Origin of the sequence: Donghicola sp. XS_ASV15, assembly GCF_041224595.1 — a bacterium.
In the GTDB taxonomy this organism is placed as follows: domain Bacteria; phylum Pseudomonadota; class Alphaproteobacteria; order Rhodobacterales; family Rhodobacteraceae; genus Donghicola.
Map to the genome: position 1 here is coordinate 227,581 of NZ_JBGFGN010000157.1, position 56,185 is coordinate 283,765.

Below are 56,185 nucleotides of genomic sequence, written 5' to 3' on the forward strand. Positions count from 1 at the left end.
CGCTCTTCCCTGCGGGCTACTGAACAGATCAATCTGCTCCGCTGACAGACCTTCTTGGTGCAAAAGCTCAGCCATTGTTCTGGCCTGCGCTTTGCCCTTGGACGTTAACGGCGAATCTGATGCGCCTTGCATACGCCCCTCTGTGTTCGCGACCGTCTCGCCATGGCGCAGGATATAGAGGTCTGGCAGAGGCATTGGCGGATCCATCATACACAAAGGGCGCGCCCTATGAAGGGAGCGCCCAAGAGTTCTGGTGGGTGATAAGAGATTTGAACTCCTGACATCTTCGATGTGAACGAAGCGCTCTACCACTGAGCTAATCACCCGTTAAGGCGTGCACTTAGCTTTGTTCGTCAGTAGCCGCAAGCGGTTTGTCCGCTTTGCTGGCTGTACTCTGCCGCAGGCGCACATTCACCACATTCGCGTTTGCACCAGCCTTCATGTTCTTAACCATCAATTTCCCGAGCGGAGGTACATTCACGCTCTGACCACTCGCCAACGTATCGCCAAGAACCTCAAGAACAGCTTCGATCGCTGCTTTCGCTTCCGGCTTTTTCATGTCCAGCTTGGCAACCACCGCTTCGATCAGTTCTTTCTTCTTCAACGGCGGGACTGCCGCAGCAGCTTCTTTGGTTGTGACAACAGTCATATCAATTTCTTCCATAGGGCAATTATCCATAAACAAACACTAGCTTACAAACCGTGTGTTTGAAGCCTAGCACCACTTGGCCAAAAGAAAAGCGCACCCGGAGGGCGCGCTTTGTTTTGTTTCCGATCGCGGCTAATTAGTGCGCGATCTGGCTAGCAGCCGCTTGTTCCTGCTGACGTTTGGCCGCTGCAGCCTCTTCGGCAGCTTCGTCCCATTCAACAGCTTCGGGCTGACGCAGCAGCGCCTTTTCCAGAACCTGAGACACGTGGTTAACGGGGATCAGTTCCAGCCCCTCTTTCACGTTGTCCGGAATGTCGGCCAGATCTTTGACGTTCTCTTCGGGAATGAAGACCGTCTTGATCCCGCCGCGCAGCGCCGCGAGCAGCTTCTCTTTCAGACCGCCAATCGCAGTGGCGTTGCCGCGCAGAGTGACCTCACCAGTCATCGCGATATCCTTGCGCACCGGAATTCCGGTCAGCACCGACACAATGGCAGTGACCATGGCCAGACCCGCCGACGGACCATCCTTGGGCGTCGCGCCATCGGGCACGTGCACGTGGATATCCCAAGTGTCGAACTTCGGTGGCTTCACCCCGATCTGAGGACTGATCGAGCGCACGTAGCTAGACGCAGCGTCGATCGATTCCTTCATCACATCGCCAAGCTTACCGGTTGTTTTCATGCGGCCCTTACCGGGCAAACGCAGGGCTTCGATCTGCAACAGATCGCCGCCAACCGATGTGTAGGCCAAGCCTGTGACGACACCGACTTGATCTTCCTTCTCGGCCAGACCGTAGCGGTGACGCTGAACCCCGAGGAAGTCCTCAAGATTATCCGGCGACACGACAACCTTGTCCGTCTTTTTCTGAACGATCTGGGTCACAGCCTTACGGGCTAGTTTCGCCATCTCGCGCTCCAGATTACGGACACCGGCTTCGCGGGTGTAGTAGCGGATCACGTCGGTCAGAGCTTCGTCGGTAACTTCGAACTCGCCCTTTTTCAGACCATGCGAATTGACCTGCTTGTCGATCAGGTGCTTGCGCGCGATTTCGGACTTCTCCTCTTCGGTGTAGCCCGACAGGGGAATGATCTCCATCCGGTCCAGCAGAGGCCCAGGCATGTTGTAGCTGTTCGAGGTGGTCAGGAACATCACGTCGCTCAGGTCATATTCGACCTCAAGGTAGTGGTCGACAAAGGTCGAGTTCTGTTCTGGATCCAGCACTTCGAGCATCGCTGACGCCGGGTCGCCACGGAAGTCCTGCCCCATCTTATCGATCTCGTCGAGCAGAATGAGCGGGTTCGTGGTTTTCGCCTTTTTCAGCGCCTGAATGATCTTGCCGGGCATTGAGCCGATATATGTCCGACGGTGACCGCGGATTTCGGATTCGTCACGCACACCGCCAAGCGAGATGCGGATGAACTCACGACCGGTTGCCTTGGCCACCGATTTCCCCAACGAGGTTTTACCCACGCCCGGAGGGCCGACAAGGCACATGATCGGACCTTTCAGCTTCTTCGAACGACTTTGGACAGCGAGGTATTCAACAATACGCTCTTTGACCTTTTCCAAACCATGGTGATCGGCATCCAGAATTTCCTGAGCGCGGCCCAAGTCCTTTTTCACGCGCGAGCGAACGCCCCACGGGATTGCAAGCATCCAGTCTAGGTAGTTGCGAACAACGGTCGCTTCGGCAGACATCGGGCTCATGTTCTTGAGCTTCTTGATCTCGGCTTCGGCCTTTTCTTTGGCCTCTTTCGACAGCTTTGTATTCGCGACTTTTTCTTCTAGCTCGGCGACTTCGTTTTGCTCGTCACCATCCCCCAGCTCGCGCTGAATCGCCTTCATCTGTTCGTTCAGATAGTATTCGCGCTGGGTGCGCTCCATCTGGGTTTTGACGCGGCTCTTGATCTTCTTCTCGACCTGCAGAACGGACATTTCGCCCTGCATCATGCCGTAGACTTGCTCAAGACGCTCTGCGATGACGACCATCTCGAGCAGTTCTTGCTTCTGGTTCACTTCGATCCCGAGATGACCCGCAACAAGGTCGGCCAGCTTGCCCGGTTCGTCGGTTTCCGCGACGTTCGACAGGGCTTCTTCGGGGATGTTCTTCTTGATCTTGGCATAGCGCTCAAACTCGTCCGCGACAGAGTTTTCCAGCGCGATCACGGCTGCCTCGTCGCCCATTTCCTCGTCGAGGTATTCGGCGCGGGCTTCGAAGAACGCTTCGTTGTCTAGATATTCTTTGATTTTGACGCGAGCGACGCCCTCGACCAGCACTTTCACAGTGCCATCGGGCAGCTTCAGCAGCTGCAGCACATTCGCCAGCACACCAACACGGTAAATGCTGTCGGTATCGGGGTCGTCGACGCTGGCGTCGATCTGGCTGGACAGCAGGATTTGCTTGTCATCGGCCATGACCTCTTCCAGTGCACGCACTGATTTCTCACGCCCGACGAACAGCGGCACAATCATGTGTGGGAACACAACGATATCGCGCAGCGGAAGGACGGGGTAAGAGGAATTGAGAGGTTCTTGCATAACGCATCCTTGTTCTTGGCAAGATAGCCCGGCCCCACATCTGCAGCAGCTCTGGCCATCTCCACGTTTCCGGCATTTGATGTGGGGGCGTTGGCCCCGTTTTACAACCGGTTTGTCATAGAATGCCCCTGTCAGCAGCGGGCCGCAAGGGCCACTTACGCTTTGCAGGCGCAGGCAGAGCCACAGCAGCGGCACCTGCCCAGAAGAGTGCAAAACCCGCACCAACCGGCGGGATTTGCCTTGGGTTTATTTTAGCACGATGTGCGCCCGCGCCAAAGCGCGCCGAATTATGCTGCCGTCAGCGTGGGATAGTCGGTGTAACCCTTTTCGCCGCCGCCGTAGAAGGTGCCCTGATCACCCTCGTTCAGGGGCGCGCCTTGGTGCAGACGTTCCACCAAATCAGGGTTCGAAATAAACGGACGGCCAAAGGCGACCAGATCAACACCATCGCTCAGGCGTTTCTCGGCCAGATCGTAGTCGTACCCATTATTGCCCATATACGTGCCTTTAAAAAGGCTCCGCAGCGCATCAAACTGACCGTCACGTTCGCCGCCAGTCTGACCTTCGACCACGTGCAGATAGGCCAGCTTGTACTCGTTCAGACGTTCAAACACGGGGGTAAAGGTTGCCATCGGATCGCTGTCGCTGACGCCATTCGCGTTTGAGAAGGGCGACAGGCGCAGGCCAACATGTCCCGCATCCCATTCAGCAATCACGGCGTCCAGCACTTCGAACAGCAGGCGGGTGCGGTTCTCGACGCTGCCGCCATAGCGGTCATCCCGCTGGTTCGCACCATCCTTCAGGAACTGGTCCAACAGATACCCGTTTGCACCGTGCACCTCGACTCCGTCAAAGCCTGCTGCCTTGGCACAGCGGGTGGCGTGGGCGAAATCCTCGATCACACGGCGGATTTCGTCAGTCTCCAGCGCACGAGGGGTAGAGGTGTCCTCAAACCCGTTTTTGGTGAACGTCTTCACCCCCGCCGAGATCGCCGACGGCGCAACGGGTGCCTGATCTGCAGGCTGGATCGAGGTATGGGAAATCCGGCCAACGTGCCACAACTGAATGACAATCTTGCCACCCTCTTCGTGGACCGCGTCGGCCACCTTTTTCCACGCGGCAATCTGTGCGTCGGTGTGGATGCCAGGTGTCTGGATATACCCTTTGCCTTCGGGAGAAATCTGGGTTGCCTCGGTGATGATGAGACCTGCGCTGGCCCGCTGACGATAATACTCGACATGAAGGTCGTTCACTGCTCCCGTCTCGTCATCCGCACGGTTGCGGGTGAGCGGGGCCATGACAACCCGGTTCGCGAGTTCGATTTTCCCTGCTGGCAGCGGTGTGAAAAGTGCGTCGGTCATAAAAAACTCCTTAGCTTGGCCCGCATGTGGGCCTTGGCATTCCAGCTAAGAACGCAAACGGGCACCGCAAGTTCCCTTGCCGTGCCCGTGATCGAAACGCAGTTGTGCAAGCCTGCACATCACAACGGCTCGATATCTCCCTCGGCCCGTTTTGCGTGGAAATCAGCCTCCCACTGGGCAAAGGTTCCAGCGGCAATCGCGTCGCGCATCCCCTGCATCAGGTCCTGATAGTAATGCAGGTTGTGCCAAGTCAGCAGCATGGACTGGATGATCTCTTTGGCGCGGAAGGTGTGGTGAAGGTAGGCGCGGCTGTAGTTGCGGCACGCAGGGCAAGTGCAGTGTTCGTCCAGCGGGCGCGGATCGTCCTGATGGCGGGCGTTTTTGATGTTCAGCACACCGCGGCGCGTAAAGACCTGCCCCGTCCGCCCCGACCGCGATGGCAGCACACAGTCCATCATATCAATGCCACGCTTCACGGCGCCAACAATGTCGTCGGGCTTGCCCACGCCCATCAGGTAGCGCGGTTTGTCGACGGGCAGCATGTCGGGTGCATACTCCAGCACGTCAAACATCATCTCCTGCCCCTCACCCACGGCCAGACCGCCGACCGCGTAGCCGTCAAAGCCGATCTTCTGCAGCGCCTCGGCGCTTTCTTCGCGCTGATCGCGGAAGGTACTGCCCTGCTGGATTCCAAACAATGCATGACCCGGACGATCCCCGAACGCATCGCGCGACCGCTGCGCCCACCGCATGGACAGGCGCATAGACTCCAAAGCCTGCTTTTCCGTCGCGGGAAACGGCGTGCATTCGTCGAAACACATCACAATATCCGACCCCAGCAGCCTCTGGATTTCCATGCTGCGCTCCGGCGTGATCTCGTGTTTGGAGCCGTCCACATGACTTTTGAATGTCACGCCCTTTTCGGTCAGCTTGCGAAGTCCCGCCAGCGACATGACCTGAAACCCGCCCGAGTCCGTTAGAATCGGTCGCTCCCAGTTCATGAACTTGTGCAAACCGCCCAACCGGTCGATGCGTTCAGCTGTCGGACGCAACATCAGATGATAGGTGTTTCCCAGCAGAATATCGGCACCGGTTTCGCGAACATTTTCGGGCAGCATCGCCTTCACCGTCGCGGCGGTCCCCACGGGCATAAAGGCCGGCGTCCGGATGTCCCCGCGCGGCGTTGAAATCACGCCTGTGCGCGCTTTTCCGTCTGTCGCCTTGAGTTCAAAGCCAAAACCTGTTGCCATGGTCACACTCTCGTTCTATCGCGCGATTAGTATTACGCGCTGAAACCCCATTTACGGTTCGCGTATCAGGAGCCTTGCCAAAATGACTGACCAGACAGACACCCTTTCCGGTGCACCGGAGCCTTTGACCCTCGGTTGGGAGGAGTGGCTCAGTCTGCCTAATCTGGGGCTACCCGCCATGCGCGCCAAAGTGGATACAGGGGCGAAAACCAGCGCTTTGCATGCCTTTGACATTGAATCCTTTGGCAGCGCAACCCGTCCGCGCGTGCGTTTCACTGTGCATCCGATCCCCGGACGCGAAGATCTGATCATTCCATGCTCGGCCGAGATCGTGGATCGCCGCGACGTCACCTCGTCCAACGGCGAGACCGAGATGCGCTATGTGATCGAGTCTGCCCTGTCGATCGGAGGCCAGTATTGGCCCATCGAGCTGACACTGACCGACCGCCGCACCATGAACACTCGAATGCTTCTGGGCCGTCAGGCGCTGATCGAACACGTGACCGTCAGCCCGAACGACCGCTTCTGCCAGCCCAAGCTCAGCTATGATGTCTACCACAGCACCAAGATCGCGCAGGCTGCGCCCCGCCGTGCTCTGCGCGTTGCTGTTCTGAGCCGCGAAGACAACTATTCCACCCGCCGCTTGGTCGAAGAGGGCGAATCCCGTGGCCACTCGGTCGAGGTGATCGACACCGCCCGCTGCTACATGGCCATCAACGCGCTGGCCCCCGAAGTGCACTATGACGGCAAGCGCCTGCCCCGCTACGACGCGGTGATCCCGCGCATCGGTGCGTCAATCACCAGTTACGGCACAGCAATCACGCGGCAGTTCGAAACCATCGGCACCTACTGCGTGAACGGCTCCCAAGGGATCACCGCCAGCCGTGACAAACTTTACGCCCACCAACTGATGGCCAAGCACAAGATCGGCATGCCTATCACTGCCTTTGCCAGTTCGCCCAAAGATACGGGCAACCTGATGGGTCTGGTCGGCTCGGCACCCCTGATCGTCAAACTACTCGAATCGACCCAAGGCAAAGGTGTCGTTCTAGCGGAAACCAAGAAAGCCGCTGAGTCGGTCATCGACGCTTTCCGCGGCCTGAAGGCCAACTTCCTCGTACAACAGTTCGTGAAAGAGGCCGCCGGCGAAGACATCCGCTGCCTCGTGATCGACGGCAAAGTTGTCGCGTCGATGAAACGCACCGGTGCCGAAGGGGACTTCCGGTCGAACTTGCACCGTGGCGGCACCGCCAAAGCGGTACGCATCACCAAAGAAGAGCGCGAAACGGCAATCCGCGCCACACGTGCATTCGGTCTTGGCCTTGCGGGCGTTGACCTGTTGCGCTCGTCCGATGGCCCCAAAGTGCTGGAGGTGAACAGCTCTCCGGGTCTCGAAGGTATCGAGAAAGCCAGCGGCAAAGATATCGCAGGGCTGCTTTTTGATGCGATCGAGATGAAAGTTCGCCCCAATCCCGTGCGCCGCCGCAAGACAGATAGTTCAATCGAGGCGTGACCTCTGGACCTAAGCCAACTCATTTCCTATATGAACAGTCAGGAAATAGGACAGGACCAGCAATGACTGAGGCAAACGAACACCTCGAAGGGGCACCTCTGATCAAGCCCTCGACCACCGACCACGAGCTTTACGACTCGGTCGTAGAGGGTTGCCGCACGGTCTTTGACCCGGAAATTCCGGTGAACATCTATGATTTGGGTCTGATCTACACTATCCTGATCTCGCCCGAGAACGAGGTTCGGATCACGATGACCCTGACCGCGCCGGGTTGCCCGGTGGCTGGCGAAATGCCCGGCTGGATCGCGGATGCGGTCAGCCCCATCCCCGGCGTCAAGGATGTGGACATCGAAATGGTGTTCGACCCGCCCTGGGGCATGGACATGATGAGCGACGAAGCCCGGCTTGAACTGGGCTTCATGTAATCCTGTCAGCGCGACAGCGTAGAAAGGACAGCAAGATGTTCAGCATTCCCGGCAAACAGGCCGTTTCAATCTCTTCGGCGGCCGCCGTGCAAATCCGCAAGCTCATGGAGCGTGACGGGTCCGAAGGCCTGCGTATTGGCGTCAAAAAGGGCGGATGTGCGGGCATGGAATATACCATGGAATATGTCGATGCCATCGACCCCAACGACGAGGTCGTTGAGCAAGATGGCGCACGCGTCATGATTGCGCCCATGGCTCAGATGTTCCTGTTCGGCACCCAGATCGACTACGAAACCTCGCTTCTTGAATCTGGCTTCAAGTTCAAGAACCCGAATGTCGTCGACGCCTGCGGCTGTGGCGAGTCCATCAAGTTCAAGGACCTAGACGAGCTGAAGGCCGAACAAGGCAACTGAGGCACCCTGCCCGCTTGACCATTGCCCCCCTCTCGTAAAAGGTGCGTCAAAAGCAACTTTGGGGGGCATCAAATGCGTCAAAAACTCGCCGCGGGCAATTGGAAGATGAATGGCACGGCGGACGCCCTGTCAGAACTGAACGAACTGACACAAGGCTATCCAGAAGCCGCTGTCGACATCCTGATCTGCTCTCCTGCAACCCTGATCGACCGCGCCAGCGAAGCCGCCGCAGGCAGCGCTGTTGCGATTGGCGGCCAAGACTGCCACGCCAAGGTCAACGGCGCACATACAGGCGACATCTCTGCCGAAATGCTGCGCGATGCGGGCGCTAGCTACGTGATCATCGGCCATTCCGAACGCCGTGACGACCACGGCGAAACCTCTGAAATGATCGCGGCCAAAGCCACTGCCGCGTATGATGCCGGCCTAATCGCCGTTGTCTGCTGCGGCGAGCACCTGAATACCCGCGAAGACGGCAAAACACTCGACCACATCGGCACCCAGATCGCCGAGAGCCTGCCCGACACGGCCAACGCCGACACAACCGTGATTGCCTACGAGCCCGTGTGGGCTATCGGCACCGGCCTGACCCCCACCCTCGAGCAAATCGCCGAAGTCCACGACTTTATCCGCGCAGAACTGGTAAACCGCTTTGGCGAGGAAACCGGCAACGGCATTCGCCTGCTCTATGGTGGATCGGTCAAGCCTGCGAACGCGGCAGAGATCTTTGCGACCTCGAACGTCGACGGTGCATTGGTTGGCGGCGCAAGCCTGAAGGCAGCGGACTTCTCTGCCATCATCGACGCGCTCGTGGCGGCCTAATCGCAGTGAGTATTTAAAGCAAAAAGAAGCGGGTTTCTTTTTGCCGAAAATACTCAAAATCCAGACTTCAAAGAAAAGGCGCCGTTCCAGCAGGAGCGGCGCCTTTGAAGTTTGAGGGGAGGAAGGGCCCGGGAGGGGCGCCCTATTTCTTATTATTTTGTGATGATTTCCGGCCCCATGAAGGTCGTCGGCAGGTAGGTCGACAGCCACGGGATGTAGGTGACCATGATCAGGAACACGAACAGGACGGCCAAGAAGGGCAGCGCTGCGCGGACGACCGACATCATCGGCATACCCGCCACACCCGAGGTCACGAAGAGGTTCAGACCAACTGGCGGGGTGATCATGCCGATCTCCATGTTGACAACCATGATGATGCCCAGATGGATCGGGTCGATGCCCAGTTCGATCGCAATGGGGAACACCAACGGTGCGACGATGACCAACAGACCCGAGGGTTCCATGAACTGGCCACCGATCAGCAGGATGATGTTGACGATCACAAGGAACATGACGGGGCCGAAACCTGCATCTAGCATTGCCGAAGCGATCTGCTGGGGAATCTGCTCGTCGGTCAGCACGTGCTTCAGGATAAGCGCGTTGGCGATGATGAACATCAGGGTGACGGTCAGCTTGCCCGCTTCGAACAGGGTGTCTTTGGTGTCCTTGTGGAAGAACGCGGTGACCAGAGCCTTGGGCTTTTCGATCAATGACAGGTTACGCTCTCCGTCCGGCGTGGCCAGCGGGCCCATATCGCGGTAGACAAAAGTTGCGATCAAGAAAGAGTAGACAGCAGCGACTGCAGCAGCTTCGGTCGGGGTAAAGATACCGCCATAGATACCGCCAAGGATGATGACGATCAGGAACAGACCCCAGCCTGCTTCGCGGCCCGCTTCCATCGCTTCGCCCCAGCCCTTCCACTCGCCTTTGGGCAAGTTGCGCACTTTGGCGATGATGTAGATGGTGGTCATCAGCATGGTGCCTGCAAGCAAACCCGGGATGACGCCAGCCAGGAACATACGGCCCACGGACACGTCAGTCGCCGAAGCGTAGACAACCATAACGATGGATGGCGGGATCAGGATGCCCAGAGTACCCGCGTTGGCAATGACGCCTGCGGCAAAGTCTTTGGTGTAACCGACCTGGCGCATGCCCGCGATCACGATGGAGCCGATCGCCACAACGGTCGCAGGGGACGAACCGGACAGCGCCGCGAAAAGCATACACGCGAAAACGCCCGCAATCGCCAGACCGCCGGGGAAATGCCCCACCAGCGCAATCGAGAAGCGGATGATCCGCCGCGCCACACCGCCTGTCGACATAAACGACGACGCAAGAATGAAGAACGGGATCGCCAGCAGGGTGTAGTGACCGGCCATCGCTTGGAAAAAGCTCTGCGCGATTGACGACAGCGAGGTTTCCGACAGGACCAAGAGGAACAGGACGGACGAGAAGCCAAGGCTGACAGCGATCGGCACACCGATCAGCATCAGGCCAACGACCATGGCAAAGAGAATTGCGACTTCCATCGAATTATTCCTCGTAGTTCATGTGGCGCACGTCATCGACGGCGTCTTCGGCTTCGTGGCTCACGATCAGGCTGTCGGTGTCGCCGCGCATCACAGCGATGAAGGCTTCGATAAAGCGGAACAGCAGCAGAGCCATGCCGATGGGCAGAATGGCGTAGGGGATGAAGCGCGGCAGCTTTTCATAAGTCTCGCCTTCGTTCATCAGAGGTTCGATCCAACGCAGGAATTCGGGCATCGGAACCTCGAGCACTTCGTACCATGCGCGGTAAGAGGTGCGTTTCATCTCTTCGAAACCAGTGGGGAACCAGCGTCCCTCGGTCTGAGGAAGGTTGGCAAAGTTTGCCCAGTAGTCCCACGCGCCCTTGGTCAGCAGGAACGCGTAACCGACACAGATCGCGGCGGCGATGATTGCCAGAACACGGCGCACATTGGCGGAAAACAAATTGGTCAGAGCGTCGACGCCCAAATGGGCGGTCACTTTGACCGAATAGCTGATGCCGAACAGGACCAGCCAGGCAAATAGAAAAGTCGTGGCCTCTAGGCCCCAGGTAAGGCTGTCGTTAAAGCCATAACGCAGCACAACGTTGATAAAGGTGACGAGGGTCATCAGGCCCAGAAGAATCGCGATAATCGTTTCTTCTAGAGAGTTGATGAACCGCCCCACCGCCGATTTCGGCTCGTATTTGGTGGACATGGGACGCTCCTGAGGACAGGTGAGAGGTTAAGAGAACCCCGGCCCCCATGAAGAAGGCCGGGGCAAATTCACGCGAGTGGTGAATGATTAGTGCTTGTCGTTGATCGCCTGAGCCGCGTCGATGTTCTCTTGGCCAACATCTTCACGGAACTGGTCCCAAACGGGCAGCATCGCGTCGACCCAAGCCTGACGGGCTTCGGGGCTCAGTTCGCGGATCACACCGCCAGCATCCAGAACAGCCTGACGCGCTTCTGCGTCAACTTCTGCGATCGCTGCGTTACGGGTCGAGGTCACTTCGTCGACGATGGTCGACAGCTGCTCGCGCACGTCGTCATCCAGGCTGTCCCAGAAATCAACCGAGGTCACCAGCATGTAGTCCAGCAGACCGTGGTTGGTCTCGGTCACGCCGTCCTGAACTTCAAAGAACTTCTGGCCGTAGATGTTCGACCAGGTGTTTTCCTGACCATCAACAACGCCGGTCTGCAGCGCGCCGTACACTTCGGAGAAGGCCATGGGCTGGGGCGACACGCCGATCGCTTCCATCTGTGCCTTGATCACTTCCGACGGCTGAACGCGGAACTTCAGGCCAGCTGCATCGGTGGGCAGTTCCAGCGGCTTGTTGGCCGACATCTGCTTCAGGCCGTTGTGCCAGAAGCCCAGGCCCAGCAGGCCACGGCGGACCATCGACTCTTTCATCGCCTGACCGGTTTCCGAGTTCTGGAACTCGTCAACGGCTGCCATGTTTTTGAACATGAAAGGCAAGTCAAAGATGCGGAACTGCTTGGTGAACTGCTCGAACTTCGACAGCGAAGGCGCAGCCATCTGGACGTCGCCCTGCAGCATCGCTTCCAGAACCTGGTCATCGTTGTAGAGGGTCGAGTTCGGGTACACTTCCATGCACGCCTTGCCGTTCATCTCTTCGTTCACGCGTTCCTGCAGAAGCGAAGCCGCCAGACCCTTGGGGTGCTTGTCGGTGTTGGTGACGTGGCTCAGTTTGATGACGACTTCGCCATCATCACAAGCAGCCATTGCGCCTGCGGCGCCGGTCACGGTCAGTGCGACTGCGGTCGCTGCGGTTGCCAAAAATTTCATGGGTCTCCTCCACCTTTGAAATTAAAGTTCGCGATCCCTTTAGTAGGATCTTGGGGCAGAGATAACCGTAGCGGGGCCAAGAGCCTCAAGCGGAGAATTACATTTTCGTGAAATTCCCGTTTTTACGCGTCTTTACAAAATGTTAAGCATTGCACAGGGCGCAACCCAGCTATGCGGCATTGCAGCAGAGTGCGGAAATCCGCACACGCAAATATCCGCTTGTGCGGATTTCCGCACATCACTCGGATCGGAAGTCTTCGGGTCGAATCCCGTGGCGCGTCAGCTTGTCGTAGAAGGTTTTTCGCGGCAACTTGAGCGCCTTGGCCGCAGCCGTCGCTTGGCCTGCGTGTTTGCGCAGGGCTTCGATCAAGAGCGAGCGTTCGACCTGCGCCATCTGTTCGGCCAGCCCAAGGGTCTGGTCCTCGGACACATCCCCCAGTCCCAAGGCAAAGCGCATCGCGGCATTCATCAGCGCTCGCGCATTACCCGGCCAATCCTGCGCCATCAGACGCGCGATTGTGTCGGGTGTGATCTCGGGGGCAGTCACACCCGCCTGCTCGGCCGCCTGCGCGACGTATTGGCGAAAGATGATCGGAATATCCTCGGGGCGCTCGCGCAAGCCAGGAATGTACACCCGCACCCCTTCGAGCCGGTAATACAGATCGCTGCTAAACTCGCCCTTGGACACCATTTCGTTCAGATCACGGGTACAGCCCGCCAGAATACGCGGCGCGGGCGTTTCCAATCGCTGCGCCAAAGCGAACTGGGTTTCCTGCGGGAGCAAGCTGATCTCGTCCAGAAACAAGCTACCACCCTCGGCCTTGTCCAGCGCGCGCTCTAACTCCTCGACGCTGAGCGCGGCGGCAGAGCGTTTCTCGAACGGTTTGCGCGCGTTTGGGGACAGCAAGTGGATCACCTCGGCGCATTTCGGAACGCCCGTGCCAGGGGCACCGGTGACAAGGACATCTGCCCCCGTCGCTGCCACCGCCCGCACATGAGACCGTAGCGTGTCCACCGCAGCCGATTTGCCAAAGATCATACGGGCTGCGGGATCGCCCTGAACCAGCTGTTCTTTCAGGCTGCGGTTCTCGATCACCAATTCGCGGCTCGCAAGCGCGCGCTCCAGAACCGCAAGCAGATCCTTGGCCGCGCATGGCTTTTCTAGGAAGTCAAAAGCCCCTGCGCCCATCGCCTTGACCGCCATTGGAATATCGCCTTCGCCAGTCAGCAGGATCACCGGCAGTTCCGCATCTTGCCCCCTAGCATAGTCTAGCAGGTAGAACCCATCGCGCCCCGACATGCGAATGTCTGACAGGATCACACCCTGAAAATCGCGGGTGATCATATCTTTGGCGGCGACAAAAGATCCGCAGAGTGTCGGCTCAAAGCCCCCCAGATCCAGCGTCTGCCCCAGTGCCTCGCGCACGGCAGCGTCATCTTCGACGACCAGAACGGAACGGATCATGATGTGCTATCCTCTTGCCATGGCTGCAATTCAACGGTGAACAGAGCGCCGCCCTCGGGGGCGTTCTCGCCCCGTATCATGCCGCCGAAGCTCTGGACCAGACCATAAGAGATGGAGAGGCCCAGCCCCATGCCTTCGGATGCGCCAACTTCTTTGGTCGAATAAAAGGGGTCAAAGATCTTTTCCGGTGCCTCGATGCCCGGCCCAGTATCCGCTATGCAAAGGGTCACCTTGCCTGGTTCGCGCGTGACAGAGATCGACAGGCACTGAAAGGTCTGCGCCACCATTGCGTCCAAGGCGTTCGAGATCAGGTTCAACACCACCTGCTGCAAGCGTACCTCGCCGCCCCGTACCAGCACCGGTGTCTCTCGGTCAGACCATACCAGCGAGACGCCTTCGCGCTCCATCCGCGCTTCGGATAATTCCAAAGCACTGCGGATCACGCCCGTCAAATCGACCCGCCCCACGGGCTCTTTCTCTTGGCGCGCAAAAGCACGCAGGTTCTTGATGATCCGACCCATCCGGTGGGCCATATCCGAAATCCGGTCCAGATTGGCCCGCGCCTCGGGCACGCGGTCCCTCTCTAGGTACAGCGCAGCATTCTCGGCAAAGCTTTGAACCGCCATCAAGGGCTGGTTCAATTCGTGACTGATGCCAGCGGACATTTTGCCCAAGGCGCTAAGCTTGCCCGCCTGCACCAGATCAGCCTGCGCGCGCTCCAATTCGGCGGTGCGCTGCGCGACCCTCTCTTCCAGCCGTTGGTTTACCAAAGTCAGGGTCCGTCGCCGCTCTGTCGCCAAGAATAACAGCGCACCGAACGCCAGCAGGATCGCAGCAACGACAGCTGCCTGTAGGCTGGCTAGCTTCGCGGCAGGCGCAATGTCCACCAGCGCCTCGGCCCGCATGCCGATCACGGGCATCTCTTGCACCAAGTGCAAAGAGCGGGCAGGCACATACCGCCCCGCGTCTAGCGCCCACAGCTCCAGATCACCCCGCTGCTCGACCGTGTAGGACAGAAAGGGACGCAAGCTCAGCGCTTCGTAGCTGGCACTGCTGCTGGTCTTGCCGGTGCCCCGCTGCAAATACAGCAACTCCTCGCGGTTCGCGACAAAGACGACACCCAAGTCATCAGTGAAAAAGACAACTGGGACACCGCCGCGCCAATCCCTCTCGATCCTCTCGATATCAACCACGACAACGACCACGCCTTGCACGCTGCGATCTATGCCAAAAACCGGCGCCGCATAATAAAAGGCACGGCGTTCAAACCGCGGGCTATAGGCGTGGAAGCTCCCCAAAGCTCCGTCCATGGCGCGCTGAAAAAACGGCACCTCTGACCAATCGGAAGGGGGCTCGCCGATGGCGTTTGAAACCACGTGCCCCTCTGCATCCAGCAGGACGACATCCAGCGCCGTCGTTTTGTCCATCGACCTGACGAACAGCTCGTTCAGCCCCTGCTCGAAGACGGGCAAGGTGACCAAAGGATGATCCGCCAGATAAATCCCCAGTTCGCGGTAGCGCTGCAACTCTGCCCGCAGCCGGTCCGAGGCCAGCGCCAAATCCGACCGTCCTCGTTGCGCGATTTGCTCCAATGCTTGGGTGTGCGCATAGCTGTACAGCGCGGAGGCAACGCCCCCGACGGCAATCACAAACGCAGCCACGAGGCTGATGCGGCGCCACAATCCTGTGCTCATATCTTTGTGCTACCAATCTGCCGCGACCTGCGCCAGAGGATTGGCAACATAGGCAGAATGCAAAGAGCACCATTGTCGCGTGCAACAGGCTCTTGCGCAGGGGGGAACAGTTGCGCAATGTCACCGCATGTCAGTTTTAGAGCAGTCGCCGACGCAGCCCGCGTTCGTCCAGAACCCCTATCCGTTTTACGAGGCTGCCCGCGCCGCGAGCCCTGTGCACGATTGGCAGGACTACAACATGCCCGCCGCTTTTACGCACGAGGCTGTGGCCGCCCTGCTCAAGGACAAGCGGTTCGGCCGTGAAATCCCCACGGAATTGCAGAGCGCCCCTGCCCCGCATCTGACAGACTTTTACCGGATCGAAGACCACTCGATGCTGGAACTCGAAGCCCCGCGTCACACCCGCCTCAGATCGCTCGTGCTTCGGGCCTTTACCAGCCGCCGGATCAAGGGGCTGGGTCCCGAAATTGAACGCCTGAGTCATCACCTGATCGATGAGATGCCCATGGGCGGATGCGATTTGCTGCCCGCCTATTGCGCAATGGTACCGGTGATCGTCATCGCCCGCCTTCTTGGCGTGCCCGAAGGCATGGCGAACCAACTGCTGTCATGGTCCAACGCCATGGTCGGGATGTACCAAGCGGGCCGCACTCACGAAGACGAAGTCGCCGCCAATACCGCCGCCCGCGAATTTGCCTCCTTCATGGAGGACTACATCGCCGACCGCCGCGCGACCCCTGCGGATGATCTGATCTCTGAACTTATCGCGGCCGAGGAAAACGGTCAGCGTCTGACCGTGGACGAAATGATCGCCACCTGCATTCTGCTGCTCAATGCGGGACACGAGGCGACCGTCCACACACTAGGAAACGGCGTAAAAACCCTGATCGAGAACAGAATTCCCGTGTCCGCCCTACAAGGGGACGCTGTTCAGGCCACGGTCGAGGAAATCTTGCGCTACGATCCGCCCCTGCACGTCTTTACGCGTTATGCCTACGAAGATGTGACGCTGTTTGGCTATGATTTCAAACGCGGGCAACAGGTGGCGCTGATGCTGGCCTCGGCAAACCGTGATTCTGCGGCTTGGGACGCGCCGGACCGCTTCGACCCGACCCGTTCGGCGAAAACGAACACCAGCTTCGGCGGCGGCATCCACTTCTGCATCGGTGCACCACTGGCGCGCCTAGAGATGCAGATCGCCCTACGGGTGCTGTTCGAGCGTCGCCCCAATCTGGCGCTAAACGGTCAACCGGAATATGCGAACGTCTACCACTTCCACGGGCTCAAGGCGTTGAACGTCACCTACTAGAGCGGCAGCGCTGTCGTGCTCTTGATTTCTTCCATCGACAAAAGCGCCGTGACGTTGTGCACGCGCACCTCTGAGATCAAAGCCTGGTAGAACTTGTCATAGGCCCGGGCGTTTTCGACCCGCACCTTCAGGATGTAGTCGATATCACCGGCCAGACGGTGCGCCTCTTGGACCTCGGGGCGTTCGCGTACGGCGGTCAGAAATTTGTCCTGCCATTCTTTCTCGTGGGCGCTGGTACGGATCAGGACAAAGAAGCAGGCATCGAACCCCAGCGCCTCGGGATCGAGCCGCACAGTCTGCGCTCCAATCACGCCAGCATCGCGCAATTTGCGAATTCTGTTCCACACAGGTGTCTTCGAAGACCCCACTTTTTTGGCGATTTCGTCCAGCGACTGGCTCGCATCCTCTTGCAACTCCGAAAGGATTTTCCGGTCTACCTGATCAAGCCGTACGCTCATTCTGCATTTCCCCTGTTTTGGAAAACCCACGTTCTATGTCGCGCCACGAATGGAACAAACGTCCTTATTGGCTGCGCCATATAGCCAATATGGGGGAAGATTTCCTATGTAAAGACCAAGATCACCGCAACCGGAATCTCTCGGACGGCATAGCTGCGCAACCTTGCAGGACTGAGCACGACACGCTACGGCGCAGTTCAGATTTCTGCAGATGCAAACTGCCACTTCGTTTTGACACAGGAGCTCGCCTGATATGGCCCGCAAATTCACACCCAAGGTCGTGACCGCAAACCACCTGCTGGAAGGAGATGTAATCTACCTGACCGCAGATGACCGCTGGACCCGCCTCATGTGCGAGGCCGAGCTGATCGAGGATGAAGCCCACGCACAGGTCCGTCTGCTGCACGCTCAGGCCCAGCCCGAGATCACCGTCGGCGCCTATCTGGCCGATGCAGTCGCCGGCGAGAATGGCCCCGAGCCCACCCACTTCCGCGAGGATTTCCGCCGCACCGGGCCCTCGAACTACTTCCACGGCAAGCAAGCCGCCAACGCCGAGGTATAATCGCATGTACAAGTATAACGAATTCGACGCCGCCTTTCTGGCAGAGCGCAATGCCCAGTTCCGCAGCCAGGTTGAGCGCCGCATTGACGGATCGCTGACCGAGGATGAGTTCCGTCCCCTGCGTCTGATGAACGGTGTATACCTGCAGCTGCACGCCTACATGCTGCGTGTCGCGATCCCCTACGGCACCCTGTCGTCGGACCAGATGCGCCAGCTGGCTCTGCTGGCGGAAAAGTGGGACAAGGGCTACGGCCACTTCACCACCCGTCAGAACATCCAGTACAACTGGCCCAAACTGCCTGATATCCCCGATATGCTGGACGCGTTGGGCGAGGTTGGCCTGCACGCCATCCAGACCTCAGGCAACACCATCCGCAACGTTACCGCCGACCACTTTGCCGGCGCCGCCAAGGATGAGTTGATCGACCCGCGCCCCGTGGCTGAACTGCTGCGCCAGTGGTCCACCGACCACCCCGAATTCCAGTTCATGCCCCGCAAGTTCAAGATCGCAATCACCGGATCGCCGAACGACCGCGCTGTGACCAAAGCGCACGACATCGGCCTGCGCGCAGTCGAAAAGAACGGCGAGATCGGTTTCGAAGTCATCGTTGGTGGCGGCCTTGGCCGGACCCCGATGATCGGCAAAGTCATCAACGAGTTCGTCAGCAAAGAAGACCTGCTGCCCTACCTCGAGGCGATCGTATCTGTCTGGAACATCGAAGGCCGCCGCGACAACAAGTATAAGGCGCGCATCAAGATCACCGTGCACGAGCAGGGACTGGATACCTTCCGTGAGAAGGTTGAGGCGCGCTATGCTGCGATCCGCGACCAGTTCGGCGGTTTCGACCAGAAGCTGCTGGCGGATATTGAGCAGCACTTCCTGCCGCCCGCCTTCCGCAACGCCGAAACCACGCCTTACACCGTGGCCTACGACAATGACCCCGTCTTCCGCGCATGGGCCGACACCAACCTGACCGAGCACAAGCAGGCGGACCACGCCATTGTGACCATCTCGATCAAAGAGCACGGCAAGACCCCCGGTGACGCAAGCGCCGACCAGATGCGTCTGATGGCTCATTTGGCGGACAACTACGCCTATGGAGAGCTGCGCATCAGCCACGAGCAGAACGTGATCCTGCCCCACGTGCACAAGTCGGACCTGCCCGCCCTGCACAAAGCCCTGAAAGAAGCTGGCCTTGGCACCGCGAACATCGGTCTGGCGTCGGATATTATCGCCTGCCCCGGCATGGACTACTGCGCACTGGCCACCGCGCGTTCGATCCCGATCGCTCAGCAGATCGCGACCCGCGTCGAAGAGCTGAAGATCGAGCACGAAGTCGGCGAGCTGAAGATCAAGATCTCAGGCTGCATCAACGCATGTGGTCACCACCACGTGGGCCATATCGGCATTCTGGGTCTGGATCGCGCTGGCGTTGAAAACTACCAGGTCACTCTGGGCGGCGATCACACCGAGAACGCAGTGGTTGGCGAACGTGCGGGACCCGGCTTCAGCTATGACCAGATCGTTCCTGCGGTCGAGCGTCTGATGCTGGCCTATCTGGAGCTGCGCGACTCGGCCGAGGAACGTTTTATCGACGCATATCGGCGTGTGGGGCCCGCCCCTTTCAAGGCGGCGCTCTACCCCGAAGCAGAGGAAAAGGCGAATGCAGCCTGATCGCAAAAGCGATGTTCTGTTCGGCGGCGTGCCTGACGCCGTGCCCGATAAGGGCACGGACGATGCAGAGTTGCACGCCCGCGTTGCCGAACTGAACGAACGCTACAAACACCACGGGGCGACCTCCGTGCTGGAACAGGCGCTTCAGGACCCCCAAGCGGGGGAACTGGCGCTGGTCTCCAGTTTCGGCGCCGAGTCGGTTGTGCTCTTGCACCTCGTGTCGATCATCGACCGCAGCACGCCTGTGATCTTTATCGACACCCAGATGCTTTTCGCCGAAACGCTGGCCTACCAGTCCGATCTGGCAGAGCGTCTGGCCTTTACCGACATGCGCGTCATCCGCGCGTCAGAGACGGAAATCGCACGGAACGACCCCGACGGCACCTTGCACCAGTTCAGCACCGACGCGTGCTGCGCCCTACGCAAGACCGTGCCGCTGGAAAACGCACTCAAAGGGTTTGACGGCTGGATCACTGGCCGCAAACGTTTTCAGGCAGGCACCCGCGCCGCCCTCGATTTCTTCGAGGTCGAAGAGGGCACCGGCCGCATCAAAGTCAATCCTCTGGCCAAATGGGCGCCCGAGGATATCAAGAACTACATGGAAGAAAACCGCCTGCCCCGTCACCCCTTGGTGGCCAAAGGCTATCCCTCGATTGGCTGTGCACCCTGCACCTCGCCGGTCAAAGAAGGCGAAGATCCCCGTGCCGGCCGCTGGCGTGGACAGGACAAAACCGAATGCGGCATCCATTTCGTGAATGGCAAAATGGTCCGCAAAGGAGTGAACGCATGACTGTAATCGTGACCGACGCGGGTTTCGCCGCAGATGACTGGACCGGCGGCTTCGAAGACCGCGCAGATGTGGCGGATTTGGCGTCAGATGCCGATCTAACAGGCATTCAAACCCGCTTTAACGAGCTTGCGCTTATTCGTGTGGCATTTCCCTCCTTTGCGGATGGCCGCGGATTTGGTATTGCTCGCCGTCTCAGAGACATGGGCTACACGGGCCGCCTGCGCGCCCAAGGCCATGTTATCGCTGACCAATATGCAATGGCGCGCCGCTGCGGCTTTGATGAGGTTGAAATCAGTTCCGAGCTCGCCGCCCGCCAGCCCGAAGACCAATGGAAGTTCCGCGCCAACTGGCAGGCACATGACTATCAGTCGCGCCTCCGCGCCAGCTAAGTCACTTTCAAATTACAGAATGTGTCGCTATGTTTAGGGCGGCAGAGAAAAGAGATACACGATGACCGAACAAACCGCCGTGACCGAGCAACCCGTTTCGAAAGTCATTCTTCCCGATGCGCAGACCGTCACCTCGGTCAAGCACTGGAATGACCGCCTGTTCTCATTCCGCGTGACGCGCCCCGCGTCGCTGCGCTTCCGTTCGGGCGAATTTGTCATGATCGGCCTGATGGGCGATCCGCACCCCGAAACAGGCAGGCAAAAGCCGCTGCTTCGCGCATACTCCATCGCCTCGCCCGCTTGGGACGAAGAGTTGGAGTTCTACTCGATCAAGGTGCAGGACGGCCCGCTGACCTCGAAACTCCAGCACATCCAGCCGGGCGACCAGATCATTCTGCGCCCCAAGCCCGTGGGCACGCTGGTGCACGATGCCCTGCTGCCTGGCAAGCGTCTGTGGCTGTTCGCAACCGGCACCGGCATCGCGCCGTTCGCCTCGCTGATCCGCGAACCCCAGACCTATGAGGACTACGACCAGATCATCCTGACCCACACCACCCGTGAAGTCAGCGAGCTGCAGTACGGCAAAGAACTGGTGGAGTCGGTCCGCAACGATGAACTTCTGTCCGAACTGATGGGAGAAGGTTTCGCGGACAAGCTGGTCTACTACCCGACCACAACCCGCGAAGAGAGCCCCAAGATGGGCCGCATCACTGACCTGCTGAAGGACGGCACCGTCTTCAAAGACCTCGGGATTGAGGGCCTCTCGCCCGAGACTGACCGCGGTATGGTCTGCGGCTCCCTGCCCTTCAACAAGGACATCATGGAGATCCTCGAAGGCGCCGGCCTGCGCGAGGGCGCAAACTCCGAGCCCGCAGAATTCGTGGTGGAGAAAGCCTTCGTCGGCTAAAACACATCCGAACGAAACATGAAAAACCGCGGTCAGGACAGTTTCCCGACCGCGGTTTCTTTTTGCCAAAAATACTCAAGGCGCACCCATCAACGCCGCCACAAGACCAAAGAAAAAAGCGCGCCCCCAAAGGACGCGCTCGCATTCCTAGAACCGGAGAACCGATTACTTGGGAAGCGGACCGATCACCATGATCATCTGGCGACCTTCCATCTTCGGCATATTCTCGACCTTGCCCAGTTCCTTGACGTCAGCAGCGACCCGCTCAAGGAGTTCGCGGCCAAGGTTCTGGTGAGCCATCTCACGGCCACGGAAGCGCAGGGTCACTTTGACCTTATCGCCCTTCTCCAGGAACTTGAGAACGTTGCGCATCTTCACTTCGTAGTCGTGGGTGTCCGTGTTGGGACGGAACTTTACCTCTTTGACTTCGATGATTTTCTGCTTCTTGCGCGCCTCGGATTCCCGCTTCTGCTGTTCGTACTTGAACTTGCCAAAGTCCATGATCTTGCACACGGGGGGTTTGGCGCTGGGGGAAATCTCCACCAGATCGAGACCCGCTGCAACTGCCATGTCCAAAGCTTTGGCAGGGTGGATCAGGCCTACGTTCTCTCCGTCGGCACCAATCAGGCGAATCTCGGGTCCGCGAATGGCTCCGTTGATACGGGGGCCGGTTTCACGGGTGGGCGGCGCGTTATGCGGTCTGCGTCCTATGGCTGTGTTCCTTCAATCATGAACGGGAAATTGAGAGCGGAACGTAAGGCCAGACCGTCCGGCTTTCAAGCGGGGATTCGCGAAACCGCCCTGTTTTCTGGGGAAATCACCCCAATCGACAAGAATTGATTGGACAGTGGAACCAGACGCCTTTGCGCACGTTGGGACGGCATACGAAAGAGAGGATCTTTTCATGAAGAATTTGGCAATCGCACTTGTCGCTGTGCTTGTGGCTCTGGGCGTCTACACGCTCTACACGGGTCCCGGCGAAGAGGACATCCGCGAGGGCGTCCAAGAAAACGCCGCCGCCGCCGAAGAGACCATTGACGAAGCCGCAGAGGACACCGCTGACGCGGCATCCGAAGCAGGTGAAGCCGTCACCGATATGGCGAGCGATGCAGCAGACGCCGTCTCTGATGTCGCGAACGACGCCGTCGCTGCCACAGTTGAAGCGCTGAACGCCGCAGGTGAGGCGATCGAAGATGCCTATGAGGACGCGAAGAACAGTGCTCAGGAGCTGACCGAAGACGCAGCTATTGCAGCCGAGAACGCTGAAAAAGCGGCCGAAGAAGCTGCTGCTGACGCGGCCCAGATGGCTGACGCTGCTGGCGACGAGATCGCCGAAGAAACCAGCGAAGCTGCCGCTGCAATCGAAAACACTGCCGAGAACGCGGCAGAGGCGACCGAAGAAGCCGCTGCTGATGCCGCTCAGATGGCTGATGCGGCCGGTGACGAAATCGCAGAGGAAACCGGCGAAGCCGTCGCTGCAATTGAAAACACCGCTGATAATGCAGCGGAGGCGACCGAAGAAGCTGCAGAAGAGGCCGCTCAGGCTGCGGATACAGCAGGCGATGAAATCGCAGAAGAGGCCAGCGAAGCAGGTGCCGCCATCGAGGAAACCGCAGAAGACGCAGGTGATGCGACAGCGGACGGCCTGAACGATGCCGCACAGGCCGTTGCGAATGGCGTGAATGAAGTCACCGATGGCGACTTGGTGACCACCACCGAGGCTGGCGAAGCCGCTCAGGAAGCTCTTGGCGACACGCCTATGAATGAAGCTGAAGCCGAAGCGAATGCTGGCACCACTGAAGAAGGTCTTGAGTCGCTGCTGACCGTCGAAGGTTTCGACATGGAGCGCGTGAAGGCCATCATTGATGGCGCCGACCTCAGTGCCCTGCAGAAGACCGCACTGGATGCCGCTCTGACCCAAGCGCAGAACTCCCCTGAAGCGCTGAGCGAAGTTCTTGCCCAGATCCGCGGCGCGCTGAATTTCTAAGCAGCACCTGTGTAAAGACAATCAAGGCGACCTCTACCAAGGGTCGCCTTTTCATATGCGATGAGGCGCAAAGCACTTAACCGTGACGCAACCTCGCCACCAGCTGCGCCAAGATCGAGACGGCAATCTCGGCCGGTCCAGATGCCCCAATGTCCATGCCAACAGGTGCATCGATCCGCGCGATGTCCTCCGCCGAAACGCCTGCGGCCCTCAGACGCTCCACTCGTTTGGCATGGGTTCGTTTTGATCCCAACGCTCCAATGTAGAAAGCCTTACTGTCCACAGCCCGCAGCAATGCTGGATCGTCCAGTTTTGGATCATGTGCCAACACCACCAGCGCAGTCCGCGCATGGATGCCAACCTGCCCTATCGCTTCGTCTGGCCATTCGTTGATGATCCGAGTCTCGGGGAACCGCGCGGCGCTGGCAAAGCTTTCGCGGGGATCAACGACAACCGCATCAAACCCCGCGATTCGCGCCATGGGAACCAAGGCTTGGGCGATATAAACGGCGCCTACGATGATCAGTTCCAAAGGCGGATTTTGTACCGCAACAAAGGTTCGACCATCCTCTCCGACGCCAGAGCGGTCTAGTCTGAAGCGATCTGCATAGCGGTCGACCACTAACTTTGGCCCCCCAATCTCAAGATCAGTGACCAGTGCAACCTGTTCTCGCGCCGTGCGCTTGGCGACAAGCGCCTCCAGCACCTCGACCGGCAGAGCGTCCCCCACCGGCTGGACCAGCACGCGTATTGTCCCCCCACATGCGAGCCCCACAGCAAAGGCGTCGTCGTCTGCAATGCCGTATTCTAGCAGGCGCGGCTGGCCGTCACCGATGGCGTCCAGCGCCTCAAGAACAACAGCGCCCTCGACGCAGCCACCGGACACTGACCCTGCCATTTCCCCATTTCCGGAAATCGCCAACATACTGCCGGTGCGGCGGGGCGCACTGCCCCATGTTTCCACCACAGTAGCCAGTGCGGCACCGCGGCCATCCCGGTACCATTCCAGAGCGCGTTCCGGCATGTCGTCAAACAGAGTGGTCATGGGCATCTCCTCAAGGGAGAACCTTGCCCGACAAGACCTAGCGCAGCAATCCGCAGTTTTGCGCGCTCACGCAGGTGTCACGCCCACGCGTCGCCAAGATCGGTGCGGGCGCGGTCGACCCAGTGATCCTGCAACCATGCACAGGGGCGCGAGTATCGGATCAGGGAACCGGTGTAGCCCGCAATTGCTTCGGGCATTTTGGGGCGCCCATGGAAGCAAACAACCCGCGCATTCTCTGGCAGGATCGGATCGCGCAGGTAGTTCACAGGCGGCAGACCAAGGCAGTCGTATTTGTAGCTGACCACCAGATCTTCGGGGATGTAGGCGAAATCGCCCTTCTCCATCGCCTTGTGCGAGGTATAGCGCTGCTCTGATCCGCGAGCCTCTTCGACGACCTTGTAGGTGTCGGTGGCCAACTCGTCATAGAGGTAGCCGTGCACCGCGGGATCGTAGCGGAACACGCTACCGTGGCCGGTGGGACGACCCTTGCGCTTTTCGGTCCAGTCATGGCGCATGGCGACCTTGCCCGGGGCCATCTCCCAGATCGGGGTTAGATCGCCTGTGATCACCACATCCAGATCGAAGCCCAAGATCGGCCCCTGCAGATCAGGAATTAGACCGGACCGGAACAAAGAGGTTTTGCGCATCGCGCCTTGGCGGTTTGCCACAGCGAGCGCGGCGTCCATCTCGGCCTGATACGGCTCGGACGGCAGATCCAGAACTTCGATGTCGGGGTGAAAGCCTTCGGAATGTTCTGTCATGCAGAAAAACCGGACGGGCACGTTCAGGTTCCGGCGCACACCGGAATAGAGCCGGTTTACATATTCGGGGCCGAACAAGGTGCCCCACTTGATGCAGATAATGTTGGCCGGCTGCATGATCGCCCCGCTGATGGTCCGTGATGATCAGCGGCTTATCGTGGCGGGGCGCATTTGGCAAATCACGCGGGCAGAGATTCGAGATGCTCGCGCAACAGGCGGGCGTTGCGGATGTTTGCTTTGAACCCGACGTCCAGCAGGTCGCCGACCAAGGGAAACAGGCCGATGAACCAGTCCAGAATCATGTTCCAGACCATCTTGGCCAGCAAACCGATAGAGGCGCCGGACCCATGGGCCAACCCCAGAATATAAAGTGACGGGATCAGCGCCACCGTATCCCCGACCCCAGGAACGAGACCCAGAATAGAGTCCCACCCGAACCGGATCGACGTGCCGGGCACGCGAAAGGCGCGGTCCATCAACCGCGCCATGCGCTCAGCTCTCTCAAGCCGTCTTATTTGATTTTCGTCGATCATGCGTGGCGATGATCCGGACCGACAGTCGCGATGACGTAGACGGCGTGGACGATACCGGGGATGTAGCCCAGCAGGGTCAGCAGGATGTTGATCCAGAAGGATTTACCGATACCCACCTGCAGAAAAACACCCAGCGGGGGCAGGAAGATTGCGACGATAATGCGAATGATATCCATGACTTCGTGTCCTTTCGGGGTTGCGTTCGTGTCTTGCAGATACAACCACGCAGGCCCCGAAAGGTTCCGAAAATCTTAGGCCCTCAGCGGCAGGCGCGCCTCGACCATGCCAACGAACCAGCTGCAACCCGCTGGGATAATCTCGTCGTTGAAGTCGTACTCGGGATGGTGCACCGGCGCGCTGTCACCGTTCCCCACAAGGATATAGGCCCCCGGCCGCTCCTCTAGCATATAGGCGAAATCTTCGCCCCCCATGATCAGCGGGGCCTCGTCGCACTGGCCCGTCAGCGACCGCGCCACATCTGCGGCATAGACGGTGTTTTCGTCCGCATTCACCATGACCGGATAGCCATGATGGATTTTGACCTCGGCCACCGCACCCAAGGCCGCTGCCGACTGGGTTGCGACCGCCTTGATGCGCTCTTCCGTCTGATGACGCACATCCTTGTCCAAGGTGCGGAAAGTGCCCTTCATCGTGACCTTTTCGGGGATCACATTGAACGCCTTGGAGCTGCTCTCGATCGAGGTCACAGAGACCACGACCTGATGCACAGGGTCCACAGAGCGCGAGGCAATCGTCTGCAGCGCCGTCACCACATGGGACGCGGTCACGATCGGGTCGGTCGTCTCGTGGGGTTTCGCCGCATGGCCGCCGCGTCCGTGAATGATGATCTCGAACTGGTCCGTCGCAGCAAAGAACCCGCCCGGACGGATCGCGAACTTGCCCGCCGGAATGCCCGGCCAGTTGTGCATGCCGTAGACCTCTTCGATGCCAAAGCGGAACATCAGGCCGTCCTCGCACATCTCGCGGCCGCCACCCCCGCCCTCTTCGGCGGGCTGAAAGATGACCACAGCCGTACCTGCGAAATTCCGCGTCTCGGCCAGATATTTCGCGGCCCCCAGCAGCATCGAGGTATGACCATCATGTCCGCAAGCGTGCATCTTTCCGGCGTTCTGGCTGGCATAGGGTTTGCCCGTCGCCTCTAGGATTGGCAGAGCATCCATGTCCGCGCGCAGGCCAATCGTCCGCCCGTCCTCGCGGCCCTTGATGATGCCCACAACGCCAGTACGGCCAATCCCCGTCACGACCTCGTCGCAGCCAAATTCCCGCAGCTTGTCGGCCACGGTGTCGGCGGTCCGGTGCACGTCGAACAGCAACTCTGGATTGGCGTGGAAATCCCGCCGCCACGCGGTGATCTCTGGCAACATTTCGGCAAACCGATTCTTCAGCGGCATAACGCTCTCCGATTTAGTCTGGGGCAAAGCTACGCCCGCAGAGCGCGACTTCCAGTGTTCAGGGCAGAAAAGGACAGTCCTACTGCCCCGCCCCTGCTTCTGCCGACCACCATCACCCGAGCCGAAGGCCATCACAACGCTTGTCCTGCGCAGCATCGCGCAATCGGAACAGTTTCCCACGTGGACTCCTCGACCCCATAATGAAAAGCCTTGCCAGACTGTTAATGCCCAAGCATTTGAGAACAGAATTCCGATTTTCCGAGAGGGTGCGCGATGTTTGAACAACTGGGACTGGGGGACATCACCCCGCGCGAAGCAAGCGTCTGGCTGGCACTGGCACTGGGCCTGATCTTTGGTCTGCTGGCAGAGCCGACCCGTTTCTGTTTCCGCCGCGCCGTCGCCGGCCCCAGTGCAGGGCGCCGCTCGGCAGGTGGTCTGTGGCTCTGGGCTCTGGGTTTTGCGATCCTTGGCACCCAAGGCGCCGTCATGGCAGGCCTGATTGATTTCGGCGGCCACCGCTATACCACCACCGCCCTGCCTGTTCTGGCGATCGTTATCGGCGGTCTGGCCTTTGGCATCGGCATGGTCCTGACCCGCGGCTGCATCACCCGCCTGACGATCCTGAGCGCGACCGGCAACCTGCGTGCATTGGTCGTCATGCTGGCGTTCGCCGTTGTGGCCCATGCCACGATGAAAGGCCTCTTGGCCCCTCTGCGCACCGCTCTGTCAGCGCAGACCGTGGACTTCGGCATCGGTTCGCTGGCGGCATTGCCTGGCGGTTCGTTGCTTTGGACATTGGTCGTGGCTGTGCCCGCGCTGGTCTACGGCCTGACTGCTCGGATCAACCCCCTAACCCTGATCGCTGGCGCCGTAATTGGCCTGTTGGTCCCCGCCGCATGGGTTGGCACCGGTTACGTCCTGCTGGATGAATTCGACCCCATCGCGCTGGAAAGCCTCGCCTTCACCGCGCCCATGGCGGACAGCCTGTTCTACGTAATTGCCAGCACCGCGGTCGAGCCAACCTTTGGCGCGGGCCTCGTGGGCGGTGTTCTGGTGGGTGCACTGGTTGCCAGCCTGATCGGTCGCCGCTTCGCATGGCAGGGCTTTGACAGCCCGTCGCAGATGGGCCGCTATCTGGCTGGTGGCGCACTGATGGGCATTGGCGGTGTTCTGGCCGGTGGCTGCACCATTGGCGCAGGTCTGGCGGGTGTTCCCACACTCGGTGTGTCGGCTATCCTTGCCATCCTGTCCATCGCAGCAGGCGGCGCGATTGCCGCCCGCTTTGTGGATCGGACTAGTGCACTTGGTTCCGGATACGCCGGATCATCAGATACACAATCACTACAACCGGCAGAGTGACCAAAGCCGTCAGCTCGGTCTTTTCCAGATGCACCAGCTTGCCCACAGGGGCGAGCAGATAGGTCGCCAAACTGACCGCATAATAACTGATCGCCACGACCGACAGGCCCTCGACAGTCTCTTGCAGACGCAGTTGCAGGTCGGCGCGGCGATCCATGCTTTCGAGCAGTGCTTGGTTCTGGGCCGACCGGTCCACGTCCACACGGGTCTGCAGCAGTTGCGCGGCGCGGATCGCGCGATCCGACATGGTGGCCAAGCGCCGCTCGGTGGATTTCACCGTCCGCATCGCAGGGTCGTACCGCCGCATCATGAACTCGGCAAAGGTCTGACGCCCCCACACCCGCGCCTCGCGCAGCACCTCGATCCGCTGGTTTACAATCGCCTCATAGGCCCCTGTTGCCCCAAACCGGAACGCGGCCTGCGTTTGCAGGCTCTCTAGTTCGGCAGAGATCGTCAGTAGCGAATGCAGGGTCTCTTCGGGTTTGTCGTGGGTTGCGCTGCTCATATCCGACATGAGGCGCGTCAGACGGCTATCCACCTCTCCCAGCTGATCGGACATCGCCCGCACCCGCGCCAGCCCCAGCATCGACATGCTCTTGTAGGTCTCGATCTCGCACAGGCGCTGCAAGATCCGCCCGATCCGGCGCTCGCCCGTATGCTCGGCAGGAAAGATCACGAACCGCATATGCCCCGCAGGATCGATTCGGAAATCGCCCGCAATGGTGGCCGCGTCATCCAGCACCGTCGAGATCGCCATACTTTCCGCAACAAACCAGTCATCGCATTTGCGCTGCATCTCTTCGGGGGTGCCCTGCGGCTCGATTCGCACCATGGCAGAGGTCACACGCACGCCGGGCACATCGTTCAGCCATCCCTCGGGAAAGACGTCGAAATCAGCCGGGTCGAATGCACGCTCCCCCAGCCCTTCGAGAAAGACCGTGAACGTCATAAATTCGGTATGCTGTTCCCATTTCAGGATGTGCTTGCCGATCTGCCCCGACCAATGGGTCGCGCCCGGTTGCGGATGGGGGGCGCCATACCGGTCCAGCAGCGCCAGCAGATGTTCCCGATCCTGCGACTTGTCGCGACTGGCTGCATCTTTTTGCTTCTTGATCGCCAGAAAGAGCGCGCGACACGGCGCCGTCAGCATTGGAAACGGTCGGGCGTGCAATTCGTTCGCCAAGGCGTAACGCAGCGGGTGATCGGAAATGGCAGTCATCAGCGAACCTTTTATCTTTCTTTGCAAGCTACCGATTTCCGGCCGCCTTTCAAGAAAATAGTTCGCATTTTCAGTGGGTTATGTGTGCGCGACTGTATACCGAGTTTTCAAATCACAGCCGCTCACCGCTAAGTCGTTATTTATGCGCGAAAAACGGGTCACGACCATCCGGATGCGACCGATTGTTGCGGACGCGCACTTCGGCCAGAACCGCATTCGGGGCGATACGGGCCAAAGCCTGAATGCTAGGTGCGCGGGGCATCACCAACTCGCGGGTTTCTCCGCCGTTTTCTGATAGGACAATCACATATTCCTGCTGCACATCAATCTTGGCACGGGGCGCGTTGCGGCGTGCTTTCAAGCGGTTCAGAAGTTCATAAGAGACGGTCATTGCGCGTTCCTAGATAGATCCTCAGTTTGCCCTTACGGGGCGGAACTCGCAACATTGTGGTCCAACGGCGGACCGATCATCAAAGATGGCTTCAGGTACTTTTGGGCGCTCATCCCTTCGTCCTTTGTTAACGACCATCCTTCGATAGATTTGAGCTTACGGTAAAAAGTTGCCTCTACAATTCTGTAAATTCGCAAGCCCTTCTTTACGATTCATGCAAACTTAAATCCTCATTCCGCGGGCATCTTTGGAATGAATAGAACGGGATAGAAAAGGCCGCCCCTGTTTCCAAGGGCGGCCTCATTCAATCGAACCGGATGGTCCGGATTACTTCAGCATCGGCAGCAGGCTGTCGATCGACGCTTTCGCATCGCCGTAGAACATACGGGTGTTCTCTTTGTAGAAGAGCGGGTTTTCGATGCCCGAGTAGCCAGTACCCTGACCACGCTTGGACACGAACACCTGCTTGGCCTTCCAGCATTCCAGAACCGGCATACCGGCGATGGGGCTGTTGGGATCTTCTTGTGCGGCAGGGTTCACGATGTCGTTCGAGCCGATCACGATGACAACATCGGTCTCGGGGAAGTCGTCGTTGATCTCTTCCATCTCCAGAACGATGTCGTAGGGCACTTTGGCCTCTGCGAGCAGAACGTTCATGTGACCGGGCAGACGACCTGCAACGGGGTGGATCGCGAAACGCACCTCTTTGCCAGCTGCGCGTAGCTTGCGGGTCATTTCCGAAACCGACTGCTGCGCCTGAGCCACCGCCATGCCGTAGCCGGGGATGATGATGACGCTGTCTGCTTCGTTCAGAGCGGTGGCAACACCGTCTGCGTCGATTGCAATCTGCTCGCCCTCAACTTCCATCGCGGGGCCAGCAGCGCCGCCAAAGCCACCAAGGATAACGCTGACGAACGAACGGTTCATCGCCTTACACATGATGTAGGACAGGATCGCACCAGACGAACCCACCAGCGCACCAACAACGATCAAGAGGTCGTTGCCAAGGCTGAAGCCGATCGCAGCCGCGGCCCAACCCGAGTACGAGTTCAGCATCGAGACCACGACGGGCATGTCCGCGCCGCCGATACCCATGATCAGGTGGTAGCCGATGAACAGCGCCAGCAGGGTCATGACGAACAGCGGGAAGAACCCACCGGTGCCAAAGTACCAGAACAGGCAGAGCACCGAGATGATCGCCGCGCCTGCGTTCAGGATGTGACCGCCGGGTAGCTTCTTCGCAGCAGAGGTGACTTTGCCCGCCAGCTTGCCATAGGCAATAACCGAACCAGTAAAGGTCACAGCACCGATGAAGATACCAAGGAACAGCTCAACGCGCAGGATGTTCAGCTCGACGCCGTCTTTCTTGGCGATCAGCTTGGCAAAGCCCTTCAGAGCATCCTTGGTTTCCTGATCCATGCCCGCAACGCGCGACATTTCAATGTGCGCGATAAAGCCGACGAACACAGCCGCCAGACCGACCAGCGAGTGCATTGCCGCCACCAGCTGGGGCATCTCGGTCATCTGGACGCGCTTGGCGACCACAAAACCGATGGCACCACCGCCCGCGATCAGCAGCAGCGACAGCAGCCACAGACCCGAACCGGGACCAATCAGAGTTGCGAACACGGCCAGCGCCATGCCCACGATACCGTACCATACGGCGCGCTTTGCGCTTTCCTGACCGGACAGACCACCCAGCGACAGGATGAAGAGGACAGCGGCGACGACGTATGCCGCCGTAGTGAAACCGAATTCCATAATCGTCTACTCCTTACGATTTCTGGAACATGGCGAGCATACGCCGTGTCACGAGGAAGCCGCCAAAGATGTTGATGCCAGCCATAAAGACCGACAGCGCGGCAAGGAGGATCACCAGGAACGAGCCCGAGCCGATTTGCATCAGCGCGCCCAGAATGATGATCGACGAGATCGCGTTGGTCACAGCCATCAACGGAGTGTGCAGCGAGTGGCTGACGTTCCAGATGACTTGGAAGCCGATAAAGACCGACAGAACGAACACGATGAAGTGCTGCATGAAGCTTGCAGGCGCCACCAGACCAACAGCCAGCAAGAGCAGGCCACCAACGGCCAGCAGCGTCACTTGGGTCTTGGTCTCTTTCTTAAAGGCCGCGACTTCGGCTGCACGCTTTTCTTCGGGCGTCAGTTCCGGCGCTTTTTCCTTGGGCTTCTGGGCCGCGATGGCCTTCACCTTGGGCGGCGGCGGCGGGAAGGTGATCTCGCCCTCGTGAGTCACGGTCGCACCGCGGATCACGTCGTCTTCCATGTTGTGGTTCGGCTGACCGTCCTTTTCAGGGGTCAAGTCGGTCATCATGTGACGGATGTTGGTCGAGTACAGGGTCGATGCCTGTGTCGCCATACGGCTGGGGAAGTCTGTGTAGCCGATGATGACAACGCCGTTGTCGGAAACAACGCGCTGATCCTTTTCGGTCAGCTCGCAGTTGCCGCCCTTTTCGGCTGCAAGGTCAACAACGACCGAGCCGGGCTTCATCATCTCGACCATGTCCTTGGTCCACAGGACAGGTGCATCACGGCCCGGAATCAGAGCGGTGGTGATGACGATGTCCATCTCGGGCGCAAGTTCACGGAACTTCTTCAGCTGGGCTTCACGGAACTCGGGGCTCGAAGGAGCCGCGTAGCCGCCGGTGGCCGCGCCGTCCTGGCTTTCCTCTTCGAAGTCCAGATAGACGAACTCGGCGCCCATGGATTCGATCTGCTCGGCCACTTCGGGGCGCACGTCGAACGCGTAGGTCATCGCACCCAGCGAGGTCGAGGTCCCGATCGCGGCCAGACCGGCCACACCAGCGCCAACGATCAGCACTTTGGCGGGGGGCACTTTACCCGCCGCAGTCACCTGACCGGTGAAGAAGCGACCAAAGTTGTTACCCGCTTCGATCACCGCACGGTAACCGGCGATGTTTGCCATCGACGACAGGGCGTCCATCTTCTGCGCGCGGCTGATGCGGGGCACCATGTCCATCGCGATGACGCTTGCGCCTTTGGATTTGCACAGCTCCAGCATCTCTGCGTTCTGGGCAGGCCAGAAGAAGCTGATCAGCGTTTTGTCAGCGCTCAGGCGTTTGGCTTCGGTTTCGTTGGGTTCACGAACCTTGGCAATGATGTCCGCGGCTTTGAACAGCTGCGCCGCGGTGGGCAGAATTTCGACACCCGCCGCTTCGTACGCTGCATCGGAGAAGCCAGCGGCCTCACCAGCGCCGGTTTCGATGGCACACTCGTACCCCAGCTTTTGCAGCTGAAGTGCCGAGTCCGGAGTCATCGCAACGCGACGCTCCCCCTCGAACACTTCTTTTGGTGTTCCGATTTTCACAGGTATAGTCCCCCTTCACTTAACGTAAACCACCTCTGGAAGAGGTTATTACGGATAGATTTCGTGTAACTTGCGCAAGATTATTTCACAAGCACGCAATTTTCATGATCATTATGATTGAACTGTAGTCAGATCCATCTGCGGGTTTTATGACAATATCGCGCGAATTCCGCCCTGAATTTTCGCCGTAAGCGGTCTTCCTCGGGAATAACAAAGCGACGTTCAATCACCCAGACAAAGACTGGCAAGAGGGTTAGCGCTAGCACCGCGTCAAACCGCAGAATAAACCCTGCCAAAATCAACATATCCCCCATGTAGATGGGATTCCGAGAGCGGCTAAAGATGCCGGAGGTGACCAGATGATCCGCCTCTTGGTGGGGAATCACTGTCGTCCGTTTGCTGCGCATCTCATAGATCGCCAGCGCCAGCAGGATCAGCCCCCCGCCGATCAAAACGCCGGCCATCAGCTGCGCCCATAGCCCGCCAAAGGTCAACCACATCGGCTCGACAACACCGATGGCATAGGCCGCGACGATGGCCGCCAACAGCCACACAGGTGGCATATCGATCCATTGAACCGGACTGCGCAAACTGACCTCCCTCTCTTTGCAACGCTCGCGCAGTCTTGCCGCATGGCAGCATGGGTGCAAGTCAGACCATCGGATCGTGGCACAAGGTCGCAATTCCGTGGCTGTAATGCATCTTTTTTCGCAGATTGTTGCGGTCAGCGCCTATTCTCAGCGGGGCACGTGCCGCCGCGTCCCCTCTTGCGGGTCCCTTGTCCTAGGGTCACGATCCAGCCCCATACGCCAAAGGAGCTTTCATGACCGATTTCACCGCCACCCGCGCGCTCTTTGATCTGCCCGAAGGGCTTGTTTATCTGGACGGAAACTCTCTTGGCCCCCTGCCCCGCGCCACCGCAGACCGTGTCGCCCGCACGGTGACCGATGAGTGGGGCCAGATGCTGATCGGCGGCTGGAACAAGGCCGGATGGATGGCGCAACCGGCAGCCCTTGGCGACCGGATCGGACGTCTGATCGGCGCCCCCGCAGGCCACGTCGTGGTTGGCGACACGTTGTCGATCAAAGTCTTCCAAGCCCTCGCCGCCGCCCTGCAAATGCGCCCAGATCGGAAAGTCGTGCTTTCCGACAGCGGAAACTTCCCTTCGGACCTTTATATGGCCGAAGGACTGCTTGGCGCACTGGGCCCCGATTACGAATTGCGAGTCGTCGCCCCCGAAGACATCGCTAAAAACATCACCGAGGATGTCGCCGTCCTGATGTTGACCGAAGTCGATTATCGCACCGGCCGTATGCACGACATGGCCGCCCTGACCGCCCAAGCCCACACAGTTGGCGCCCTGACAGTCTGGGATCTGGCCCATTCTGCCGGAGCGGTCCCCGTAGATCTGATCGGCGCTCATGCGGATTTCGCCGTGGGCTGCACCTATAAATACCTGAACGCCGGCCCCGGCGCACCTGCCTTTATCTACGTCGCGCCCCAGCACGCGGACATGGCCCGCCCGATCCTGTCGGGTTGGCTCGGCCACGCTACCCCTTTTGCGTTTGAACAGGCCTACCGTGCGGGCGAAGGCATTGCCCGTATGCGTTGCGGCACCCCGCCGGTGATCCAGCTGGCCGCCTTGGACGCTGCGCTCGACATCTGGGATACGGTCGACATGAGTGCCCTGCGCGCCGCCTCGATAGACCTCTCCGAAGCCTTCATCGCAGGGGTCGAAGCCGCCTGTCCGGACCTAACCCTCGCCTCCCCGCGCGATCCCGCCCAGCGCGGCAGCCAAGTGTCCTTCCGCTTTGGCGAAGGGTATGCCGCCATGCAGGCCTTGATCGCCCGCGGCGTGGTCGGCGACTTTCGCGCGCCGGACATCATGCGCTTTGGCTTCACTCCGCTTTATATCGGGATGGACGACGTCACCCGTGCGGTCGAAATTATCGCAGATGTCATGCAAAACCGCCTCTGGGACCGCCCCGAATACAAGGCGCGCGCGGCGGTGACTTGAAAAAACGGGGCCCTCGACGGCCCCGCCAAGCGCCAAAATCAGTTGAGAGGCGCAAACATATTGCAGGCCTCTTCGCCGCTTTCTCCAACAGGCGTGCAGGACACGAACATATTGCTCGGAATGTCGATCTCCTCGCCGTACTGAGAAACCGATGTCACCTCTTCTCCCGCATCATTGAACGTGACCGTGATGGCGTATCCCGAAATAAACTCGCTAAACGCACTGGTCGCATTCCCGCATGTCACTGTTACAGCGTCGTAGAAGCATTCCTCGCCGCCATTCATCTCGCCTGTGCAAATTTCAACGACAGGCAAGCTGCCGCCGCCGGTCTCTTCGTAGCTAAAGCATGCAGCTTGAACTGCGGTTGCACCAAACACCAAGGCTGTTGCGGTAAAGAAAGGCTTGAACATATCAGATCCTTAAAAATATCCATCGAAGCGCCGAAAAGGCACCACTAACGGATAGGTGTATGCGGCATCACCTTCGATTCTTGCAACTCAGAGAGGCAAAACCTGATCCAAAAATACCTGTTTGGCACTTAGTGATCGCGAAATCGACGATCTACCGAGCGTTTCACAGCTATGCCGTCAGCTTTTGCGGTCTGCGGTGGGCGTGCCACGCCGCCAATGCCTCGCCGAACGCTTGGAAGAGCGGACGTGAGACCGGATCGTTCGCAGCGTTCCATTCGGGGTGCCATTGGACGGACATGGTGAAGCCCGGCGCATCCTTGACATAGATGGCTTCGGGCGTGCCGTCGGGGGCGTAACCGTCGATGACAATGCGCTGTCCAGCGTCCTTGATCCCTTGGCCGTGCAAGGTGTTCGTCATCACTTTTTGCGCGCCCATGAGGCGGTGGAACGGGCCGCCTTGGGTAAAGCTGACCTCGTGGCGCAGGGCGAACTTTTCTTCGATCGTGCCATCAGGAGGCATGCGGTGGTTGTCCCGTCCCGGCAGGTCGCGGATTTCAGGATAGAGAGAGCCACCCATCGCCACGTTCACCTCTTGGAAACCACGGCAAATGCCCAAAACGGGCTGACCGCGTTCGACGCAGGCCCGCACCAAAGGCAAGGTGATCGCATCACGCGCGCGGTCGGGCGTGCCGTGGGCTTCGGTCCAAGTTTCCCCGTATTCTTCGGGGTGGACGTTCGGTCGCCCGCCGGTCAAAAGAAAGCCGTCGCACGCCTCCATCAAATCGCAGACGGACACATAGCGCGGATCGGCGGGCACGATCAGCGGGATCGCGCGACACACATCGGCGACGGCCTCTGAATTCATGGTGCCTCCGGCGTGGACCGGATAGCTGGTGTCCAGCAGGGCGTGGTTTCCAATGATGCCGACAACGGGCCGGGACATAGTGTTCCTCCGATTGGGTCAAAAGAAAGATAGGCTTTTCGGCGGCACTAAGAAAGTGCGCAAGTAAAGGGTGGGCTGTGCAAGGATTTTCCAGACTTTTGGACGTGACGCCGGAAACTTGGGCAGTGATCGCCTATTTGGCGGTGAACGGCCTGACGTTTCTGCTGTTCGGCTGGGACAAACTGCGCGCCATTCTGAAAAATCGCCGCACACCGGAATTTCGCCTGCTTTTTCTAGCCTTTATCGGCGGCAGTGTTGGGGCCAAAGCGGGTCAGAAAGTGTTCACCCACAAGACGACGAAACAACCCTTTGCCCGCCGTTTGAACCGCATCTGCGCGTTCCATCTGGTTTTACTGGCGCTCTGGGGTCTGGCCAGCTTTGGGGCGTTCGGACCGGCACCGATCCGAGCAATAGCGGACCTCGTCCCAGACCTTCGCCCATTTCTTACGCCATGAGAACGGGCGCCCACAGATAACGCAGGTTTTCGAGGGCAGATCGGATTTGCGGCGCATCTTGGCCATGGTCACAGGTCCAAGGACATCTGGCGGGAATCGCCGCCGCGTTTGCGCGAGCTGCGGTCGTTGACGAACCGGCGGGCACTGTCCTGACGGCTGGCGTGGCGCTCGATCACGCGGGCGGCGGCAGGGGCGTGACCTGCATCGCGCCGGATCGCCCAGATGCGATCGCGGGCAGCGCGCGCAGCGGCAGGGACGTCCACCACAGGCGCGGGATAGGCCAGCTTCGCCGCGCCCTCCCACTTCCACGGCTCTTGAAGCAGGGCATCGGGTACAGCAGCCAATTCCGGCAGCCACCGGCGGGTAAACGTGCCAGTGGGGTCCTGATCATGCCCCTGCTTGATCGGGTTATAAATGCGGGGCGTGTTGATGCCCGTGGTCCCCGACTGCATCTGGACCTGAGACCAGTGGATCCCCGGCTCGTAATCGGTGAACTGCCGCGCCAGATGGGCCCCCGTGTGCCGCCAATCCAGCCAAAGGTGATAGCTGGCCACCGCCATCACCATCGATCGCATCCGGAAGTTCAGCCACCCTGTCGCGGCCAGCGACCGCATGCAGGCGTCCAGAAACGGCAACCCCGTCTCCCCCCGCTCCCATGCGCGGCGCAGAGTCGGGTCGTCCTCTCGCAAACCTTGGTAGGCGGGGTGCATGGCGCGGTATTCGATCGCGGGCTCATCCTCGAGCTTCTGCATGAAGTGGTCCCGCCACGCGAGCCGCGATTCGAACGCCCGAAGTGACCCTTTCCACCCGCCAACAGCGGTCTTCTTGCGCACCGCGCCCGCTGCCTCGGCCTCTCGGGCAGACAGTGTCCCCCACGCCAAATGCGGCGAGATCCGCGAACAGGCGACGGCCCCTTGCAAAGGCGTCGACATCTGCCGCTGATAGTGCTCTCCGCGCACGCTGAGGAAACTGTCCAGCAGGGCCAACCCTTCGGACCGCCCGCCCTTTTGCCGATCGGGGCAAGGATCGACGAGGCCCAGATCAGGCATCGGATCAGACACTGCCGCAATCCCGCGCAGACCCACAGGCGCAGGCAGGACATCCTGCCCCATAAAGCGGTCCCGCAGACCCGCCCAGCCATTGCGCGAGGTCAACCGCCGCACGACGCCGGTCTGGGGCAATTCCGTGAACTGAACACCAGCCCCCCGCGCCCAAGCGCCGACCCGCAGATCGCGGGCATAGGTCCAGCCATTGCCGATCTCTTCGTGGGCGACGACCTCTGTGACCTTGTGCCGGACCCGCAAATCCTCCAGCACATCCACCGCGTCCCCCACACGTACACAAAGAGCCACACCCAGCCTCTTCAAGGCTACATGCAGCTCTCTCAAACTCTCTAAAACGAATGCCCATTGGCGACCGGACGCATCGCTCTGCGCCCAGAGTTCCGGTTCAACGATATACAGGGCCAATACGTCGCCCCGCGCCGCCGCATAGGTCAGCGCAGGGTGGTCAACAACCCGTAAATCCCTTTTGAACCAGACAATTGCGGCCAACAGGCCCCCCGTTATTCTTCGACGCCAACAGCAGAGGGGGCAGTGTCAGACGGCGCGCCATCTTCGGCGACTTTCTCGTTCGCGCCAACAGAAACCATGACGATCACCAACAGAAGCGCGACCCCGAAAACACCGGCGGCACCGATGCCCCACAAAGAGGGTTTATGTTGCTTCTTCTGGCGGTCAAGGTTGGTGTCCGGTGCAGACATGAGAAAATTCTCCTTTGTTCGGTGTTGGTGGTTCCATTCCACAAAACAACACATAGAGTCGGGGTCAGGTTCCACACTCGAACCCAAAAGACTTTAGGAGACGCGATGAAAGACGCTGCCCCCCAGACATTCTATTTGTCCGACTACACGCCCCCCGCGTTCCTGATCGACGAGGTCAGCCTGACCTTCCGACTGGCGCCAGAGGCAACCCGCGTTATCAGCCGCATCCACTTTGTGCCCAACCCCGACACCACCGATCGCAGCTTCTTTTTGCATGGCGAACAGCTGAAATTGATCAGCGCCAAGATTGATGGCCACGACGCCAATCCGACCCTGACCCCCCATGGCCTGACCGCCGAGGTGCCGGACCACGAATTCACGTGGGAAGCCGAGGTCGAGATCAGCCCCGCCACCAACACCGCGCTCGAGGGGCTCTATATGTCGAACGGCATGTACTGCACCCAGTGCGAGGCCGAGGGCTTTCGCAAGATCACCTACTATCCCGACCGCCCCGACGTGATGGCCCCCTTCCACGTGCGGATCGAGGGCGACCTGCCCGTCCTTCTGTCCAACGGGAACCCGGTAGATCAGGGCGAGGGCTGGGCCGAATGGTCCGACCCGTGGCCCAAACCCGCCTACCTCTTTGCTCTGGTTGCGGGCGATCTGCGCGCCACCAGCGGCACCTTTACCACGCGCTCCGGCAACGAGGTGGCCCTGAACCTGTGGGTCCGTCCGGGGGACGAGGGCAAAACCGAATTCGGGCTCCAAGCCCTGAAGGATTCGATGAAGTGGGACGAGGATGTTTACGGGCGTGAATACGACCTCGACCTCTTTAACATCGTGGCCGTGCACGATTTCAACATGGGCGCGATGGAGAACAAGGGGCTGAACATCTTCAACTCCTCTGCCGTTCTGGCCAGCCCCGAAACCTCGACCGACGCCAATTTCGAACGGATCGAAGGCATCATCGCCCACGAATACTTCCACAACTGGACCGGCAACCGCATCACCTGCCGCGACTGGTTCCAGCTCTGTCTGAAAGAGGGCCTGACTGTCTTCCGAGACCAGCAGTTCACCTCGGACATGCGCAGCGAACCGGTGAAACGGATCAGCGACGTGCTAATGCTGCGCGCTCGCCAATTCCGAGAGGACGCAGGCCCCCTCGCCCACAACGTGCGCCCTGAATCCTATCAGGAAATCAATAACTTTTACACCGCGACTGTGTATGAGAAGGGCGCCGAAGTCATCGGGATGCTCTATCGTCTGGTAGGCGAGACGGACTACTACCGCGCGCTCGACATGTACTTCCAGCGCCACGACGGGCAGGCCTGCACCATCGAAGACTGGATCGCAGTGTTCGAGGATGCCACAGGCCGCGACCTGACCCAATTCAAGCGCTGGTACACGCAGGCGGGCACCCCCCACCTGACCGTGACCGAGGAATGGGTGAACGGCACATACAACTTGTACTTCAAGCAAGAGACCAAGCCCACCCCCGGCCAGCCCGACAAACAGCCGCTGGTCATCCCCATCGCCGTCGGCCTCTTGGCCCATGACGGCTCCGAAATCGTGCCGACGACGCTGCTGGAAATGACCGAGGCCGAGCAGACATTCAGCTTTGACGGCCTGACCGAACGCCCCATCCCCTCGATCCTGCGGGAATTCAGCGCGCCCGTGGTCCTGCACCGCGACACCAACAATCAGGAACGCGCGTTCCTCTTGGCGCACGACACCGATCCCTTCAACAAGTGGGAGGCGGGCCGCGCGCTGGCCAAGGACGTGCTGGTGCGCATGATCACCAAAGGGACCAAGCCCGACACAGGCTTCCTTGACGCGCTACGCCAGATGGCCCTCGACGACACCCAAGACCCCGCCTTCCGCGCCTTGGCCATGGCGCTGCCGTCCCAAGACGATATCGCGCAGACCCTGTATGCCAGCGGTGTGACCCCCGATCCCATGGCGATCTATGGGGCGGTCAAAACCCTGTCCCGCGCCATCGCCGAACACATGAAGGACGATCTGCCCGCCCTGCTGGCCGCCAACACGGTCACCGAACCCTACCTGCCCAACGCCGAGCAATCGGGCAAGCGCGCGCTGGCGAACACCGCTCTGTCCCTGCTGTCCAAGCTCGACAATGGCGCGGCGGCACAGGCCCAGTATGACGCAGCGGACAACATGACCCAGCAGCTGTCGGCCCTGTCCTGCCTGATCCGCGCAGGGGCTGGCGCCGACGCGCTCGCCAAGTTTGAACAGCAGTGGCACGGCGACCGTCTGGTCATGGACAAATGGTTCGGCCTTCAGGTCATGCTGGCAGAGCCAGAGGACGCCGCACAGGTCGCCCAGACCCTGACCGAACGCGCCGACTTCGACATGAAGAACCCCAACCGCTTCCGCGCGGTCTTTGGCGCGCTGGCCGGAAACCCTGCCGGATTCCACCATCCCTCGGGCGACGGCTACCGGACCATGGCCGACTGGCTGATCAAACTGGACACGGTGAATCCCCAGACCACCGCCCGCATGTGCAGCGCGTTCGACACGTGGAAACGCTATGACGCCGACCGTCAGGCCATGATTCGCGACCAGCTGGAACGCATTGCTGCAAAACCCGACCTGTCCCGCGACGTAACAGAGATGGTTGAACGTATTATGGCGGCATAACCTCGCCCACGGCGGGCAAATCGCGGCACAGCGCTTTGCCCGTCACATCATTTTGACTAGCCTAGGAAACAATCGTCTCACTTCGCGGTTGTCACATTACCTTCAAGAATTTCTGGTGTCTGAATTGGACATGAAAGATCGCATTGACCCTCTGATTTCGGAACGCGCCCCTTGGCTGTTCGCAGACCGCCCCGGCACCCGTGTGGCGCGGGGCCTTCTGAATTCCATGCTCAGCTATGACCGCACCATCCGCATCGGCGAGCATGTCCAGAACATGCCCGCCCCGCAGATCATGGAGCATATGGCCAGCCTCTTAGCCCGCGACGTCGAAGCCTCTGGCCTGCACAATATCCCCGCCTCGGGCCCTGCCCTGATCGTGGCGAACCACCCCACGGGGATCGCAGACGGGATCATCCTGCAGCACGTGATCCAGAACGTCCGCGATGATGCGTATTTCTACGCCAACTCGGACATCCTGCGCATCCTGCCCCAGTTCGACGCGATGATCGCCCCCGTCGAATGGCGCAAGGACAAACGCAGCCACGGCAAAACCCGCGAAACCATGGCCTATACCCGCAAGGCCGTGGACGCAGGCCGCCTTGGGGTAATCTTCCCCTCGGGCCGTCTGGCAAAGCGTCGCAAACTGAAATTACACGAACGCCCGTGGATGGCCTCTGCCGCGATGATCGCGCGCAAGTTCGATCTGCCCGTCATTCCGGTGAACATCCGCGCCCGCAACTCGGCGCTGTTCTATCTGTTCGACTTCATCCACCCGACCCTGCGCGACATCACCCTGTTCCACGAGACCCTGAACAAGCACCGCCAGCCCTTCCGCATCACCGTGGGCGAGCCGATCTCGGCCAAGGCGCTGCCTGTCAAATCCGAAGAGGGCATCGAAATGCTGCGCGAGGCCACGCTGGCCTTGGGCGGCCGCTATGCCCCCACGGTTGATCTGGTGCAGAACACCCGCCGCCCGAAATGGGTGAAACAGCTGGGCTAACACGGGCCACAAACCACAGCGCCCGTTGATCCCCCCGCACGCATGGGCTAATCCCTCTGGCAACAGCAGGCGCATCCGCGCCTCCCATTGGATTCCGTTAGCCAAACGAGGCCCCCATGCTTGATCTGACCTTCGAGCCCCCGAAACCCAAAGTCATCGCCGGTGCCAAATACGATTGGGAACTGGTCATCGGTCTTGAGGTGCACGCGCAGGTCAGCTCGAACGCGAAACTCTTCTCGGGCGCATCGACCAAATTCGGCAACGAACCGAACAGCAACGTGGCCTTCGTGGACGCGGCCATGCCCGGGATGCTGCCCGTGATCAACGAATTCTGCGTGGCCCAAGCGGTCCGCACCGGTCTGGGCATCAACGCCGAGATCAACAAGTGGTCGGCCTTTGACCGCAAAAACTACTTCTACCCCGACCTGCCGCAGGGCTACCAGATCAGCCAGCTCTACCACCCCATCGTGGGCGAGGGCGAGATCATCGTGGACATGGGCCCCGGTGTGGCCCGCAAGGTCCGCATCGAACGCATCCACCTCGAACAGGACGCGGGCAAGTCGATCCACGACATGGACCCCAACATGTCCTTCGTGGACCTGAACCGCACCGGCGTCGCGCTGATGGAAATCGTCAGCCGCCCCGACATCCGTGGCCCCGAAGAGGCCGCCGCCTATGTGGGCAAACTGCGCCAGATCCTGCGCTACCTTGGCACCTGTGACGGCAACATGCAGAACGGCAACCTGCGCTGCGACGTGAACGTGTCGATCTGTCGTCAGGGCGCCTACGAGAAGTTCATTGAAACCGGCGACTTCGGCCACCTCGGCACCCGCTGCGAGATCAAGAACATGAACTCCATGCGCTTTATCCAGCAGGCCATCGAATTCGAGGCACGCCGCCAGATCCAGATCGTCGAGGGCGGTGGCACAGTCGATCAGGAAACCCGTCTCTACGATCCGGACAAGGGCGAAACTCGCTCCATGCGCTCCAAGGAAGAGGCGCACGATTACCGCTACTTCCCCTGCCCCGATCTGCTGCCGCTGGAAATCGACGACAGCTTCATCGACGACATCCGCGACTCGCTGCCCGAACTGCCCGACCAGAAGAAAGCCCGCTTTGTCACCGAACTGGGCCTGTCGGAATACGACGCGTCCGTCCTGACCGCCGAGGTCGAGGCCGCCGACTACTTCGAAGCTGTGGCCGCAGGCCGCGACGGCAAGCTGTCCGCGAACTGGGTCATCAACGAACTCTTTGGCCGCCTGAAAAAGGACGACAAGGACATAACGGGCAGCCCCGTTTCGCCCGGACAACTGGGCAAGATCGTAGGCCTGATTTCCTCGGACGCCATCTCGGGCAAGATCGCCAAGGATCTGTTCGAAATCGTCTACACCGAAGGCGGCGACCCCGAAGCCATCGTCGAAGAGCGCGGCATGAAGCAGGTCACCGACACCGGCGCCATCGAGGCTGCGGTGATCGAAGTGATCGAGGCCAACCCCGCGCAGGTCGAAAAGGCCAAAGCCAACCCCAAACTCGCGGGCTGGTTCGTGGGTCAGGTCATGAAAGCCACCGGCGGCAAGGCCAACCCCAAGGCCGTCAACGAGCTGGTCATGGCCAAACTGGGCCTCTGATTATTAGCGAAAGCTGGAAATGCGAAAGGCGCTCCATTCGGGGCGCCTTTGTTGTTTGAAACGAACGAAAAATACGGCTTGCGCCCCGAAACACGCGCTCGCATAATTGGAGAGATAGATATCAAGAAAATGTAATGAATAATTACAAATACGTCCTCTATATTGATGAAGCTGGCGATGACGGGTTATCGAAAGTCAAACCTCTCGACGAGAACGGCGCAACTGAGTGGCTGGTTATTTCCGGATATTTAGTTAGATCTAAGCATGAGCATTCGATACAGTTCTGGCTAGACGACATTTCCAAAGAGATAAACTCTCAATCTCGGGTAATTCATTTTCGAAAACTTAGCCCCACTAAAGGGAAACGCGCAGCCGAACTTTTGGCAAAAAAGTCCGCACGAGCTTTCGTCGTAGCCTCAAACAAGAAGAATATGCGAGGATATCGAAATGTTAGAGCCGAACAAGCAGGTGGGAAACAGTGGTTCTACAATTGGCTTGTGCGCATATTGCTGGAAAGAGTGACTGAGTTTTGTAGCCTTGATTGTGGTGGTAGCCCAGATGAAAATTCAAAGATTAAAATAGTTTTTAGCAAACGCGGCGGGCACTCATACGGTCAAACAAAAGCATATCTTGAGTGGCTCAAAATCCAGAGCAATCCAGTTCTGAACAAACGAAGAGTCGACTTTCGATTTCTAAAATTTCCGTTGATTGACTATGTTCCACATTATCTGGAAGCTGGTCTTCAATGCTCAGACATTGTGGCGAGCGCGTTCTATCGCTCGATAAATATCGATGGAAAATCTCAAAACATTGAGGCAGCGCAAAACCTAAGACGAATCTTGGCACGAGGTGAAACCAAAGAAATTAAGGATTCTGGATTGGTTTTACTGCCGAGCGATCCACGCGTACTCTCGCTCACTGAAGAGCAGGCAAGCATTTTTCAATATTATGGTTTCTCCAAGCGGGAAACAGCGCAGGATCGGGGCCGTTTTGACCAGAAGCGATAGCTCAATATCCTATGTGTCGAGCGTCCGATGGCCCGCCTATCAACTGGTGTTCAAGGCAGCGGTTACCAAGCGATCCTGCGCCTGCACTATCGCATATTGCCAGCAAAAGTTCATCTACTTATTCGGAAAATTTCTCCCCAACGTACATACGTCAGCCATACGTAAACCATACGCTTTCCAGACCTGACCCAAGGGCCAAACACGGGCCCCAGAGTGCTGCTCTGCACAGCATCTGTAACAAGGAATGAACAGACCGCTCCTGAGTCGGCATCAACCTGCCGCAAAGTTGTGTGAAGGCGTTCGCGAACCCTTGGCGGGTGCAGCATGAGCAGATATACAGCGGCCTCGGTTCACAAGAGGACAGTTTCCATGGCCCAATACGAATTCCGCGTGATTCCCGCGCCGACCAAAGGTCCCAAGGTCCCCGGGCTCAAGACCAACGAGGCGCGTTACGCCCATGCGGTCGAGGAACTGATGAATGATCTGGCGCAGGATGGCTGGATGTATCACCGCGCCGACACCCTGCCCATGGAGGTCCGCGAGGGCCTGCGCGGTACCAAGACCGTATTCCAGAGCCTGCTGATCTTCCGCCGCGAGATTCCGTCCGAAGACGTTGAAATCGCAGCAGAACCCGAAGTTACAACCATCACGCCCCAGCCCCTGAGTGCCACCGTGAAGGCCGAACCAGAGCCGGCGGCCGCGCCCAAGGAAGACAAGCCTCTGAAGGCCGAGCGGGCCAAAGCGACGATCACGAACGTCCGCGTCTCGCCCAAGCTGAGCAACGCCAAGATCACTGTGCAAGAGGGTGAAGAGATTCGGGGCTTTGAACCGGACGAGCCCGAACTGGACCGCGAAGATACGCCGAACAGCGTGCTGATGTCTCGGGCCCAGCGTATTTTCGCCGGACCCAAGAAGGACTAGAGATCAGGCCCTGTCACTCAGGTTCAGCGCCAGCGCGTGGATGCGGCCCATCAGGTCCTTGCCAATCGCTGCGTGCACCGCGCGGTGGCGGGCCACGCGTCCCATCCCCGCAAACTCAGAACTCACCAGAGTCACAATAAAATGGCTCTCCCCACCTTCCTGATAGCCGCCGTGACCGCGATGGCTCTCGCTATCGTCCACAATTACAATCACTTGCGGCTGAAAGGCCGCTTCCAACCTTGACCGCATCTCGGCCGCAACAGGCCCATCCGTATTAGACATTTTTTTCGTCTACCCCCTTCAATCCGGCGTCAGTCGGTTTAAACTCTCTCGTCCGAGTCGAAAAGGGAATGCCCATGATCAAACGCGACGACCCCTTTGGTTTCGATATGTCCGTCTCTTCTGCCAAGAAGAAAAACCCGCGCGGTCGCCGCGGGATGTCCGGTGCATCCGAGACATCTACCCGCAACTGCGAACACCCCGGCTGCGAAGAGGCCGGAAAGTACCGTGCACCCCGCGCGCCCGATGTGCTGGATGAATACCTGTGGTTCTGTAAAGACCACGTGCGCGAGTATAACCAGAAATGGTCATTCTTTGATGGCACCACCGAGGCAGAGCTGAACGCGCAGCGTAGCAAGGACCGTGTCTGGGAACGCAAGACCAAACCGATTGCTGACCCCGAGCAGCGCGCTTGGGCCCGTTTGGGCATTGAGGACCCGCATCAAGTGCTGGGCCAGAACGCGACGCGCAACCCGGGCAAGTCCTCCAACGGCCACACCCGCAAGCTCCCCCCGACCGAACGCAAAGCGATCGAAATCCTCGAAGCCAAGGACCACTGGACCAAGGCCGAGATCCGCAAAGCCTACAAGGCGCTTATCAAGGTTCTGCACCCCGACATGAACGGCGGTGACCGTTCGGACGAAGAAAAGCTGCAAGAGGTCGTCTGGGCTTGGGACCAGGTCAAAGACAGCCGGAACTTCCGCTAATCGTGAACAGGCCGCCTTTCTCGGGCGGCCTTTTCTCTGTGCGCCTCTACTTTCTGCTTTGTGGAAATACTCATGGCACTGCGCCCGCCACGCATACCTTCCCAGCACATGAGCAGCCCGCCACCAATCTGCGCGTAACAAACTTCGCAGATTGCTCTTTCCCTTGTAGCCCCGCGCATTATGGTGCACCACGCAAGTGAAGGTTTGAAAGCAAGAAGGTGACAGCGATGGGCGACCGCAAAGAAGCTGTGGTGAAACCGACCGAACAGATTTCCGTACGTGATGTTTTCGGCATTGATACGGACATGATCGTCCACGGCTTTGCCGAGGAAAACGACCGCATCCCAGAGCTTGACCCCACCTACAAGTTTGATCCCGACACCACTTTGGCGATCCTTGCAGGCTTTGAAAAGAACCGCCGCGTGATGGTGCAGGGCTACCACGGGACAGGCAAATCGACCCACATTGAGCAGGTCGCCGCCCGCCTGAACTGGCCCACCGTGCGCGTCAACCTCGACAGCCACATCAGCCGTATTGACCTGATCGGCAAAGACGCGATCAAGCTGAAAGACGGCAAGCAGGTGACCGAATTCCACGAAGGCATCCTGCCTTGGGCGCTGCGCAACAACGTCGCGATCGTGTTCGACGAATACGATGCGGGCCGCGCGGACGTGATGTTCGTGATCCAGCGTGTTCTGGAAACCGACGGCAAGCTGACCCTTCTGGACCAGAACGAGATCATCAAGCCACACCCCTATTTCCGCCTGTTCGCGACTGCGAACACTGTGGGTCTTGGCGATACCACCGGCCTCTACCACGGCACCCAGCAGATCAACCAGGCGCAGATGGACCGCTGGTCGCTTGTCGCGACCTTGAACTATCTGTCGATCGACGCCGAGACCAACATCGTGCTGTCCAAGAACCCGCACTACAACACCGAAGCAGGCCGCAAGACCATCAAGCAGATGGTCACCGTCGCCGATCTGACCCGCAAAGCATTTATGTCGGGCGATCTGTCCACGGTGATGAGCCCCCGTACCGTGATCGCATGGGCCCAGAACGCAGAGATCTTCCGCAATGTGGGCTACGCGTTCCGCCTCACCTTCTTGAACAAATGCGACGAACTGGAGCGCCAGACCGTGGCAGAGTTCTACCAGCGCCTCTTCAACGAAGAGCTGCCCGAAAGCGCAGCAAGCGTCGCTCTGGCCTAAGGTCAAATACTACCGAAATGAGAGGGTCGCGCAGCAATGCGCGGCTTTTTTTCTTGGCTTCTCCGTGGCATAGGGGTCAGGAAAACCAGAATTTCTCGCCATTCGGATAGGTTTCCCGACGATTGGCTTATTTGACGTTTCATAAAAGCGTCATACTCTTGTTACATGAAACACAGAGCCCTATGCCGGATCGGTGCTGCGGCCCTCTTGTGTGTATTAGGGACAGCACCCTCCGCCCTTCCTTTTTGGGCCCATCAACGGGTCCAGTTATTCGCGACCTGTGCGGGTCGCTTCGAAGCAATGTCTTTGGATCATCGCGAGATGGACCGAAGCAAACGCAGCGCTATGCGAAGTCAGGTCGAGGGGTTCCAGTCCCTTGTAGATGCCCTTTTGCCCGATGCACTGGCCGAAGAAATGCCGGAAAACATGCCCGTGAAGTGGAAAGCGACCGGCTGGTCCGAAATCGCGCATCTCTTGACCGAGGTACAATACTCCGTCGATCCGGGCCGTGTGCGCCGCGCCTCCGACATGCTCGGGAAGCGCATTGAGGAATGCGAAGGTCTGCTTTTGTCCTAAGGATTTAGGCAGGCGCTATGGTCAAGCCGCCCTCGTGCGTCTAGGTTGCGGAGGATGAACGACGTCCTCCGAAAGCTGGCACCATGAAGAAGTCCGACAACCCCGCCGATCCGTTCAAGAAGGCTTTGGCCGAAGCCACCCGCGTCATGTCGGAAAACCCCGATTTGACCGTGAGCTATTCGGTCGATCCGGCAGGCATGTCGGGCGACTCCATGCGCCTGCCCCAAGTGTCCCGCCGGATGACCCGTGACGAGGTTTTGATCGCGCGCGGCACAGCAGACGCGCTGGCGATGCGCAGCCGCTACCACGATGCGTCGGTCGCCGCGCGCTACATCCCCCAAGGCGATATGGCCCGTGGCATTTACGAGGCAATGGAAACCGCCCGATGCGAGGCAATGGGTGCACGCGACATGCCCGGCACGGCAGGCAACATCGACGCAAAAATCGCCCACGAAGCCAAGACCCGCGCCTATGAACAGGTGACCGAGGCCAAGGACATCCCGTTGTCCGTCGCTGCCGGCTATCTGGTGCGCAATCTGGCCACGGGGCGCGACCTGCCTGCGGGCGCGGACAACGCGCTCGACCTGTGGCGCGATTTCCTTGAGGGCCAAGGGGCCGAGACCCTGACGGACATCGACGATGTGTTGTCCGACCAGCAGGCCTTTGCCAAGTTTGCCCGTCAGTTCATCACCGATCTGGGCTACGGCGACCAGTTGGGTGAAGACCCCGACGAATTGGACGACGAGTCCGAGGATGACGAAGCGCAGGAAGAAGAGCAGGAAGAGGACGAAAACCCCGATTCCGACGGCAACGAGGAAAGCGAAAGCGACGAAGGCGAAGCAGAACCAGAGCGGTCTCAGGATCAGCAGATGGATCAGGCCCAGGCCCAAGTCTCGATGGAGGAAGACTCTGAGCTGGAGCTTGACGAGGAGACCGAGCTGCCCGAGGGCGATGCGCCCATGGAGCCCCCGCCCCCTGCCCCCCATTCCGAGGCCGATCCCGACTACAAAGTCTTTGAGACCAAATTCGACGAGGAAATCCGCGCCGAAGATCTGGCTGATCCCGCCGAACTGGAACGTCTGCGCGCCTATCTGGACCAGCAACTCGAGCCGCTGAAGGGGGCTGTCAGCCGTCTAGCGAACAAGTTGCAGCGTCGCCTACAGGCGCAGCAGAACCGCAGCTGGCTGTTCGATATGGAAGAAGGCATTCTGGACGCTGGTCGTCTGGCCCGTGTGGTTGCGAACCCCACGACGCCCCTGTCCTTCAAGGTCGAGAAAGACACCGAATTCCGCGATACCGTTGTAACGTTGCTTTTGGACAACTCCGGCTCGATGCGCGGTCGCCCTATCAGCATCGCGGCCATCTGCGCCGATGTTCTGGCCCGCACGCTGGAGCGCTGCAATGTCAAAGTCGAAATTCTCGGCTTCACCACCCGCGCGTGGAAAGGCGGCCAGAACCGCGAACTCTGGCTGCAACAGGGGCGTCCCCAGCAGCCCGGTCGTCTGAACGATCTGCGCCACATCATCTACAAACACGCTGACGCCCCGTGGCGCCGCGTGCGCCCGAACCTCGGGTTGATGATGAAAGAGGGCCTGCTGAAGGAAAACATCGATGGTGAGGCGCTCGAATGGGCGCACCGCCGGATGCTGGCCCGCCCCGAGGCGCGCAAGATCCTGATGGTGATTTCCGACGGTGCACCCGTGGATGACAGCACGCTGTCGGTGAACCCCGCCAACTTCCTCGAGAAGCACCTCCGCGACGTGATCGACATGGTCGAGAAGCGCAAGCTGGTGGAACTTCTAGCGATCGGCATTGGTCACGACGTAACACGCTACTATGAACGTGCGGTCACAATCACCGATGTCGAACAGTTGGCCGGTGCGATGACCGAACAGCTGGCGAGCCTCTTTGACTCCGACCCCCGTGCGCGTGCGCGTGTCATGGGGATCAAGAACAGCACCCGGAGAGCTGGATGAGTTTTCAAGATTTCGCGGTCACCGCACGGCCCGAGCAGGGGCCGCCGCGCCTAGCTGCTTTGCGCGAACAATTGGCTGCCGAAGGGCTGGCCGGATTTCTGGTGCCCCGCGCCGATGCCCATCAGGGGGAATACGTGGCCCCTTGCGATGACCGTCTGGCCTGGCTGACAGGGTTCACGGGCTCGGCTGGGTTTGCGCTGGTGCTGGCGGATAAAGCGGGCGTGTTCATCGACGGGCGCTACCGCGTGCAGGTCAAATCGCAGGTCGCCGACTGCTTTACCCCCGTGCCTTGGCCAGAAACCAAGGCGGGCGACTGGCTGTTAGAGAAGCTAGATAGCGGCTTGGTCGGTTATGACCCGTGGCTCCACACCCCGCGCGAGATCGAAACGATCGAGGCCGCGCTGGCAGGCACCGAAATCGGTCTGAAGCCGGTCGATAACCTTGTCGACCGCATCTGGGCTGATCGCCCTGCCCGCCCGACAGCCCCTGCCGAAGCCTTCCCCGTCGAGATCGCGGGCCTGACTTCTGGCGAGAAGCGCGAGATGGTGGCAGAAGCCCTGCGAAAGGCAGGCCATGCTGCATGCGTCCTGACACTGCCCGACAGCATCTGCTGGATGCTGAACATTCGCGGCGCGGATATCGCGCACAACCCAGTTGTCCAATGCTTTGCGATTGTGTTTGACGACGCCCGCGTGGCCCTGTTCGCGGACCCTGAAAAGTTCGAAGCGCTTGGCCCTGATCCGAACATCAGCATCGCGCCGCTCGACGCCTTTGAGGGGGCATTAGGCCAGCTCGGCGGGCCGGTCCGGCTCGACAAAACCTCTGTCCCTGTGCTGGTTCAGCAGGTTCTGGAAAGCTTCGAGATCGACATTGCGTGGGGCGATGACCCCTGTGTCCTGCCCAAAGCTTGCAAGACTGATGCCGAGATCGCCGCAACCCGCGCCGCGCACCTGCGCGATGGCGCAGCGATGGTGGAATTCCTGTGTTGGCTCGATCAGCAGACGCCCGGGGCCTTTACCGAGATTGATGTGGTCAAAGCGCTAGAGGGCTTTCGTGCGGCCACAAACCAGTTGCGCGAGATCAGCTTCGAGACCATCTCTGGCAGCGGACCGAATGGCGCAATCGTCCATTACCGTGTGAGTGAGGAGTCGAACCGGACAGCCCAACACGGTGACCTGCTGCTGGTTGATTCCGGCGCGCAATACACCGACGGCACCACTGACATCACCCGCACGATGCCCATCGGCACCCCGACGGCAGAGCACAAAGACCGCTTTACCCGCGTGCTCAAGGGGATGATCGCAATCAGCATGGCGCGTTTTCCCACGGGGATTGCAGGCCGTGATCTGGACGTTCTGGCCCGCAACGCGCTGTGGCAAGTGGGACTGGACTATGACCACGGCACCGGCCACGGCGTTGGCGTTTATCTGAGCGTACACGAGGGGCCTCAGCGCATCTCTCGCGCCTCGACGCTGCCGCTGGAGCCGGGGATGATTCTGTCGAACGAGCCCGGCTACTACAAAGAGGGTGCCTACGGCATCCGGATCGAGAACCTGATTGTTGTTACCCCAGTGGAAACACCCGAGGGCGGCGACCCGCAGCGCGCGATGTATGCCTTCGAAACCCTCACTTGGACACCAATTGATCGCAGGCTGATAGAAACCTCGCTTTTAACCACGGAAGAGCGGGCCTGGCTGGATGCTTACCATGCGACATGTTGGGAGAATCTCGCGTCAAGACTGTCGCCAGAAGCGAAAACGTGGTTAGAGAGCATGACTGCGCCGCTCTGACACGACAGTGTCACCAAAGACTGGCACAGCGATAAAAAACACAGGGGGACTACGCATGACAGCGAACATCAAGATCCATGCAAACGCAGGGACTTATGTTGTACGCGCAGGCGGTGCTGTGTTGGGCGAAAGCTCGAACACTTTGGAGTTGGTAGAAGGCGATCACGCGCCGGTGGTTTATTTCCCTCGGGAAGACATCGCTATGGCCTTTCTCGACACCTCCAACCAGCGCACGACCTGCCCGTTCAAGGGCGAAGCTCAGTACTACAACATCGTGACCAAGAGCACGACGATCGAGAATGCGGCTTGGTCTTATGAAGATCCGGCCAGTGGGCTAGAGCAGATCAAGGGGTTTCTGGCCTTCCACGCCAGCCCGCAACTGGCGATCGAAGAGCTCTGATCCAATTCAGAACGACACCGAATTTGGGGCGTGCCGATGGCGCGCCCTGTTTCGTTCCTAGCTGTGCTCTTCTGCGGCAGTGGCTGCCAGCGCGCGGTTGAATGTGCGCAAGGCGTCCACCTGAAAAATCGCGCCAAGGATCACTGGCCCATCCTCCCCAAAAGCAGACTTCACCACTGGAATGAAAGCCGCGCCGGTTCGGTCGAAAATTGGCATCGCATCCCGTAGGGTCTGCCCCGTCTGAACAAAGGTGCCTTCGGCCACAAGTTCTTCGAGCTGATCGAACGGCGCAGGGTGCTCATGATCCAGCGGGCGCATGATCGCGCCGACCCCGTACATCCCCAAGAGATAAGCCTGAGGCCCCGCCGCCAGCTGCAGGTTCCGACGAGAGAGCAAGGTCAAAAAGAAAGATTGCGCCACCATCCGGCTCGACAGCGCAGTGGACATCGACACGGCCACCATGACAGCCAGACCTGTATGCCAGTCGCCGGTCAGTTCAAAGATGATCAAGGTCGTCGAAATTGGGGCCCCCAGGACGGCGGCGGCCACAGCCCCCATCCCTGCCAAGGCATAGAGTGAGGCTTCGCCTGACACCGCGGGCAGGATCGAAGTGACCACCAGACCGAACGCCAGACCGGACATCCCACCGACCATCAGCGCGGGCGAGAACACCCCGCCGCCCATGCGGCCCGCCATCGTGATCGCCACAGCAATGACCTTGAGGATCGTAAAGACGATCGCCTCGTGCAGGAGCATGTCGCCTGACAGGGCCCGTGCTGTCGTCTCGTAGCCAACGCCTATGATGTGCGGGAAAACCAAGGCGATCCCCCCGAGCAAGAAGCCCGAAATCATCGGTCGGGCCCAAGCGGGGAACTTGATCGCCGCTTCGATCCTGTTGCCCAAGCGATCTGCCCAGAAAATGGATCGCATCAGGATAACTGCGACCAAGCCGCTGACGAGTCCCAGTATGAAAAATGCAGGAAGCTCTACGTAGAATTGCAGGACCGTCCGCGACGACAGGACGAATTCACTCACATCTCCAAAGGCAATCCGCGAGACAACAGTGCCCGCCACGCTTGCGACAACGATTGGAGCAAAAGCATGAATGGCAAAGTGACGAAGCACCACTTCCAGAGCGAACAAAGCCCCTGCGATCGGCGCATTGAAACTGGCTGAAACCGCAGCAGCCACCGCGCAGCCCAAAAGATTACGCCCTGTGATCCCGTCCGTCTTGAGCCAATCGCTTGTCCGCGTTGCGATCACACCAGCAAGGTGCACGACCGGCCCTTCGCGTCCGGTTGAACCGCCGCTGGACAAGGTAATCATCGACGCCAGAGCAGAGGCTAGGCCCTCCTTGACCTCTACTCGTCCGTTGTTGAGCGCAGCGCCCTCGATCACATCGGCGACCGACCGCACGCGCCCATCTGGCGTGAATTTCTGCAACAACAGGCCGACCACCAGCCCGCCAAGGGTCGGGATCAACAGCACCCACAGCCAACTGATGCCTCCGAGATGCGTATGGAGATGGTTGATGTCATCCGTGCGATAGAGCGTGCTTTGCAGCAGTTCGATCCCCAGCCGGAAGCCGACCGCGGCGAACCCCGAAAGAACACCCACGACAAGCGCAATGAGCCAGAACTTGAACTTGGTCGGCCCTTTGGCACGCATCAGTTCAAAGGAACTACGCACTTCCTCTCTTAGATCGCGGAGAGATTCTTTAAAAAACTCTTTCACGTTCGACCGCCAATGCCCCTTTGCCTTTTCCAGACCGCAGGCCCTGTCTATGGTGACCAAAAGAAAGAAGGCCGGCATGACAAAACCAGAAGCGCTCCATGAGCTTAGCACCTTACTAGGACAACGGCTCTCGACCTCCAAGTTTGAACTTGAAGCCCATGGGCGTAGCGAATCCTATTTCCCCCTCACACTGCCCGATGCAGTCGCATTCCCCACCAGCACCGAAGAAGTCAGCGAGATCGTCCAGATTTGTGCGCGGCACGGGCTGCCGGTCGTCGGCTATGGTGCAGGCACCTCGCTGGAAGGTCACGCTCTGGCGCAGAATGGCGGTGTGATTGTCGACTTTCGTAATATGAACCAGATTTTCGACCTCCATGCCGAAGATATGAGCGTCACCGTCCAACCCGGCATCACGCGCGAGGCCCTGAACGAAGAGTTACGCGCGACAGGTCTGTTTTTTCCGGTGGACCCCGGTGCAAACGCGACAATTGGCGGGATGGCCTCTACCCGCGCAAGTGGCACCACAACGGTGCGCTACGGGACCATGCGCGACAACGTCATGGCGCTGGAAGTGGTGCTGGCGGATGGGCGGATCATCCGCACTGGCAGCCACGCCAAGAAATCAGCAGCGGGCTTTGACCTGACCGCTTTGATGATTGGGGCCGAAGGCACTTTGGGTTTGATCACGGAGTTAACGTTGAAACTTCAGGGTCAACCCGAAGCGATTGGCGCTGCGGTCTGTGCGTTTGACAATCTCTCGGATGCGGTCGCGACGGTGATAGATACCATTCAGTTTGGCCTGCCAATGGCGCGGATCGAGTTCATCGATGCTGCCACTGCTGCGGCTGTGAACGCCTACTCGGGATCACAATTGCCTGAATGCCCGCACCTCTTGGTGGAATTTCACGGATCTGAGACCGCGCTGGCCGAACAGGCCGAAGTCTTTGGCGGAATTCTCGCCGAACATGGAGGCAAGGGCTTTGATTGGGCCACCGCCCCCGAAGAGCGCAAAGCTCTATGGCAAGCACGCCACCACGCCTATTGGGCCATCCTCAACAGCCGTCCTAGGTGCCGCGCGGTCGTGACGGACCTGTGTGTGCCGATTTCGCGTCTGGCAGA

Annotated in this window: 54 protein-coding genes, 1 tRNA gene and 1 pseudogene (2 of these 56 running past the window's edge); 26 read left to right on the top strand and 30 right to left on the bottom strand. The window is 59.5% G+C overall.

All coding sequences use genetic code 11. The features are described from left to right. The 6 genes from AB9K37_RS15525 to tgt form a co-directional block, all read right to left on the bottom strand. Positions 1-195, bottom strand: the start of a protein-coding gene (locus AB9K37_RS15525; protein WP_369840519.1) for a histidine phosphatase family protein. The gene continues 384 nt to the left of window position 1, outside the view; 195 of the gene's 579 nt are visible here — the first part of the coding sequence; it begins with the start codon at positions 193-195; its stop codon lies beyond the left edge, outside the window. A 56-nt stretch (positions 196-251) separates the two neighbouring features. Next, positions 252-326 (bottom strand) — tRNA-Val (locus AB9K37_RS15530). A 14-nt stretch (positions 327-340) separates the two neighbouring features. After that, on the bottom strand, positions 341-664 hold the full coding sequence (locus AB9K37_RS15535) for an HU family DNA-binding protein (RefSeq protein WP_369840521.1): 324 nt from the start codon (positions 662-664) through the stop codon (positions 341-343). A 121-nt stretch (positions 665-785) separates the two neighbouring features. Then, positions 786-3,188 carry an endopeptidase La gene (gene lon / locus AB9K37_RS15540; protein WP_369840523.1) on the bottom strand — a complete coding sequence of 801 codons (2,403 nt, stop codon included), beginning with the start codon at positions 3,186-3,188 and terminating at the stop codon, positions 786-788. Between the two features lie 287 nt (positions 3,189-3,475). Next, positions 3,476-4,549 carry an alkene reductase gene (locus AB9K37_RS15545; protein WP_369840525.1) on the bottom strand — a complete coding sequence of 358 codons (1,074 nt, stop codon included), beginning with the start codon at positions 4,547-4,549 and terminating at the stop codon, positions 3,476-3,478. Between the two features lie 119 nt (positions 4,550-4,668). Further along, positions 4,669-5,799 carry a tRNA guanosine(34) transglycosylase Tgt gene (gene tgt / locus AB9K37_RS15550; RefSeq protein WP_369840527.1) on the bottom strand — a complete coding sequence of 377 codons (1,131 nt, stop codon included), beginning with the start codon at positions 5,797-5,799 and terminating at the stop codon, positions 4,669-4,671. An 82-nt stretch (positions 5,800-5,881) separates the two neighbouring features. Between tgt and rimK the strand changes: the two genes are divergently transcribed. The 4 genes from rimK to tpiA all read left to right on the top strand — a co-directional run bounded on the left by rimK (position 5,882) and on the right by tpiA (position 8,972). Next, positions 5,882-7,312, top strand: a complete 1,431-nt coding sequence (rimK, locus tag AB9K37_RS15555; protein WP_369840529.1) for a 30S ribosomal protein S6--L-glutamate ligase — start codon at positions 5,882-5,884, stop codon at positions 7,310-7,312. Between the two features lie 62 nt (positions 7,313-7,374). After that, the gene (locus tag AB9K37_RS15560) at positions 7,375-7,737 is read left to right on the top strand and encodes an SUF system Fe-S cluster assembly protein (RefSeq protein WP_369840531.1); all 363 of its coding nucleotides are present in this window, start codon (positions 7,375-7,377) and stop codon (positions 7,735-7,737) included. A gap of 35 nt (positions 7,738-7,772) precedes the next feature. Beyond that, the gene (locus AB9K37_RS15565) at positions 7,773-8,150 is read left to right on the top strand and encodes a HesB/IscA family protein (protein ID WP_369840533.1); all 378 of its coding nucleotides are present in this window, start codon (positions 7,773-7,775) and stop codon (positions 8,148-8,150) included. A 72-nt stretch (positions 8,151-8,222) separates the two neighbouring features. After that, a complete protein-coding gene (tpiA, locus tag AB9K37_RS15570; protein WP_369840535.1) occupies positions 8,223-8,972 on the top strand; it encodes a triose-phosphate isomerase in 750 nt (249 codons plus the stop codon). A 152-nt stretch (positions 8,973-9,124) separates the two neighbouring features. On the opposite strand, the gene AB9K37_RS15575 is transcribed toward tpiA, so the two are convergent. The 5 genes from AB9K37_RS15575 to AB9K37_RS15595 form a co-directional block, all read right to left on the bottom strand. Further along, positions 9,125-10,501 carry a TRAP transporter large permease gene (locus AB9K37_RS15575; RefSeq protein ID WP_072707124.1) on the bottom strand — a complete coding sequence of 459 codons (1,377 nt, stop codon included), beginning with the start codon at positions 10,499-10,501 and terminating at the stop codon, positions 9,125-9,127. A gap of 4 nt (positions 10,502-10,505) precedes the next feature. Further along, on the bottom strand, positions 10,506-11,195 hold the full coding sequence (locus AB9K37_RS15580; RefSeq protein ID WP_369840537.1) for a TRAP transporter small permease: 690 nt from the start codon (positions 11,193-11,195) through the stop codon (positions 10,506-10,508). Between the two features lie 87 nt (positions 11,196-11,282). Next, the gene (locus AB9K37_RS15585; RefSeq protein ID WP_369840539.1) at positions 11,283-12,287 is read right to left on the bottom strand and encodes a DctP family TRAP transporter solute-binding subunit; all 1,005 of its coding nucleotides are present in this window, start codon (positions 12,285-12,287) and stop codon (positions 11,283-11,285) included. A 238-nt stretch (positions 12,288-12,525) separates the two neighbouring features. Next, complete coding sequence (locus AB9K37_RS15590; RefSeq protein WP_369840541.1) at positions 12,526-13,752, bottom strand: sigma-54-dependent transcriptional regulator; 1,227 nt, start codon at positions 13,750-13,752, stop codon at positions 12,526-12,528. Beyond that, positions 13,749-15,446 (bottom strand): ATP-binding protein, encoded by a 1,698-nt coding sequence (locus AB9K37_RS15595; RefSeq protein ID WP_369840543.1) that lies wholly within the window; start codon positions 15,444-15,446, stop codon positions 13,749-13,751. Before AB9K37_RS15595 ends, AB9K37_RS15590 begins: the two co-directional genes overlap by 4 nt. Before the next feature lie 127 nt (positions 15,447-15,573). Here AB9K37_RS15595 and AB9K37_RS15600 point away from each other — a divergent pair, with 127 nt between their 5' ends. Then, positions 15,574-16,755, top strand: coding sequence for a cytochrome P450 (locus tag AB9K37_RS15600; protein WP_369840545.1), 1,182 nt, complete (start codon positions 15,574-15,576; stop codon positions 16,753-16,755). Here the strand turns inward: AB9K37_RS15600 and AB9K37_RS15605 are convergent. Continuing rightward, on the bottom strand, positions 16,752-17,213 hold the full coding sequence (locus tag AB9K37_RS15605) for an Lrp/AsnC family transcriptional regulator (protein WP_072707130.1): 462 nt from the start codon (positions 17,211-17,213) through the stop codon (positions 16,752-16,754). The two genes, AB9K37_RS15600 and AB9K37_RS15605, sit on opposite strands and share 4 nt — an antisense overlap. A gap of 253 nt (positions 17,214-17,466) precedes the next feature. Between AB9K37_RS15605 and AB9K37_RS15610 the strand changes: the two genes are divergently transcribed. The 5 genes from AB9K37_RS15610 (at position 17,467) to AB9K37_RS15630 (ending at position 21,536) form a co-directional block, all read left to right on the top strand. Continuing rightward, entirely contained in the window at positions 17,467-17,775 is a 309-nt protein-coding gene (locus AB9K37_RS15610) for a DUF2849 domain-containing protein (protein ID WP_072707131.1), read from the top strand. 4 nt (positions 17,776-17,779) lie between these two features. Next, positions 17,780-19,450, top strand: coding sequence for a nitrite/sulfite reductase (locus AB9K37_RS15615; RefSeq protein ID WP_369840548.1), 1,671 nt, complete (start codon positions 17,780-17,782; stop codon positions 19,448-19,450). Continuing rightward, a complete protein-coding gene (locus AB9K37_RS15620) occupies positions 19,440-20,240 on the top strand; it encodes a phosphoadenylyl-sulfate reductase (RefSeq protein WP_369840550.1) in 801 nt (266 codons plus the stop codon). Before AB9K37_RS15615 ends, AB9K37_RS15620 begins: the two co-directional genes overlap by 11 nt. Beyond that, positions 20,237-20,629 (top strand): DUF934 domain-containing protein, encoded by a 393-nt coding sequence (locus AB9K37_RS15625; protein ID WP_072707133.1) that lies wholly within the window; start codon positions 20,237-20,239, stop codon positions 20,627-20,629. The genes AB9K37_RS15620 and AB9K37_RS15625 overlap by 4 nt, the downstream gene beginning before the upstream one ends. A gap of 61 nt (positions 20,630-20,690) precedes the next feature. Next, complete coding sequence (locus AB9K37_RS15630; protein WP_369840552.1) at positions 20,691-21,536, top strand: ferredoxin--NADP reductase; 846 nt, start codon at positions 20,691-20,693, stop codon at positions 21,534-21,536. A 165-nt stretch (positions 21,537-21,701) separates the two neighbouring features. On the opposite strand, the gene infC is transcribed toward AB9K37_RS15630, so the two are convergent. Then, on the bottom strand, positions 21,702-22,247 hold the full coding sequence (infC, locus tag AB9K37_RS15635; protein ID WP_369840667.1) for a translation initiation factor IF-3: 546 nt from the start codon (positions 22,245-22,247) through the stop codon (positions 21,702-21,704). A gap of 193 nt (positions 22,248-22,440) precedes the next feature. On the opposite strand from infC, the gene AB9K37_RS15640 reads away from it, so the two are divergent. Beyond that, the gene (locus AB9K37_RS15640) at positions 22,441-23,523 is read left to right on the top strand and encodes a hypothetical protein (protein ID WP_369840554.1); all 1,083 of its coding nucleotides are present in this window, start codon (positions 22,441-22,443) and stop codon (positions 23,521-23,523) included. A 76-nt stretch (positions 23,524-23,599) separates the two neighbouring features. Here the strand turns inward: AB9K37_RS15640 and AB9K37_RS15645 are convergent, their stop codons facing one another. The 5 genes from AB9K37_RS15645 to AB9K37_RS15665 all read right to left on the bottom strand — a co-directional run bounded on the left by AB9K37_RS15645 (position 23,600) and on the right by AB9K37_RS15665 (position 27,274). After that, positions 23,600-24,568, bottom strand: a complete 969-nt coding sequence (locus tag AB9K37_RS15645; RefSeq protein ID WP_369840556.1) for an XdhC family protein — start codon at positions 24,566-24,568, stop codon at positions 23,600-23,602. Between the two features lie 77 nt (positions 24,569-24,645). After that, positions 24,646-25,449: a glycosyl transferase gene (locus AB9K37_RS15650; protein ID WP_369840669.1), complete on the bottom strand. Its 804-nt coding sequence runs from the start codon at positions 25,447-25,449 to the stop codon at positions 24,646-24,648. Between the two features lie 59 nt (positions 25,450-25,508). Next, positions 25,509-25,862 carry a DUF4112 domain-containing protein gene (locus AB9K37_RS15655; RefSeq protein WP_369840557.1) on the bottom strand — a complete coding sequence of 118 codons (354 nt, stop codon included), beginning with the start codon at positions 25,860-25,862 and terminating at the stop codon, positions 25,509-25,511. Then, positions 25,859-26,038 carry a YqaE/Pmp3 family membrane protein gene (locus AB9K37_RS15660; protein ID WP_072707141.1) on the bottom strand — a complete coding sequence of 60 codons (180 nt, stop codon included), beginning with the start codon at positions 26,036-26,038 and terminating at the stop codon, positions 25,859-25,861. Before AB9K37_RS15660 ends, AB9K37_RS15655 begins: the two co-directional genes overlap by 4 nt. Before the next feature lie 75 nt (positions 26,039-26,113). Then, positions 26,114-27,274 (bottom strand): M20 aminoacylase family protein, encoded by a 1,161-nt coding sequence (locus tag AB9K37_RS15665; RefSeq protein ID WP_369840559.1) that lies wholly within the window; start codon positions 27,272-27,274, stop codon positions 26,114-26,116. 273 nt (positions 27,275-27,547) lie between these two features. Here AB9K37_RS15665 and AB9K37_RS15670 point away from each other — a divergent pair, with 273 nt between their 5' ends. Next, positions 27,548-28,633 (top strand): YeeE/YedE family protein, encoded by a 1,086-nt coding sequence (locus tag AB9K37_RS15670; RefSeq protein WP_369840561.1) that lies wholly within the window; start codon positions 27,548-27,550, stop codon positions 28,631-28,633. Here AB9K37_RS15670 and AB9K37_RS15675 read toward each other — a convergent pair. The 5 genes from AB9K37_RS15675 to AB9K37_RS15695 all read right to left on the bottom strand — a co-directional run bounded on the left by AB9K37_RS15675 (position 28,569) and on the right by AB9K37_RS15695 (position 34,155). Then, positions 28,569-29,852: a DUF3422 family protein gene (locus AB9K37_RS15675; RefSeq protein WP_369840563.1), complete on the bottom strand. Its 1,284-nt coding sequence runs from the start codon at positions 29,850-29,852 to the stop codon at positions 28,569-28,571. The two genes, AB9K37_RS15670 and AB9K37_RS15675, sit on opposite strands and share 65 nt — an antisense overlap. A gap of 136 nt (positions 29,853-29,988) precedes the next feature. Next, complete coding sequence (locus tag AB9K37_RS15680) at positions 29,989-30,243, bottom strand: hypothetical protein (protein WP_369840564.1); 255 nt, start codon at positions 30,241-30,243, stop codon at positions 29,989-29,991. A 327-nt stretch (positions 30,244-30,570) separates the two neighbouring features. After that, positions 30,571-32,004 carry an NAD(P)(+) transhydrogenase (Re/Si-specific) subunit beta gene (locus AB9K37_RS15685; protein ID WP_369840566.1) on the bottom strand — a complete coding sequence of 478 codons (1,434 nt, stop codon included), beginning with the start codon at positions 32,002-32,004 and terminating at the stop codon, positions 30,571-30,573. 13 nt (positions 32,005-32,017) lie between these two features. Beyond that, complete coding sequence (locus AB9K37_RS15690; RefSeq protein WP_369840568.1) at positions 32,018-33,592, bottom strand: Re/Si-specific NAD(P)(+) transhydrogenase subunit alpha; 1,575 nt, start codon at positions 33,590-33,592, stop codon at positions 32,018-32,020. Positions 33,593-33,720: 128 nt separating this feature from the next. After that, a complete protein-coding gene (locus AB9K37_RS15695) occupies positions 33,721-34,155 on the bottom strand; it encodes an isoprenylcysteine carboxylmethyltransferase family protein (RefSeq protein ID WP_369840671.1) in 435 nt (144 codons plus the stop codon). A 260-nt stretch (positions 34,156-34,415) separates the two neighbouring features. On the opposite strand from AB9K37_RS15695, the gene kynU reads away from it, so the two are divergent. After that, positions 34,416-35,609: a kynureninase gene (kynU, locus tag AB9K37_RS15700; protein ID WP_369840570.1), complete on the top strand. Its 1,194-nt coding sequence runs from the start codon at positions 34,416-34,418 to the stop codon at positions 35,607-35,609. A gap of 38 nt (positions 35,610-35,647) precedes the next feature. On the opposite strand, the gene AB9K37_RS15705 is transcribed toward kynU, so the two are convergent. After that, positions 35,648-36,019 carry a hypothetical protein gene (locus AB9K37_RS15705; RefSeq protein ID WP_369840572.1) on the bottom strand — a complete coding sequence of 124 codons (372 nt, stop codon included), beginning with the start codon at positions 36,017-36,019 and terminating at the stop codon, positions 35,648-35,650. Between the two features lie 169 nt (positions 36,020-36,188). Then, the gene (locus AB9K37_RS15710) at positions 36,189-36,962 is read right to left on the bottom strand and encodes a gamma-glutamyl-gamma-aminobutyrate hydrolase family protein (protein WP_369840574.1); all 774 of its coding nucleotides are present in this window, start codon (positions 36,960-36,962) and stop codon (positions 36,189-36,191) included. A 143-nt stretch (positions 36,963-37,105) separates the two neighbouring features. Between AB9K37_RS15710 and AB9K37_RS15715 the strand changes: the two are divergent. Then, positions 37,106-37,261: pseudogene (locus AB9K37_RS15715) on the top strand (DUF1294 domain-containing protein); the annotation flags it as partial. A 51-nt stretch (positions 37,262-37,312) separates the two neighbouring features. Here the strand turns inward: AB9K37_RS15715 and AB9K37_RS15720 are convergent. From AB9K37_RS15720 to AB9K37_RS15730, 3 genes are read right to left on the bottom strand one after another with little or no spacing between them, the layout of a single operon-like run. Next, positions 37,313-37,483 carry a DUF2256 domain-containing protein gene (locus tag AB9K37_RS15720; protein ID WP_369840576.1) on the bottom strand — a complete coding sequence of 57 codons (171 nt, stop codon included), beginning with the start codon at positions 37,481-37,483 and terminating at the stop codon, positions 37,313-37,315. 2 nt (positions 37,484-37,485) lie between these two features. Beyond that, positions 37,486-38,970: an FAD-binding domain-containing protein gene (locus AB9K37_RS15725; protein ID WP_369840578.1), complete on the bottom strand. Its 1,485-nt coding sequence runs from the start codon at positions 38,968-38,970 to the stop codon at positions 37,486-37,488. An 11-nt stretch (positions 38,971-38,981) separates the two neighbouring features. Then, positions 38,982-39,179 (bottom strand): hypothetical protein, encoded by a 198-nt coding sequence (locus AB9K37_RS15730; RefSeq protein WP_072707153.1) that lies wholly within the window; start codon positions 39,177-39,179, stop codon positions 38,982-38,984. Between the two features lie 105 nt (positions 39,180-39,284). Here AB9K37_RS15730 and pepN point away from each other — a divergent pair, with 105 nt between their 5' ends. The 5 genes from pepN (at position 39,285) to AB9K37_RS15755 (ending at position 46,393) form a co-directional block, all read left to right on the top strand. After that, a complete protein-coding gene (pepN, locus tag AB9K37_RS15735; RefSeq protein ID WP_369840580.1) occupies positions 39,285-41,837 on the top strand; it encodes an aminopeptidase N in 2,553 nt (850 codons plus the stop codon). Positions 41,838-41,967: 130 nt separating this feature from the next. Further along, positions 41,968-42,837 carry a 1-acyl-sn-glycerol-3-phosphate acyltransferase gene (locus AB9K37_RS15740; RefSeq protein ID WP_369840582.1) on the top strand — a complete coding sequence of 290 codons (870 nt, stop codon included), beginning with the start codon at positions 41,968-41,970 and terminating at the stop codon, positions 42,835-42,837. A 116-nt stretch (positions 42,838-42,953) separates the two neighbouring features. Continuing rightward, complete coding sequence (gatB, locus tag AB9K37_RS15745; RefSeq protein WP_369840584.1) at positions 42,954-44,465, top strand: Asp-tRNA(Asn)/Glu-tRNA(Gln) amidotransferase subunit GatB; 1,512 nt, start codon at positions 42,954-42,956, stop codon at positions 44,463-44,465. A 134-nt stretch (positions 44,466-44,599) separates the two neighbouring features. Continuing rightward, positions 44,600-45,472, top strand: a complete 873-nt coding sequence (locus AB9K37_RS15750; protein ID WP_369840586.1) for a DUF3800 domain-containing protein — start codon at positions 44,600-44,602, stop codon at positions 45,470-45,472. A 369-nt stretch (positions 45,473-45,841) separates the two neighbouring features. After that, positions 45,842-46,393: a DUF4177 domain-containing protein gene (locus AB9K37_RS15755; protein ID WP_369840588.1), complete on the top strand. Its 552-nt coding sequence runs from the start codon at positions 45,842-45,844 to the stop codon at positions 46,391-46,393. A 3-nt stretch (positions 46,394-46,396) separates the two neighbouring features. Here the strand turns inward: AB9K37_RS15755 and AB9K37_RS15760 are convergent, their stop codons facing one another. Beyond that, a complete protein-coding gene (locus AB9K37_RS15760) occupies positions 46,397-46,675 on the bottom strand; it encodes a BolA family protein (RefSeq protein ID WP_369840590.1) in 279 nt (92 codons plus the stop codon). A gap of 77 nt (positions 46,676-46,752) precedes the next feature. Here AB9K37_RS15760 and AB9K37_RS15765 point away from each other — a divergent pair, with 77 nt between their 5' ends. From AB9K37_RS15765 to AB9K37_RS15790, 6 genes are all read left to right on the top strand, one after another. Next, positions 46,753-47,379, top strand: coding sequence for a DnaJ domain-containing protein (locus AB9K37_RS15765; RefSeq protein ID WP_369840673.1), 627 nt, complete (start codon positions 46,753-46,755; stop codon positions 47,377-47,379). A 227-nt stretch (positions 47,380-47,606) separates the two neighbouring features. Further along, positions 47,607-48,590 carry a cobaltochelatase subunit CobS gene (gene cobS / locus AB9K37_RS15770; RefSeq protein WP_072707159.1) on the top strand — a complete coding sequence of 328 codons (984 nt, stop codon included), beginning with the start codon at positions 47,607-47,609 and terminating at the stop codon, positions 48,588-48,590. A gap of 321 nt (positions 48,591-48,911) precedes the next feature. After that, entirely contained in the window at positions 48,912-49,166 is a 255-nt protein-coding gene (locus AB9K37_RS15775; protein ID WP_369840592.1) for a hypothetical protein, read from the top strand. Between the two features lie 83 nt (positions 49,167-49,249). Further along, a complete protein-coding gene (gene cobT, locus AB9K37_RS15780) occupies positions 49,250-51,142 on the top strand; it encodes a cobaltochelatase subunit CobT (RefSeq protein WP_369840594.1) in 1,893 nt (630 codons plus the stop codon). Next, on the top strand, positions 51,139-52,932 hold the full coding sequence (locus AB9K37_RS15785; RefSeq protein WP_369840596.1) for an aminopeptidase P family protein: 1,794 nt from the start codon (positions 51,139-51,141) through the stop codon (positions 52,930-52,932). Before cobT ends, AB9K37_RS15785 begins: the two co-directional genes overlap by 4 nt. A gap of 55 nt (positions 52,933-52,987) precedes the next feature. Further along, complete coding sequence (locus tag AB9K37_RS15790; protein WP_369840597.1) at positions 52,988-53,332, top strand: DUF427 domain-containing protein; 345 nt, start codon at positions 52,988-52,990, stop codon at positions 53,330-53,332. Between the two features lie 57 nt (positions 53,333-53,389). Here the strand turns inward: AB9K37_RS15790 and AB9K37_RS15795 are convergent, their stop codons facing one another. Next, positions 53,390-55,021, bottom strand: coding sequence for a chloride channel protein (locus AB9K37_RS15795; protein WP_369840599.1), 1,632 nt, complete (start codon positions 55,019-55,021; stop codon positions 53,390-53,392). Positions 55,022-55,142: 121 nt separating this feature from the next. On the opposite strand from AB9K37_RS15795, the gene AB9K37_RS15800 reads away from it, so the two are divergent. Then, a protein-coding gene (locus AB9K37_RS15800) for an FAD-binding oxidoreductase (RefSeq protein WP_369840601.1) crosses the window boundary here: on the top strand, positions 55,143-56,185 show its 5' portion. 340 nt of this gene lie beyond the right edge of the window; only the first 1,043 of its 1,383 coding nucleotides appear in the window; its start codon is at positions 55,143-55,145; the stop codon falls past the right edge of the window.

Bases quoted from the DNA above. Each gene is read 5' to 3' on its own strand.
- AB9K37_RS15535 (WP_369840521.1), bottom strand. From the start codon at position 664: ATGGAAGAAATTGATATGACTGTTGTCACAACCAAAGAAGCTGCTGCG.
- lon (WP_369840523.1), bottom strand. From the start codon at position 3,188: ATGCAAGAACCTCTCAATTCCTCTTACCCCGTCCTTCCGCTGCGCGAT.
- AB9K37_RS15545 (WP_369840525.1), bottom strand. From the start codon at position 4,549: ATGACCGACGCACTTTTCACACCGCTGCCAGCAGGGAAAATCGAACTC.
- tgt (WP_369840527.1), bottom strand. From the start codon at position 5,799: ATGGCAACAGGTTTTGGCTTTGAACTCAAGGCGACAGACGGAAAAGCG.
- rimK (WP_369840529.1), top strand. From the start codon at position 5,882: ATGACTGACCAGACAGACACCCTTTCCGGTGCACCGGAGCCTTTGACC.
- AB9K37_RS15560 (WP_369840531.1), top strand. From the start codon at position 7,375: ATGACTGAGGCAAACGAACACCTCGAAGGGGCACCTCTGATCAAGCCC.
- AB9K37_RS15565 (WP_369840533.1), top strand. From the start codon at position 7,773: ATGTTCAGCATTCCCGGCAAACAGGCCGTTTCAATCTCTTCGGCGGCC.
- tpiA (WP_369840535.1), top strand. From the start codon at position 8,223: ATGCGTCAAAAACTCGCCGCGGGCAATTGGAAGATGAATGGCACGGCG.
- AB9K37_RS15575 (WP_072707124.1), bottom strand. From the start codon at position 10,501: ATGGAAGTCGCAATTCTCTTTGCCATGGTCGTTGGCCTGATGCTGATC.
- AB9K37_RS15580 (WP_369840537.1), bottom strand. From the start codon at position 11,195: ATGTCCACCAAATACGAGCCGAAATCGGCGGTGGGGCGGTTCATCAAC.
- AB9K37_RS15585 (WP_369840539.1), bottom strand. From the start codon at position 12,287: ATGAAATTTTTGGCAACCGCAGCGACCGCAGTCGCACTGACCGTGACC.
- AB9K37_RS15590 (WP_369840541.1), bottom strand. From the start codon at position 13,752: ATGATCCGTTCCGTTCTGGTCGTCGAAGATGACGCTGCCGTGCGCGAG.
- AB9K37_RS15595 (WP_369840543.1), bottom strand. From the start codon at position 15,446: ATGAGCACAGGATTGTGGCGCCGCATCAGCCTCGTGGCTGCGTTTGTG.
- AB9K37_RS15600 (WP_369840545.1), top strand. From the start codon at position 15,574: ATGTCAGTTTTAGAGCAGTCGCCGACGCAGCCCGCGTTCGTCCAGAAC.
- AB9K37_RS15605 (WP_072707130.1), bottom strand. From the start codon at position 17,213: ATGAGCGTACGGCTTGATCAGGTAGACCGGAAAATCCTTTCGGAGTTG.
- AB9K37_RS15610 (WP_072707131.1), top strand. From the start codon at position 17,467: ATGGCCCGCAAATTCACACCCAAGGTCGTGACCGCAAACCACCTGCTG.
- AB9K37_RS15615 (WP_369840548.1), top strand. From the start codon at position 17,780: ATGTACAAGTATAACGAATTCGACGCCGCCTTTCTGGCAGAGCGCAAT.
- AB9K37_RS15620 (WP_369840550.1), top strand. From the start codon at position 19,440: ATGCAGCCTGATCGCAAAAGCGATGTTCTGTTCGGCGGCGTGCCTGAC.
- AB9K37_RS15625 (WP_072707133.1), top strand. From the start codon at position 20,237: ATGACTGTAATCGTGACCGACGCGGGTTTCGCCGCAGATGACTGGACC.
- AB9K37_RS15630 (WP_369840552.1), top strand. From the start codon at position 20,691: ATGACCGAACAAACCGCCGTGACCGAGCAACCCGTTTCGAAAGTCATT.
- AB9K37_RS15640 (WP_369840554.1), top strand. From the start codon at position 22,441: ATGAAGAATTTGGCAATCGCACTTGTCGCTGTGCTTGTGGCTCTGGGC.
- AB9K37_RS15645 (WP_369840556.1), bottom strand. From the start codon at position 24,568: ATGACCACTCTGTTTGACGACATGCCGGAACGCGCTCTGGAATGGTAC.
- AB9K37_RS15655 (WP_369840557.1), bottom strand. From the start codon at position 25,862: ATGATCGACGAAAATCAAATAAGACGGCTTGAGAGAGCTGAGCGCATG.
- AB9K37_RS15660 (WP_072707141.1), bottom strand. From the start codon at position 26,038: ATGGATATCATTCGCATTATCGTCGCAATCTTCCTGCCCCCGCTGGGT.
- AB9K37_RS15665 (WP_369840559.1), bottom strand. From the start codon at position 27,274: ATGCCGCTGAAGAATCGGTTTGCCGAAATGTTGCCAGAGATCACCGCG.
- AB9K37_RS15670 (WP_369840561.1), top strand. From the start codon at position 27,548: ATGTTTGAACAACTGGGACTGGGGGACATCACCCCGCGCGAAGCAAGC.
- AB9K37_RS15675 (WP_369840563.1), bottom strand. From the start codon at position 29,852: ATGACTGCCATTTCCGATCACCCGCTGCGTTACGCCTTGGCGAACGAA.
- AB9K37_RS15680 (WP_369840564.1), bottom strand. From the start codon at position 30,243: ATGACCGTCTCTTATGAACTTCTGAACCGCTTGAAAGCACGCCGCAAC.
- AB9K37_RS15685 (WP_369840566.1), bottom strand. From the start codon at position 32,004: ATGGAATTCGGTTTCACTACGGCGGCATACGTCGTCGCCGCTGTCCTC.
- AB9K37_RS15695 (WP_369840671.1), bottom strand. From the start codon at position 34,155: ATGCCACCTGTGTGGCTGTTGGCGGCCATCGTCGCGGCCTATGCCATC.
- kynU (WP_369840570.1), top strand. From the start codon at position 34,416: ATGACCGATTTCACCGCCACCCGCGCGCTCTTTGATCTGCCCGAAGGG.
- AB9K37_RS15705 (WP_369840572.1), bottom strand. From the start codon at position 36,019: ATGTTCAAGCCTTTCTTTACCGCAACAGCCTTGGTGTTTGGTGCAACC.
- AB9K37_RS15710 (WP_369840574.1), bottom strand. From the start codon at position 36,962: ATGTCCCGGCCCGTTGTCGGCATCATTGGAAACCACGCCCTGCTGGAC.
- AB9K37_RS15720 (WP_369840576.1), bottom strand. From the start codon at position 37,483: ATGGCCAAGATGCGCCGCAAATCCGATCTGCCCTCGAAAACCTGCGTT.
- AB9K37_RS15730 (WP_072707153.1), bottom strand. From the start codon at position 39,179: ATGTCTGCACCGGACACCAACCTTGACCGCCAGAAGAAGCAACATAAA.
- pepN (WP_369840580.1), top strand. From the start codon at position 39,285: ATGAAAGACGCTGCCCCCCAGACATTCTATTTGTCCGACTACACGCCC.
- AB9K37_RS15740 (WP_369840582.1), top strand. From the start codon at position 41,968: ATGAAAGATCGCATTGACCCTCTGATTTCGGAACGCGCCCCTTGGCTG.
- gatB (WP_369840584.1), top strand. From the start codon at position 42,954: ATGCTTGATCTGACCTTCGAGCCCCCGAAACCCAAAGTCATCGCCGGT.
- AB9K37_RS15750 (WP_369840586.1), top strand. From the start codon at position 44,600: ATGAATAATTACAAATACGTCCTCTATATTGATGAAGCTGGCGATGAC.
- AB9K37_RS15755 (WP_369840588.1), top strand. From the start codon at position 45,842: ATGGCCCAATACGAATTCCGCGTGATTCCCGCGCCGACCAAAGGTCCC.
- AB9K37_RS15760 (WP_369840590.1), bottom strand. From the start codon at position 46,675: ATGTCTAATACGGATGGGCCTGTTGCGGCCGAGATGCGGTCAAGGTTG.
- cobS (WP_072707159.1), top strand. From the start codon at position 47,607: ATGGGCGACCGCAAAGAAGCTGTGGTGAAACCGACCGAACAGATTTCC.
- AB9K37_RS15775 (WP_369840592.1), top strand. From the start codon at position 48,912: ATGGACCGAAGCAAACGCAGCGCTATGCGAAGTCAGGTCGAGGGGTTC.
- cobT (WP_369840594.1), top strand. From the start codon at position 49,250: ATGAAGAAGTCCGACAACCCCGCCGATCCGTTCAAGAAGGCTTTGGCC.
- AB9K37_RS15785 (WP_369840596.1), top strand. From the start codon at position 51,139: ATGAGTTTTCAAGATTTCGCGGTCACCGCACGGCCCGAGCAGGGGCCG.
- AB9K37_RS15790 (WP_369840597.1), top strand. From the start codon at position 52,988: ATGACAGCGAACATCAAGATCCATGCAAACGCAGGGACTTATGTTGTA.